Origin of the sequence: Aureimonas sp. D3, assembly GCF_001463805.1 — a bacterium.
GTDB classification, from domain to species: Bacteria; Pseudomonadota; Alphaproteobacteria; order Rhizobiales; family Rhizobiaceae; genus Aureimonas; species Aureimonas ureilytica_A.
The window spans coordinates 1-54,407 of the sequence record NZ_BBWM01000046.1; the positions used below are offsets into that span (position 1 = coordinate 1).

The 54,407-nt window shown below is 66.7% G+C and carries 44 protein-coding genes and 1 pseudogene; 25 read left to right on the forward strand and 20 right to left on the reverse strand.

Features of this window, described 5'->3' with window-relative positions; genetic code table 11:
• The 4 genes from dnaA to AUL36_RS13705 form a co-directional block, all read left to right on the forward strand.
• On the forward strand, window positions 1-1,140 hold a 1,140-nt coding region (gene dnaA / locus AUL36_RS13690; protein ID WP_062221692.1), incomplete at its 5' end, for a chromosomal replication initiator protein DnaA.
• Between the two features lie 261 nt (window positions 1,141-1,401).
• Window positions 1,402-2,520 (forward strand): DNA polymerase III subunit beta, encoded by a 1,119-nt coding sequence (gene dnaN, locus AUL36_RS13695; RefSeq protein ID WP_062221694.1) that lies wholly within the window; start codon window positions 1,402-1,404, stop codon window positions 2,518-2,520.
• 23 nt (window positions 2,521-2,543) lie between these two features.
• Window positions 2,544-3,695, forward strand: a complete 1,152-nt coding sequence (gene recF, locus AUL36_RS13700; protein ID WP_062221696.1) for a DNA replication/repair protein RecF — start codon at window positions 2,544-2,546, stop codon at window positions 3,693-3,695.
• A complete protein-coding gene (locus AUL36_RS13705; protein ID WP_062221699.1) occupies window positions 3,692-4,462 on the forward strand; it encodes a molybdopterin-synthase adenylyltransferase MoeB in 771 nt (256 codons plus the stop codon). The genes recF and AUL36_RS13705 overlap by 4 nt, the downstream gene beginning before the upstream one ends.
• 42 nt (window positions 4,463-4,504) lie before the next feature.
• Here the strand turns inward: AUL36_RS13705 and AUL36_RS13710 are convergent, their stop codons facing one another.
• Window positions 4,505-6,121: a methyl-accepting chemotaxis protein gene (locus AUL36_RS13710; RefSeq protein ID WP_062221701.1), complete on the reverse strand. Its 1,617-nt coding sequence runs from the start codon at window positions 6,119-6,121 to the stop codon at window positions 4,505-4,507.
• Window positions 6,122-6,442: 321 nt separating this feature from the next.
• Between AUL36_RS13710 and AUL36_RS13715 the strand changes: the two genes are divergently transcribed.
• Entirely contained in the window at window positions 6,443-6,916 is a 474-nt protein-coding gene (locus AUL36_RS13715; RefSeq protein WP_244493394.1) for an SH3 domain-containing protein, read from the forward strand.
• Window positions 6,917-7,028: 112 nt separating this feature from the next.
• Here AUL36_RS13715 and irrA read toward each other — a convergent pair whose 3' ends face one another.
• Window positions 7,029-7,505 carry an iron response transcriptional regulator IrrA gene (gene irrA, locus AUL36_RS13720; protein ID WP_082640212.1) on the reverse strand — a complete coding sequence of 159 codons (477 nt, stop codon included), beginning with the start codon at window positions 7,503-7,505 and terminating at the stop codon, window positions 7,029-7,031.
• A 125-nt stretch (window positions 7,506-7,630) separates the two neighbouring features.
• Window positions 7,631-8,089: a hypothetical protein gene (locus tag AUL36_RS13725; protein WP_062221705.1), complete on the reverse strand. Its 459-nt coding sequence runs from the start codon at window positions 8,087-8,089 to the stop codon at window positions 7,631-7,633.
• A 202-nt stretch (window positions 8,090-8,291) separates the two neighbouring features.
• On the opposite strand from AUL36_RS13725, the gene fabA reads away from it, so the two are divergent.
• Genes fabA through fabI form a run of 3 tightly spaced genes read left to right on the forward strand, consistent with a single transcriptional unit; the run spans window position 8,292 to window position 10,956 of the window.
• The gene (gene fabA, locus AUL36_RS13730; protein ID WP_058599931.1) at window positions 8,292-8,825 is read left to right on the forward strand and encodes a 3-hydroxyacyl-[acyl-carrier-protein] dehydratase FabA; all 534 of its coding nucleotides are present in this window, start codon (window positions 8,292-8,294) and stop codon (window positions 8,823-8,825) included.
• A gap of 57 nt (window positions 8,826-8,882) precedes the next feature.
• Window positions 8,883-10,106, forward strand: coding sequence for a beta-ketoacyl-ACP synthase I (gene fabB / locus AUL36_RS13735; protein WP_062221707.1), 1,224 nt, complete (start codon window positions 8,883-8,885; stop codon window positions 10,104-10,106).
• Window positions 10,107-10,119: 13 nt separating this feature from the next.
• Complete coding sequence (gene fabI / locus AUL36_RS13740; RefSeq protein ID WP_062221709.1) at window positions 10,120-10,956, forward strand: enoyl-ACP reductase FabI; 837 nt, start codon at window positions 10,120-10,122, stop codon at window positions 10,954-10,956.
• Between the two features lie 66 nt (window positions 10,957-11,022).
• On the opposite strand, the gene AUL36_RS13745 is transcribed toward fabI, so the two are convergent.
• A complete protein-coding gene (locus AUL36_RS13745) occupies window positions 11,023-11,463 on the reverse strand; it encodes an Lrp/AsnC family transcriptional regulator (protein ID WP_019995972.1) in 441 nt (146 codons plus the stop codon).
• 124 nt (window positions 11,464-11,587) lie between these two features.
• On the opposite strand from AUL36_RS13745, the gene alr reads away from it, so the two are divergent.
• The 12 genes from alr to trxA all read left to right on the forward strand — a co-directional run bounded on the left by alr (window position 11,588) and on the right by trxA (window position 31,829).
• Complete coding sequence (alr, locus tag AUL36_RS13750) at window positions 11,588-12,736, forward strand: alanine racemase (protein WP_062221711.1); 1,149 nt, start codon at window positions 11,588-11,590, stop codon at window positions 12,734-12,736.
• On the forward strand, window positions 12,733-13,989 hold the full coding sequence (locus tag AUL36_RS13755) for a D-amino acid dehydrogenase (protein WP_062221713.1): 1,257 nt from the start codon (window positions 12,733-12,735) through the stop codon (window positions 13,987-13,989). Before alr ends, AUL36_RS13755 begins: the two co-directional genes overlap by 4 nt.
• Window positions 13,990-14,195: 206 nt before the next feature.
• Complete coding sequence (locus tag AUL36_RS13760) at window positions 14,196-16,598, forward strand: diguanylate cyclase domain-containing protein (protein WP_062221715.1); 2,403 nt, start codon at window positions 14,196-14,198, stop codon at window positions 16,596-16,598.
• Window positions 16,599-16,877: 279 nt separating this feature from the next.
• Window positions 16,878-17,279 (forward strand): PTS sugar transporter subunit IIA, encoded by a 402-nt coding sequence (locus AUL36_RS13765; protein ID WP_058599925.1) that lies wholly within the window; start codon window positions 16,878-16,880, stop codon window positions 17,277-17,279.
• A 50-nt stretch (window positions 17,280-17,329) separates the two neighbouring features.
• The gene (locus AUL36_RS13770; protein ID WP_058600072.1) at window positions 17,330-17,635 is read left to right on the forward strand and encodes an HPr family phosphocarrier protein; all 306 of its coding nucleotides are present in this window, start codon (window positions 17,330-17,332) and stop codon (window positions 17,633-17,635) included.
• Between the two features lie 359 nt (window positions 17,636-17,994).
• Window positions 17,995-19,395 carry an adenosylhomocysteinase gene (gene ahcY / locus AUL36_RS13775; protein ID WP_058635998.1) on the forward strand — a complete coding sequence of 467 codons (1,401 nt, stop codon included), beginning with the start codon at window positions 17,995-17,997 and terminating at the stop codon, window positions 19,393-19,395.
• A 206-nt stretch (window positions 19,396-19,601) separates the two neighbouring features.
• Complete coding sequence (locus AUL36_RS13780; protein WP_244493393.1) at window positions 19,602-22,130, forward strand: sensor histidine kinase; 2,529 nt, start codon at window positions 19,602-19,604, stop codon at window positions 22,128-22,130.
• Entirely contained in the window at window positions 22,127-23,665 is a 1,539-nt protein-coding gene (gene tsaE / locus AUL36_RS13785) for a tRNA (adenosine(37)-N6)-threonylcarbamoyltransferase complex ATPase subunit type 1 TsaE (RefSeq protein ID WP_062221716.1), read from the forward strand. The genes AUL36_RS13780 and tsaE overlap by 4 nt, the downstream gene beginning before the upstream one ends.
• On the forward strand, window positions 23,662-24,450 hold the full coding sequence (locus tag AUL36_RS13790; protein WP_062221717.1) for a nucleotidyltransferase family protein: 789 nt from the start codon (window positions 23,662-23,664) through the stop codon (window positions 24,448-24,450). The genes tsaE and AUL36_RS13790 overlap by 4 nt, the downstream gene beginning before the upstream one ends.
• A gap of 182 nt (window positions 24,451-24,632) precedes the next feature.
• Window positions 24,633-27,743: a double-strand break repair protein AddB gene (gene addB / locus AUL36_RS13795; protein WP_062221718.1), complete on the forward strand. Its 3,111-nt coding sequence runs from the start codon at window positions 24,633-24,635 to the stop codon at window positions 27,741-27,743.
• Entirely contained in the window at window positions 27,740-31,390 is a 3,651-nt protein-coding gene (gene addA, locus AUL36_RS13800) for a double-strand break repair helicase AddA (RefSeq protein ID WP_062221719.1), read from the forward strand. Before addB ends, addA begins: the two co-directional genes overlap by 4 nt.
• A 115-nt stretch (window positions 31,391-31,505) precedes the next feature.
• Entirely contained in the window at window positions 31,506-31,829 is a 324-nt protein-coding gene (gene trxA / locus AUL36_RS13805; RefSeq protein ID WP_062221721.1) for a thioredoxin, read from the forward strand.
• 66 nt (window positions 31,830-31,895) lie between these two features.
• Here the strand turns inward: trxA and AUL36_RS13810 are convergent, their stop codons facing one another.
• From AUL36_RS13810 to polA, 14 genes are all read right to left on the reverse strand, one after another.
• Window positions 31,896-33,233, reverse strand: coding sequence for a bifunctional folylpolyglutamate synthase/dihydrofolate synthase (locus AUL36_RS13810; protein WP_062221723.1), 1,338 nt, complete (start codon window positions 33,231-33,233; stop codon window positions 31,896-31,898).
• Between the two features lie 14 nt (window positions 33,234-33,247).
• Entirely contained in the window at window positions 33,248-34,168 is a 921-nt protein-coding gene (gene accD / locus AUL36_RS13815) for an acetyl-CoA carboxylase, carboxyltransferase subunit beta (RefSeq protein ID WP_062221725.1), read from the reverse strand.
• 65 nt (window positions 34,169-34,233) lie between these two features.
• Window positions 34,234-35,061 carry a tryptophan synthase subunit alpha gene (gene trpA, locus AUL36_RS13820; protein WP_058636005.1) on the reverse strand — a complete coding sequence of 276 codons (828 nt, stop codon included), beginning with the start codon at window positions 35,059-35,061 and terminating at the stop codon, window positions 34,234-34,236.
• Window positions 35,062-35,098: 37 nt separating this feature from the next.
• Window positions 35,099-35,419, reverse strand: a complete 321-nt coding sequence (cutA, locus tag AUL36_RS13825; RefSeq protein WP_062221727.1) for a divalent-cation tolerance protein CutA — start codon at window positions 35,417-35,419, stop codon at window positions 35,099-35,101.
• Between the two features lie 9 nt (window positions 35,420-35,428).
• Entirely contained in the window at window positions 35,429-36,652 is a 1,224-nt protein-coding gene (gene trpB, locus AUL36_RS13830; protein ID WP_062221729.1) for a tryptophan synthase subunit beta, read from the reverse strand.
• A complete protein-coding gene (locus AUL36_RS13835; RefSeq protein WP_062221751.1) occupies window positions 36,649-37,344 on the reverse strand; it encodes a phosphoribosylanthranilate isomerase in 696 nt (231 codons plus the stop codon). The genes trpB and AUL36_RS13835 overlap by 4 nt, the downstream gene beginning before the upstream one ends.
• Window positions 37,345-37,470: 126 nt before the next feature.
• Window positions 37,471-38,232 (reverse strand): M48 family metallopeptidase, encoded by a 762-nt coding sequence (locus AUL36_RS13840; RefSeq protein ID WP_062221731.1) that lies wholly within the window; start codon window positions 38,230-38,232, stop codon window positions 37,471-37,473.
• Window positions 38,233-38,394: 162 nt separating this feature from the next.
• Window positions 38,395-38,823, reverse strand: coding sequence for a DUF2852 domain-containing protein (locus tag AUL36_RS13845; RefSeq protein ID WP_058601098.1), 429 nt, complete (start codon window positions 38,821-38,823; stop codon window positions 38,395-38,397).
• 103 nt (window positions 38,824-38,926) lie between these two features.
• On the reverse strand, window positions 38,927-40,426 hold the full coding sequence (locus AUL36_RS13850; RefSeq protein WP_082655847.1) for a polyhydroxyalkanoate depolymerase: 1,500 nt from the start codon (window positions 40,424-40,426) through the stop codon (window positions 38,927-38,929).
• Window positions 40,427-40,557: 131 nt separating this feature from the next.
• A complete protein-coding gene (locus AUL36_RS13855; RefSeq protein WP_062221733.1) occupies window positions 40,558-41,082 on the reverse strand; it encodes a GNAT family N-acetyltransferase in 525 nt (174 codons plus the stop codon).
• Window positions 41,079-41,369, reverse strand: coding sequence for a DUF1330 domain-containing protein (locus AUL36_RS13860; protein WP_058636010.1), 291 nt, complete (start codon window positions 41,367-41,369; stop codon window positions 41,079-41,081). Before AUL36_RS13860 ends, AUL36_RS13855 begins: the two co-directional genes overlap by 4 nt.
• A 108-nt stretch (window positions 41,370-41,477) precedes the next feature.
• Window positions 41,478-42,170, reverse strand: coding sequence for an orotidine-5'-phosphate decarboxylase (gene pyrF, locus AUL36_RS13865; RefSeq protein WP_062221735.1), 693 nt, complete (start codon window positions 42,168-42,170; stop codon window positions 41,478-41,480).
• Window positions 42,171-42,181: 11 nt separating this feature from the next.
• Window positions 42,182-43,405 carry a PAS domain-containing protein gene (locus AUL36_RS13870; RefSeq protein ID WP_062221737.1) on the reverse strand — a complete coding sequence of 408 codons (1,224 nt, stop codon included), beginning with the start codon at window positions 43,403-43,405 and terminating at the stop codon, window positions 42,182-42,184.
• Window positions 43,406-43,591: 186 nt separating this feature from the next.
• A complete protein-coding gene (polA, locus tag AUL36_RS13875) occupies window positions 43,592-46,513 on the reverse strand; it encodes a DNA polymerase I (protein ID WP_062221739.1) in 2,922 nt (973 codons plus the stop codon).
• A gap of 475 nt (window positions 46,514-46,988) precedes the next feature.
• Here polA and AUL36_RS23825 point away from each other — a divergent pair, with 475 nt between their 5' ends.
• The 3 genes and pseudogenes from AUL36_RS23825 to AUL36_RS13885 all read left to right on the forward strand — a co-directional run bounded on the left by AUL36_RS23825 (window position 46,989) and on the right by AUL36_RS13885 (window position 49,020).
• Complete coding sequence (locus AUL36_RS23825) at window positions 46,989-47,162, forward strand: hypothetical protein (protein WP_156418388.1); 174 nt, start codon at window positions 46,989-46,991, stop codon at window positions 47,160-47,162.
• 96 nt (window positions 47,163-47,258) lie between these two features.
• Window positions 47,259-48,653 carry a dipeptidase gene (locus AUL36_RS13880; RefSeq protein ID WP_062221741.1) on the forward strand — a complete coding sequence of 465 codons (1,395 nt, stop codon included), beginning with the start codon at window positions 47,259-47,261 and terminating at the stop codon, window positions 48,651-48,653.
• Window positions 48,654-48,664: 11 nt separating this feature from the next.
• Window positions 48,665-49,020 (forward strand): annotated as a pseudogene (locus AUL36_RS13885) (cupin domain-containing protein).
• A gap of 42 nt (window positions 49,021-49,062) precedes the next feature.
• Here AUL36_RS13885 and AUL36_RS13890 read toward each other — a convergent pair.
• Together AUL36_RS13890 and AUL36_RS13895 are read right to left on the reverse strand one after the other, a co-directional pair.
• Window positions 49,063-49,410 (reverse strand): ArsC family reductase, encoded by a 348-nt coding sequence (locus tag AUL36_RS13890; protein WP_062221743.1) that lies wholly within the window; start codon window positions 49,408-49,410, stop codon window positions 49,063-49,065.
• 60 nt (window positions 49,411-49,470) lie between these two features.
• Window positions 49,471-50,436 carry a Bug family tripartite tricarboxylate transporter substrate binding protein gene (locus AUL36_RS13895; protein ID WP_062221745.1) on the reverse strand — a complete coding sequence of 322 codons (966 nt, stop codon included), beginning with the start codon at window positions 50,434-50,436 and terminating at the stop codon, window positions 49,471-49,473.
• 252 nt (window positions 50,437-50,688) lie between these two features.
• Here AUL36_RS13895 and AUL36_RS13900 point away from each other — a divergent pair, with 252 nt between their 5' ends.
• Window positions 50,689-51,522 (forward strand): MipA/OmpV family protein, encoded by an 834-nt coding sequence (locus AUL36_RS13900; protein WP_058601109.1) that lies wholly within the window; start codon window positions 50,689-50,691, stop codon window positions 51,520-51,522.
• Between the two features lie 299 nt (window positions 51,523-51,821).
• The coding region (locus tag AUL36_RS13905; RefSeq protein WP_062221747.1) for a transglycosylase domain-containing protein at window positions 51,822-54,407 on the forward strand (2,586 nt) is incomplete at its 3' end.

A 54,407-nucleotide genomic window follows, 5' to 3' on the forward strand; every position in this document is an offset into this window, starting at 1 on the left:
GCTCTCACGCCCGCCGCCCAAGCCCTGCCCGCGCCGACGCCCCGCGCGGCGACAGCCGAGCGCGCGGCCGGCGTCGAAACCGTCCGCCCGCAGAGCGATTTCGGCTCGCCGCTCGATCCGCGCTATGTCTTCGAGAGCTTCGTGGAAGGCGCGTCCAACCGCGTGGCGCTCGCCGCCGCGCGTTCGATCGCCGAAAACGGGCCGCAGTCGGTGCGCTTCAACCCGCTCTTCCTCCATGCCTCGGTGGGCTTGGGCAAGACGCACCTCCTCCAAGCCATCGCCAATGCGGCGCTGGAGCGCGAGGATCGCCCGCGCGTCGTCTATCTCACGGCCGAATATTTCATGTGGCGCTTCGCCACCGCGATCCGCGACAACCAGGCGCTCGACTTCAAGGAGAACCTGCGCGGCATCGACATCCTGATCATCGACGACATGCAGTTCCTGCAGGGCAAGTCGATCCAGCAGGAATTCTGCCATCTTCTCAACGCGCTGATCGATTCCGCGCGGCAGGTCATCGTGGCGGCGGACCGGCCGGCCTTCGAGCTGGAATCGCTCGACAGCCGCGTGCGCTCGCGCCTCGCCGGCGGCGTCGCCATCGAGATCGTCTCGCCCGACTTCGACATGCGCAAGGGCATCATCGCCGCGCGCGTCGATGCCATGAAGGCCGCCGATCCGAGCTTTGCGATCAACGAGGGCGTGCTCGACACGATCGCCCGGCGCGTGACCGGCTCGGGCCGCGACCTCGAAGGCGCGTTCAACCAGATCGCCTTCCGCCACTCGGTCGGCCAGCCGCTTTCGAACCAGCATCTCGACGACCTCCTGAACCAGCTGACCCGCGCGGGCGGCGAAAAGCGGGTGCGGATCGAGGACATCCTGAAATTCGTCTCGCGCCATTACAACGTGTCGCGCACGGACATCCTCTCGGCCCGGCGCACGCGCACCATCGTGCGCCCGCGCCAGATCGCCATGTATCTCGCCAAGACCATGACGCCGCGCTCGCTGCCCGAGATCGGCCGTAGATTCGGCGGGCGCGATCATACGACCGTGCTTCACGCGGTGCGCAAGATCGAGGCCGAGCGCGCGAGCGACCAGAAGCTCGCTGAAGAGCTCGACGTCATCCGCCGCATGATCGAGGAATAAGCGCAGGCGAAACGCCCTCGATCGAAGGTCCGGGCATCAGCGCACCGGACCTTCCATTCGGCGGTCTTTCGGCCGCATGGGGGCGGGCCGCCCGCGCAGCACGCTTCGGCGCTTGGCCCTGGCCCGCCCGCTTCCGCGCAAGGCCGGCCCGCAGGCGCTTTTTCTTTTGCGCCCGCCCTTGGTCCTATTCTACAAGGTTCGGACCTTTGCGCGGGTGCCGGTTCTCGGCGCATCCTCAAGTTCCCGAACGGTCTTTTCGCCATGCGTATTCTCATCGAGCGGTCGAACCTCCTCAAGTCGCTGAGCCACGTGCAGCGCGTGGTGGAGCGGCGCAACACGATCCCGATCCTGTCCAACGTCCTCTTGAAGACGGAAGACGCGGGCATGCGACTAAAGGCGACCGATCTCGACATCGAGATCACCGAAACCGTGCCGGCCATGAGCGAGCAGCCGGGCGCGACCACCGTGCCCGCCCATCTCCTCTACGACATCGTGCGCAAGCTGCCCGACGGCTCGGAGGTCATGCTCCAGACCGACGGAAACGGCGGGCAGATGACCGTCACCTCGGGCCGCTCGAACTTCCGCCTTCAGTGCCTGCCGGAAGCAGACTTCCCGGACATCACGGCCGGCACCTTCACCCATGCCTTCAAGCTGAAGACCGGCGATCTCGCGCGCCTCATCGAGCGCACGCAATTCGCGATTTCGACGGAAGAGACGCGCTATTATCTGAACGGCATCTTCTTCCACACATTGGAATCGGGCGGCGCGCTGCAGCTTCGCTCGGTCGCGACGGACGGGCATCGCCTCGCCCGCGCCGAAACCGACGCGCCGGCCGGCTCCGAAGGGATGCCGGGCATTATCGTGCCGCGCAAGGCCGTGTCGGAAATCCAGAAACTGCTCGGCGAAGGCGCCGAGATGGTCGATGTGGAGCTGTCCGACTCCAAGATCCGCTTCACGATCGGCCCGGTCGTCATGACCTCCAAGCTGATCGACGGCACCTTCCCCGACTATCAGCGCGTCATCCCCACCGGCAACGACAAGGCGCTGACGCTGGATCGCCAGAGCTTCGCCCATGCGGTGGACCGCGTCTCGACCATCTCGTCCGAGCGCGGCCGGGCGGTGAAGCTCGCGGTCTCGGCCAGCCAGCTCGTGCTCACCGTCAATTCGCCCGATGCCGGCACGGCGACCGAGGAACTGGCCGTGGGCTATGACTCCGACGAGCTGGAAATCGGCTTCAACGCCAAATATCTCCTCGACATCACCGGGCAGCTGTCGGGCGAGTCGGCCGTGTTCATGATGGCCGATCCCGGCTCGCCGACGCTGATCAAGGACGGGGGCGACGAGCGCACGCTCTATGTTCTGATGCCCATGCGCGTTTGAGGCCGGCGCCCGATCTTCAATCCATGCCATCCGATCCAGCGCCCGGCCCCGATGCGCGCATTCGCGTGGCCGGGCTCGGCCTCGTGGACTTCCGCAACTACCCGACCCTCAGCCTCAATCTGAGTTCGCGCTTTGTCGTGTTCCATGGCGACAACGGCGCGGGGAAGACCAATCTTCTGGAGGCGCTGTCGCTTCTCTCGCCCGGGCGCGGCCTGCGCCGGGCGAGCTATGGCGAGATCGCGCGCGCGCGCGGCTCGGGCGGCTTTTCCGTGCGCGCCCGCCTGCGGGAAGAAGATGGCGATGTCAGGGATCTCCTGACGCTGGTGCGCCCGGACGAGGAGAATGGCGCGAACCGCATCCTGCGCATCGACGGCGCGCAGGCGCGCACGGGCGACGAGCTTCTCGATCATCTGCGCGTGGTCTGGCTGACGCCGGCCATGGACGGACTCTTCACCGGCCCCGCCGCCGAGCGCCGCCGCTTTCTGGACCGCATGGTTCTGACCGTCGATCCTGGCCATGGAAGGCGCGCGCTCGACTACGAGAAGGCCATGCGCGGGCGCAACCGGCTCCTCTCCGAGGACCGGATGGACGATGGCTGGCTCTCAGGCATCGAAGCGCAGATGGCCGAGTTGGGTCTTGCCATCGCGCTCGCCCGCGCCGATCTGGTGGAGCGGTTGCGCAGCTCGATCGAAAGCATCGGCGGCTCGCCCTTTCCGGTTGCCAATCTGCATCTTCAATCCGGCTACGAAGAGCTGGATCTTCAGGGCGCGGCGGTGGACCTCGAAGACCGGATCGGCGCGCGCCTGCGCGCCCGGCGCGGGCTCGACCGCGCGGCCGGGCGCACGCTGGAAGGGCCGCATCGCAGCGATCTAGACGTCATTCACCGCGCCAAATCCATGCCGGCCGCGCTCTCCTCCACGGGCGAGCAGAAGGCCCTTCTCGTCGGTCTGGTGATCGCCCATGCGCGCCTCGTGGAAGCGTCGAGCGGCATGACGCCGCTTCTGCTTCTGGACGAAATCGCCGCCCATCTCGATCCCGGCCGCCGCGCCGCCCTGTTCGACATTCTGGACGATCTGGGCGTTCAGGCCTTCCTGACCGGCACGGACGCGGCCTTGTTCGACGCGTTGGCCGGCCGCGCACAAATGGTCGAAATCCGCAACGGAGCCGCTCTATGACGGATGCCCCTCCCCTTTCGGGCGACGAGTTGCAACGCTACGCCCGCCATCTCGTGCTGGCCGATGTCGGCGGGCCGGGGCAGCAGCGATTGAAGCGCTCGCGGATGCTGATTCTGGGGGCGGGCGGTCTCGGCTCGCCGGTCGCGCTCTATCTGGCGGCGGCGGGCGTCGGCACGCTCGGGATCGTGGACGACGACACCGTGTCCCTTTCCAATCTCCAGCGCCAGATCCTACATGGCACGCCCGATATCGGACGCCCGAAGCTCGACAGCGCGCGGGATGCGCTGGCGCGCCTGAACCCGCATGTCACCGTCGAGCCCCACGCGATCAGGCTGGACGGCGAGAACGGAGCGGCCATCATCGCCGGTTACGACATCGTGATCGACGGCTCGGATAACTTCGCGACGCGCTATGCGCTGGCCGATCTCTGCGAGCAGCTGGAGAAGCCCTTGGTGACGGCGGCCGTGCAGCGCTTTTCCGGCTCGCTGACCGTCCTCGTGCCCTTCCAGCCGAATGGCGAGGGCCGGCGTCATCCGCGCTACCGCGACCTCTTTCCCGAGCCGCCGGCCGCCGGCCTCGTGCCGACCTGCGCGGAGGCCGGCATTCTGGGCGTCGTCACCGGCATTCTCGGCACGCTCGCCGCTTGCGAGGCGATCAAGCTGGCGACCGGCGCGGGCGAGCCGCTGATCGGCCGCCTGCTTCTGGTGGATACGCTGCGGATGCGCTTCGAGGAAATCCGCTACCGTCGCCCGAAAGTGAAGGGCTGAGGGATCGAAGGCTGCGGCATCGATCTTCGACGCGCTTCCGCATCAAGCGCGTCGACGTAGAGCAACAGGCTGATCACCGGCGTCGAAGAACGCATCCTCATCCCGCAAGGAGGGGGCGGCCTGAGGCTGAGCCTTCCCGGATGAAGGCCGCTCGGCCACGGCGGCCGGCGCGTCGTCCTTGGCATGGATCTGGAAATAGCTGGCTCGCTCGTTGAGGCGGGACGCCTCGCTGGCCAGTTGCACGGCCGTCGCGGACAATTCGTTGGACGCCCCGGCGTTCGACTGCGTGACCTGATCGAGCTGCTGGATCGCCTGGTTGATCTGGCTGACGCCGACCGACTGTTCTCGCGCGGCGGCGGAAATCTCCATGACGAGTTCGGCCGTGCGCTCGATGTCGGGCACCATTTCGGCGAGCTTGCGGCCCGCCTCGTCAGACGCACGGCGCGTCGAGTCCGACAGCGTTGCGATCTCGCTCGCCGCGTGCTGCGAACGCTCGGCGAGTTTGCGCACCTCGGAGGCAACCACGGCGAACCCCTTGCCGTGCTGACCGGCGCGTGCCGCCTCGATCGCGGCGTTCAGGGCCAGGAGATCGGTCTGGCGCGCGATGTCCTGCACGATGCGGATATGCTCGTAGATCGTGTGGATCGCCTGAACGGAGCCGATCATCGCCTCACTCGTCTCGCGGGCCGATTGCGAGGCGCGCCGCGCGATCGCCTCGGTCTGCCCGGCGTTCTCGGCGCTTTGGCGCAGATTGGCGGTCATCTCCTCCACCGCCGCCGAGGCCTGTTCGGAGGCGGCGGCCTGTTCCGTCGCGCCCGACGACAATTGCTCGGCCGCGACGGCCGACTGGCTGGAGCCTGCGGCCACCTGATCGGCCGACGCGCGCACTTCGGACAAGATGTCCCGCAGGCGGGCGCGCGTCTCTTCCAACCGGTCGAGCAGCGTGCCGATCTCGTCGCGGCGCCCATGGCGAATGGCCTCGGCGATCTCGCCCCTGCCGAGCCGCTCGGTTTGCGCAACGGCGACGGAAAGCCCCCGGTTGACGAGAAGGCTCAGCCAGACGGCTGCGCCAAGGCCGAGAAGAACGGCAGCGGTGACGATCGCGACGAGAATGTTGCGGGTGGAGTAATAGGCGTTTTCCGAACGCTGGGTTTCCTCGGCCGCGGTCTGCTGTTGCAGTTGCGAAAGCGCGCCGACGCTGTCCAAAATGACCTTCATGGCGGGCACCGCCTCGCGTTCGATGATCCCAAGCGCTTCCGGCGTTCCACGCAGCTTGCGCGCGTGGGTAGTCGCCGCCTCATAGCGCGCGACGGCATCGCGCAGCGTGTCCACCTGATCGACCGCAAGGCGGGTGTGGGAGCGATAGGTGTCGATACCGGCTTTCGCCCTTGCCAGCGCCGCATCGATGGTCCGGTCCATCTCGCTGTGACGGGCCGGGTCGGTGACGAGAAGCGAGCGATTGACGACGCGCCCGGCGTCCAACAGATCGGCGCGGATGTCGGCGAGCCGAAGGCTCTGCGCGAAGGGCCGATCGTGGAAGTTCATGAATCGATCGTTGGACCGGCCGAGGCTGTCGATCCCGATGAAGCCAACCGCCGCCATGGCCACCAAAACAATCGCGAAGCCGCCCGCGAGTTTCTGCCTGATCGTAAACCGCATGACGTGCCCCTTCGAACGTAAGTGAGGCATTACAACCTTTTCGAGTTGAGAATCTCTTGTAGGCTGAGACCCGGCGCGCGGCAGCGTTAGCGGAGTCTTATTCCTGATGCTCAGGTTCACGAAAAGAAGATCAGCTTCGGGAAGGGTTCGTTAACCGCGATGAGCGATGGTGGAGAGGTTCCTGCCGGAGTTCATAAAGCCTTGATGTTCCCCTCCGTTTCGCTCCGTCGCTCGCTTCTGTCCGCCCTCGCCCTTTTGACGCTCGCCTCGCATGTGCAAGCTCAGACGCCCGCCGCCGCCGCGACGCGGCCCGAGTCGGCCATGCCCGCCGCCGCGGAAGAGGGACAGGACCCGGATATGAGCCGGAAGCTGCCCCTGCCCCGTTTCGTGTCGCTGAAGTCGGCCCGCGTGAACCTGCGCGTCGGCCCCGGCAAGGACTACGCGGTGTCCTGGCTTTTCACCAAGCCCGGCCTGCCGGTCGAGATCATCCAGGAATACGATCTCTGGCGGCGTATTCGCGATGCGGACGGGACGGAAGGCTGGGTCTATCACTCGCTTCTGTCGGGCGAGCGCACCGCTTTGGCCGCTCCCTGGCTGAAGAGCAAGAAGGGCGCGCTGGTCACGGTGCACCGCTCGGCCGCCGCCGATTCCTCCGTGGTGGCCGAAATGGAGCCGGGTGTCGTCGCCAAAGTGCGCGAGTGCTCCTTCAGCTGGTGCGAAGTGGAAGCGGGCGGGCGTCGCGGCTTCGTCTCGCAGAACGAAATGTGGGGTGTGTATCCCGACGAGCGGTTCTGAACCGACGGCGGGAATGCCCGAACGGAAAAAGGCCGGCGCCCCATGGGCCCGGCCTTTTTTCATGCGATCCTCGCGAGAACATGAAAAAGGCGGCGGATGCCGCCTTTCAGCATCAGGAAAGGCTGGTCTTCTCGCGCTTGCGGCGCACGCGCACCACCACGTCGATATTGACGATCTCCATGCCCTCGGGCGGCGCGGGAATGTTCTCGACGCTGATCGCACCGTCGGGAATGTCGATCATCGTGTTGTCGGATTCCACGAAGAAGTGGAAATGATCCGACGTGTTCGTGTCGAAATAGGTGCGCTGGCCTTCCGCCGAGAGCGGACGCACAAGGCCGGCATCGGTGAACTGGTGCAGCGTGTTGTAGACGGTGGCGAGCGAGACGGGCTCACCGGCGCGGTGTGCCTCCTCGTGCAACTCTTCGGCCGACAGATGCCGGTCGCCCGCGCCGAAGATCAGATTGCACAGAGCCACGCGCTGGCGCGTCGGCCGCAGGCCGGCGGAGCGCAGACGTTCGAACACACAAAACGACGATGCCCGATGGGCGTCCCGTGATGTGTCCTGCGAGGGCTTGGCCCGATTGTCCATGATGCTTCGCCGTAATGTTGAGTCTTATATTCCGCTTTTACGGCCCCGTGCGCTGCACCGCAAGACCGCGTTCTCGTGACAGCATAATCCCCTCGGCCTAAAAGAACAATTGCGCCTCGCGCGCATCAGCTGCACCGCTCCGCAAGAAGCGCGAGAGCCTTGCCCGAGCCCTTGAGCGGCAGGCGAAAGGACCCCGCCGGGCTGGAAAGTTCCAGTTCCTTGCCCCGCTTCAGCCGATCGAAGAGCGGCTTCATCTCGGCCGCCTTGTCGGAGCGCACGAAGCGCGAGCCCGGCCCGTGCGGCTCGGCCTCGGCCTTGGCGGGCAGCAGGGTCGCCACGCCGTCGACGCTGAAAACCAGCGTCGCCGGGCGGCCTTCCGGGTAGCGCGCGCCGGTGCCCGAGACGATGGTGCGAAGCCGCCCCGGCGCTTCGCATTCGAACTGCACGCCCGCTGGCCGCCCCTTTTGCGTATAGGCGGCGCGCACCGATCCGCCAGCCGTCTCGCCGCGCCATTCCTGCGCGTGCGCAGGGCCTGCCAGTACGAGCATCAGCGCCGCCCCGGCCGCAAACCCCTGATACGCCATCCATCTCCGCCCTCGTTTCGCCCTGTCCGCCGGGCATCTGCCTGCATGACGCGGGGAGATGGGCGCAAGAAAGGCGAGAGGAAAGATTGAAGAAACGTTGAATCCAAGCGAGGGCTGACGCATTTGCCCTTGAACGCACCCGTGCTAAGGGCTTCGCGACGAACGCGGCCTTCGAGAGTGCCGTGAGGAAACGGGCAAGGCAATGACGACAGGCAAGACCCACTTCGACAAGGACGATCTTCTGGCCTGCGGCCGGGGCGAACTGTTCGGTGCGGGCAACGCGCAATTGCCGCTGCCGCCCATGCTCATGTTCGATCGCATCACCGAGGTGACGACGGATGGCGGCGAGTTCGGCAAGGGCTCGATCCGTGCAGAGTTCGACGTCTCGCCCGATCTCTGGTTCTTCGACTGCCACTTCAAGGGCGATCCGGTCATGCCGGGGTGCCTCGGCCTCGACGCGCTCTGGCAGCTCACCGGCTTCTATCTCGGCTGGCTGGGCGAGGAAGGGCGCGGGCGCGCGCTCGGCGTCGGCGAGGTGAAGTTCTCCGGCCAGGTGACGCCCAAGGTCAAGCTCGTGGAATACGGCGTCGAGTTCCGCCGCGTCATGCGCTCCAAGCTCAAGCTCGGCATCGCGGAAGGGTGGATGAAGGCCGATGGCGAGGTCATCTACCGCGCCAGCAACCTGCGCGTCGGCCTGTTCAAGGACGGCGAAGCGGATGCCTCGGTCGGCGGCTGAGCGCAAACACTGACAGATTATAGGCGGTCCCAGCGGACCCCAAGAAGGAGTTAGGCCATGAGGCGGGTCGTCGTGACCGGAATGGGCATCGTGTCCTCGATCGGCAACGATCTCAGCGAGGTCACGGCCTCGCTGCGCGAGGCGAAGTCCGGCATCAGCTTCTCCGAGGATTTCGCCGAGAACGGCTTCAAGTGCCGCGTCTGGGGCAAACCCAATCTCGACGTGACCGACCTCGTGGACCGTCGCGCCATGCGCTTCCTCAGCCAGGGCGGCGCCTGGAACCATGTCGCCATGAAGCAGGCGATCGCCGATTCCGGGCTGGACGAGAAGGACATCTCGAACAACGAACGCACCGGCATCATCATGGGCTCGGGCGGCCCCTCGACGCGCACGCTGATCGAGGCCGCCGACATCACGCGCAAGAACAACAGCCCCAAGCGCATCGGCCCCTTCGCGGTGCCCAAGGCCATGTCGTCCACGGCCTCGGCGACGCTGGCGACCTGGTTCAAGATCCACGGCGTCAACTACTCGATCTCCTCGGCCTGCTCGACCTCGGCCCATTGCATCGGCAATGCGGCGGAGATGATCCAGTGGGGCAAGCAGGACGTGATGTTCGCCGGCGGCCACGAAGACCTCGACTGGACCATGTCGAACCTCTTCGACGCCATGGGCGCCATGTCCTCCAACTTCAACGACCAGCCGGCCTCGGCCTCGCGCGCCTATGACAAGAACCGCGACGGGTTCGTGATCGCGGGCGGCGCGGGCGTCGTGGTTCTGGAAGAATACGAGCGGGCGAAGGCGCGCGGCGCCAAGATCTATGCCGAACTCGTCGGCTACGGCGCGACCTCGGACGGCTACGACATGGTGGCCCCTTCGGGCGAAGGCGCGATCCGCTGCATGCGTCAGGCGCTTGCCACGGTGAACGGCAGGGTCGACTACGTGAACACGCACGGCACCTCGACGCCGGTCGGCGATAGCAAGGAGATCGGCGCGATCCGCGAAGTGTTTGGCGACGCCATCCCGCATATCCAGTCCACGAAGTCGCTCACCGGCCATTCGCTGGGCGCGGCGGGCGTGCAGGAAGCCATCTATTCGCTTCTGATGATGCAGGCGGGTTTCGTGGGCGAAAGCGCCCATATTCAGGAACTAGACCCGGAATTCGAGGGCGTTCCGATCGTGCGCCAGCGCATCGACGATGCCAAGATCGACATCGCCCTGTCCAATTCCTTCGGCTTCGGCGGCACCAATGCCACGCTGGTCTTCCAGCGCGTACCCAACTGAGAAAGCCCTTTCGATGAATGATCTGATGAAGGGCAAACGCGGCCTCGTGATGGGCGTCGCGAACCACAATTCCATTGCCTGGGGCGCGGCGAAAGCCATGGCGGCCCAGGGCGCCGAGATCGCCTTCAGCTATCAGGGCGAAGCCTTCGGCAAGCGCCTGCGCCCGCTGGCGGCCGAAATCGGCTCGACCCTGCTCGTGGATTGCGACGTCGAGGACATCGCCTCGGTGGACGCCCTGTTCGAGACGCTGAAAGCGGAATGGGGCCAGATCGACTTCTTGGTCCACGCGATCGGCTTTTCCGACAAGAACGAACTGAAGGGCCTCTACGCCGACACGACGCGCGAGAACTTCTCGCGCACCATGGTGATCTCCTGCTTCTCCTTCACCGAAGTCGCCAAGCGCGCGGCTGCGATGATGAACGAGGGCGGCTCCATGGTGACGCTGACCTATGGCGGCTCGATGCGCGTCATGCCGAACTACAACGTGATGGGCGTTGCCAAGGCGGCGCTGGAAGCCTCCGTGCGCTATCTCGCGGCCGATTTCGGCCCGCGCGACATCCGCGTCAACGCCGTGTCAGCCGGCCCCTTGCGCACGCTGGCGGGCGCGGGTGTCTCCGACGCGCGCCTGATGCTGAACTACCAGCGCCGCAACGCGCCCATGCGCCGCAACGTGACGCATGAGGAAGTCGGCAACTCGACGCTTTATCTCCTGTCGGACCTGTCCAAGGGCGTGACGGGCGAAATCCACTATGTGGATGCCGGCTACAACATCATGTCCATGCCCGCGCTGGACGAGTTGAAGACGCAGGAAAGCCGCGCCGTCGCGGCCGGCGAGACGTCGGGCGAATAAACCGACCGACATTCGAAGCCTTCAAAAGCCCGTCGCTCCATCCCGAGCGGCGGGCTTTTTTCGTTCTCAAAGCACGCTGCGGATGGCGAAGCTCGAATTGATCCGCTGGACGCCCGGCAGGCGCGACAGCACCTCCTTGTGAATGCGCTCATAGTCGCCCGCTCCGGCGGCTTCGAGGCGCAGGAGATAGTCCTCTTCGCCGGTCATGAGATAGCATTCGCGGATTTCGGGATGTTTCAGAACCTCCGCTTCGAAGCGGCGCAGCACATCCTCGGTCTGCCGCTCCAGGCTGATGCGCACGATCACCACATGGCCCTCCCGACCCTCGGCTCCGGCGACGATGGCGGTGTATCCGCGGATGACGCCGCTTTCCTCCAGAATCTGCACACGGCGCAGGCAGGCCGATGGTGACAAACCGACCTCGCCCGCCAAGGCGACATTCGTCATCCGCCCGTCGCGGCGCAGGGCGCGGATGATCTTGCGGTCGGTGTTGTCGAGGTCCGGCATGAAATGGCGCGGCTTTCGAAGATGATGGCGTCGGAGGGCGATCTTTCGAATTTTGTGCGCGAGATCGGCCGTACATTCAAGAATGATTGCGCCACAATTCGAGGAGTTCCGATTGGAGGCGCGCATGCTCGTGATCTCGTCCGCTTCATCCCCCGCTCTGCCCATTTCAGCGGCAGGCGCTGTCAGCGCCGGTGCCGTTCTGACGATCGATCTGTCGGCCTTGCGCGCGAACTATCGCCGGCTCTGCCGCGAGGCCGGCGGCGCGCGGGTCGCGGGCGTCGTGAAGGCCGACGCCTATGGGCTCGGGGCCGAGCGCGTCGCGCCCGCCCTCTGGAGCGAGGGCTGCCGCAGCTTCTTCGTGGCGCATCTTTCCGAAGCCCTGGCGCTGCGCCCGGCTTTGCCCTCTGAGGCGGAAATCTTCGTTCTGAATGGGCTCGCGCCCGGCGACGAGCGCCGCTGCGCGGAGGCCGGCATCACGCCCGTCATCAATTCGGGCACGCAACTGGTGGCTTGGTCGGCGCTCGCCCAGACGCTTGGTCGCCCGCTTCCCGCCGCTCTACAGGTGGACAGCGGCATGGCCCGGCTCGGCCTTGCGCCCGAAGAGGTCGCGGCGATCGCGGCCGACCCGGCGCATCTTGCCGGGGTCGACGTGACCCTCGTGATGAGCCATCTCGCCTGCGCCGACGAACCGGAGCACCCGGCCAACCGCGCGCAGTTAGAGGCCTTCAAAGCGCTCGCGGCCCGCCTGCCGGAGGCGCGGCGCTCGCTCGCCAATTCCGCCGGCGTGTTTCTCGGCCCGGACTTCCATTTCGACCTCTGCCGCCCCGGCATCGCGCTGTATGGCGGCCAGCCCTTCGAGGGGCCGGAGAACCCGATGCGCGCCGTCGCCCGGCTCGACGCGCGCGTCATCCAGATTCGCGAGGTGCCGGCGGGCGCGGGCGTCGGCTATGGCTGGAGCCTCGTCACCCCCGGCGCGATGCGGCTCGCCACGATCGGCATCGGCTATGCCGATGGCTGGCCGCGATCCTTGAGCAATCGGCTGGGCGCCTATCATGACGGGCAGCCGCTCGGCGCGGCCGGCCGCGTCTCCATGGATTCCGTCATTCTCGATATCGGCTCGGCGGCTCTCAAGCCCGGCGATCTCGTGGAACTGATCGGCCCGCATCAGAGCTTGGGCGAAGTGGCCGCCACGGCCGGCACCATCCCCTATGAAATCCTCACCGCCCTCGGCCAGAGATTCGAGCGGCGCTATGCTGAAGGAGCGCTGGCATGAAGATCGCGGTTCTGGGCGCGGGCGTCATCGGCGTCACGTCGGCGTGGTATCTCGCCAAGGCCGGGCACGAGGTCACCGTCATCGACCGGCAGGCGGGGCCGGCGCTGGAGACGAGCTTCGCCAATGCGGGCGAGGTCTCCTTCGGCTATTGCTCGCCCTGGGCTGCGCCCGGCATTCCGAAAAAGGCGATCAAGTGGCTCATGATGGAGCACGCGCCGCTGATCCTGCGCCCGAAGATGGACGCGGCCATGCTGCGCTGGCTGACGCGGATGCTGCGCAATTGCACGGCCGAGCGCTACGCCATCAACAAGAGCCGGATGCTGCGGCTCGCCGATTACAGCCGCACGAGTCTCGCCGAGCTGCGCCGCGACACCAATATCGAATACGACCAGCGCATGAAGGGCACGCTCCAGCTCTTCCGCACGCGCGAACAGCTCGACGCCTCGCTGAAGGACCAGAAGGCGTTGAGCGAGGACGGCATCGCCTACGAGGTGCTCGACCCCGAAGGCTGCATCCGCATGGAGCCGGCGCTCGCCCATGCGCGCGAGAAGATCGTCGGCGGGCTGCTGACGCCCAATGACGAGACGGGCGACTGTTTCAAGTTCACCAATGGCCTCGCCGAGCGGGCCGAAGCGCGCGGCGTGCGCTTCGCCTATGGGCGCACGATCCAAGGGCTTCGCGTCGAGGGCGGGCGGTGCCTTGGCGTCGAGACGGATCGGGGCTTCGAGGCGGCCGATGCCGTCGTCGTCGCGCTCGGCTCCTACTCGCCGCTTCTGGTGAAACCCTTCGGCATCGATCTGCCCGTTTATCCCGTGAAGGGCTATTCGCTGACCATCCCGATCGTCGACGAGGCCCGCGCGCCCGAATCCACCGTGATGGACGAGAGCTACAAGATCGCCATCACGCGCCTCGGCAACCGCATCCGCGTCGGCGGCATGGCCGAGATTTCCGGCTTCACCAACGATCTGGCCGAAGCGCGCCGGCGCACGCTGGAGCATTCGGTCACCGACCTCTTCCCAGGCGGCGACGTGAAACAGGCGAGCTTCTGGTCGGGCCTGCGGCCGATGACCCCGGACGGAACCCCCGTGATCGGCCCCACCAAGATCGCCGGCCTGTTTCTGAACACCGGCCATGGAACGCTGGGCTGGACCATGTCGTCGGGATCGGGCCGGCTCCTCGCCGATCTCGTCAGCGGCCGAACAGCGGACATCGACGCGCGCGATCTCGCCGTGGCGCGATACGGCAGGGCCTGATGGAGACAGCGCCTCGCCTTGGGGCAGGCGAGCCCCTTCAACATTCGTTAAGCTTGACAATCGTAAGGTTTCACGGCCGAACTAAGCCATTGCGCGGTTCACCCATTCTTCAATCGGGGCGTTGTTAAAGTCGGTGAGGACAGGCCTGTCCGCCGTCTTTAAACCTCGCGACCTCGCCCGGTCGCTTCCTATGGCGACCTCCGCGTATGAGCCTTGCCGCAGCCGCTCCTGCGACCGAAAGCCGTTCCGTTTCGCGCTGGCCGGCGCACCGTCAGCGCGCCTTCGTCTTCTGGGCGGCGCTGGTGGCCTTGCTTCTGTCCTTCTGCACGGTCTCCATCATGACGCTGGTGGAGTTGCGCAACGACACATGGCAGCGCGCCGCCAACAGCGCTCGCAGCCTGGCGTTGGCCCAATCGCTCGAAATTTCACGCCGCTTCCAGATCTATGACAGCGTGCTGCGCTCCATCGCCCAAGTCGCAGGCGACGATGCCTTCACGCAGATCGACTGGATCTCGCAGCAGGCCGTCCTGTTCGATGGGGCGTTGGTGGATTCCGCGCTGGCCGATATCATCGTCGCCGATGCCACTGGCCGGGTCCGCTGGAGCCGACGAGGTGGCGTCGGCGCGGAGACGAACATCTCCGACACACCCTATTTTCAGGCGCAGCGTGCAGCCATCCGCAATGGCCTTCTGATCAGTCGCCCTTTGGTGCTGCATGGCCGTGCGCCGGATATGGTCGTCGCCATCAGCCGCGGCCTGGAAACGCGGGACGGATCCTTCGACGGCTTGGTGACCGCGTTGGTGCGACTGGATCTTTTCGAACACATCATGACCGGAGCCACACTTGGTCCGAACGACGTGGTCAATCTGGTTTCGGAAGATGGGATCTTTCTGGCGCGGTCCCCCTCGCTTCCGGGCATCGTGGGACGAGACGTCTCGTCGGTGCCCGACGCCTCGCTCTTTCTGAGCGCACCGCCGGAGGGCTTCACCTCCCGCTCCCAGTTCGACCATATCCAACGGATCTTCAGCGCGGTCCATCTGCGCGACATGCCGCTGCTGCTCAGCGTCGGGCTGTCGGAAGACGATATCTTCGCCTCCTGGAACCGACGAGCGCAGACGATCGGACTGATTCTCTGCCTTCTCGCCGGTATGACGCTGTTCCTGGCTTTCCAGATTCGGCGCGAGTTTCGCCGACGCATCGAGACGGAAAACACGCTTCGCAGCAGCGAAGAACAATACCGGCTTCTGGCGGACCATTCGACCGACCTCATCATTCGCCTCGATGCGGAAATGAACCGGCGCTACGTGTCTCCGGCGGCCCTGCGCTTTCTCGGATACGAGCCGGACGAGATGCTGGACCAGAACGCGCGAACGCTGATCCATCCCGATGACTGGCCCATCGTGCTGCGCATTGCGGACAACGCGCGTCAGGCGGTGGGTGGAACGGAAGACTGCTATCGCCTTCGCCGCCGAGACGGCAGCTACATCTGGGTGGAAGGCCGCTACAGCTACGTGCCGAGCGACGGTGGGTTCATCGCCGTCTTGCGCGACATCACAAAGCGCCGAATGGTGGAAGCCAAGCTCGCGGCTGCCCATGCCGAGTTGACGGCGCTCGTCAACACAGACCCGCTCACCGGCCTGTCCAATCGTCGCCATTTCGACGAGATGCTTTTGGACCTCGCGGCGAAGGGCGACGGCGCGCCGGTCAGCCTTCTGATGATGGATATCGATCGGTTCAAGCTGTTCAACGACACCTATGGCCACCCCGAAGGGGACCGCTGCCTGCGCGCGGTGGCAGGCGCCATGCGGACTGCGATGGAGAGCGAGAACGCCGTGCCCGCGCGAATCGGCGGTGAGGAAATGGCCCTCATCCTGCCCGGCCGCACGCTGGCGCAAGCTCAGATCGTGGCCGAGCGCATTCGCGCGACGGTCGAGGCGCTCGCCATTCCCCATGCCGGCAACGAGACGAATGGCGCGATAGTGACGCTCAGCATCGGCTGCGCCGAGCGCCCCTGCCAAGCCGACGTGCTGGAACCGCTGATCGGCGAAGCCGATCAAATGCTTTACGAAGCCAAGCGGACGGGCCGCAATCGCGTCGCCAGCCGGTTGATCCTGCGCAAGGCGCAGCCCCTTCCCGCTGCGCCGACCGACCATCCGCGGCGCGAAGCAGTCGAGCGTTTTCGTGTGCTCAAGCTCGCCAATGGGCGTGATGAACTCGACACGCTCGCCAAACATGTGGCCGATCTCCTGAAGATGCCGGTCGGTTTCATCTCGCTCTACGATCGAAACGAAGTCGAACTTGTCGGCCGCCACAACATCACGCTGGCTACCAGCTCCAAGGACGCGTCTTTCTGCCGATATGCGGTTCAAGCCCAGGAGCCGATGGTGGTCGCGGATTTGTCCATCGACCCGCGCTTTGCGCAGAATCCCTTCGTGACCTGCGATCGGGGCGCGCGCTTCTATGCCGCCGCGCCGATGATCGACCCGCGCTCCGGTGAGGCAATCGGGGCCGTCAGCGTCTGTCACCATCAGCCGTACTATCTCTTCGGTGCCGAGGAGCGCGCCATTCTGACCACCTTCGCCCGAATGGCGATGCAGGGAATGGACTGACGTCGTAGCCGCCCCTCCCCAACCGTCTCACGGGAATTTGAATGATTCTCGACGGGACGCGAAAGCGGGCCGAAGAGATTGCCCAATCCCGCCGCATCGGCTGCTCAGAGGTGCGGCAGGCCTCCAAAGCCTGCCTGGGAGGGCCCAGCGAGACCGATGTTCACTTTTTAGCCTTAGAAATCCAACAAGGAAGGCCTCTTGCTGCCTTGCGGGGGATCGGCAGCAGGCGCACAATTGTATGCCCACGAATGTGGCGACGGAGCCCGGAGCGGACAACGGATGATAGGACTTGTGCTGGTGACGCACGGCCAGCTCGCACGCGAATTCAAACTCGCCGTGGAGCATGTGGTGGGTCAGCAGGAGGCGTTCGAGACGATCTGCATCGGACCCGACGATGATATGGAAAAGCGCCGCCTGGACATCGTTCAGGCTGTTCGGGATGCCGATCGCGGCAAGGGCGTGATCATTCTCACCGACATGTTCGGGGGAACGCCGTCCAACCTCGCCATTTCCGTGATGGACGAGGGACAGATCGACGTTCTGGCGGGCGTGAACCTGCCCATGCTGATCAAGCTCGCCAGCGTGCGCGGCGAAAAGCCGATGGACCTGGCGCTGGTCGCGGCGCAGGACGCGGGGCGCAAATATATCGCCGTCGCCAGTCGCATTCTGAGCGGGCAATAGCGGACATGACCTATCGCGATCAGGATTCAGGCGGCGCGGAGACACAAGCCATGGCGAATGCGGCGCGAGCGAACGAGACCTCCGTGACGACAGCCCGAACCCTGACCATCGTCAACCGCAAGGGACTTCATGCCCGCGCCTCCGCCAAGTTCGTGCAACTGGCCGAGAGCTTCGACGCCGAGATCACCATCTCGCGCGACGGCATGTCGGTCGGCGGCCAGTCGATCATGGGGTTGATGATGCTGGCGGCCGGGCAAGGGACGACGATCGACGTGAGCGCCGAAGGGCGCGAGGCGGAAGCGGCCATGCAGGCCATCGCCGATCTCGTCGCCAATCGCTTCGGCGAGGAATGCTGACGGGCCGCTGAAACGGCGGTTACGTCCAGTTTCGTCTCACCCGTCGGATACGGCTCTTAGCAGCCGTTTGCTCCTTAAGCCCCCCTCTCGTACCGGGGGTTCGGACGGTACACGCCCCTCCCTTCGAGTAAGACCGGCCTCTCCCCTCGTCGCGCAATCGTCGCGCGCACTCCGCCCGCAAGCGATGCGCCACCCCTCGCTACGCAGCGCGTCAGGGTTCAGATAATCATATAAGCAATTCGTTATATCCTTTTGTCGCCGAGACTGCTACAGCCATGGCGAGCCGAGGTCGCCCTGCTGCGGCCCGATGTTCCGCGAGCGGGGCGCAACGCCGCCCGCTCCCTGAAGGAGAACGAGGCATGAGCGCAGCCGTTGATTATGTCGTGAAGGACCTTTCGCTGGCCGACTGGGGCCGCAAGGAACTCGACATCGCCGAAACCGAAATGCCCGGCCTGATGAGCTGCCGCGAGGAGTTCGGCACCGACAAGCCGCTCACGGGCGCGCGCATTGCCGGGTCGCTCCACATGACGATCCAGACCGCCGTCCTGATCGAAACGCTGCAGGCGCTGGGCGCGACGGTCCGCTGGGCCTCGTGCAACATCTTCTCGACGCAGGACCACGCCGCCGCCGCGATCGCGGCCGCCGGCACGCCTGTCTTCGCCGTCAAGGGCGAGACGCTGGACGAATATTGGGACTACACCGACCGCCTGTTCCAGTGGCCGGACGGCGAGCCCGCCAACATGATCCTGGACGATGGCGGTGACGCCACGATGTACATTCTGCTCGGCGCGCGCGCCGAAGCGGGCGAGGACGTCCTGTCCAACCCCGGCTCCGAAGAAGAGGAAATCCTCTTCCGCCAGATCCAGAAGCGCCTGTCGCTGTCGCCGGGCTTCTTCAAGCGCCAGCGCGACGCCATCAAGGGCGTGACCGAGGAAACCACCACGGGCGTCAACCGCCTGTACCAGTTGCAGAAGAAGGGCCTCCTCCCCTTCCCCGCGATCAACGTCAATGACAGCGTGACCAAGTCGAAATTCGACAACAAGTACGGCTGCAAGGAATCGCTGGTGGACGGCATCCGCCGCGCCACCGACGTGATGATGGCCGGCAAGGTCGCGGTGGTCTGCGGCTACGGCGATGTGGGCAAGGGCTCGGCCGCCTCGCTGGCGGGTGCCGGCGCGCGCGTCAAGGTGACGGAAGTCGATCCGATCTGCGCGCTTCAGGCGGCGATGGACGGGTTCGAGGTCGTCACGCTGGAGGACGCCGCGCCCACCGCCGACATCGTGATCACCACCACCGGCAACAAGGACGTCGTGACGCTCGACACGATGCGCCTTCTGAAAGACATGGCGATCGTCGGCAATATCGGCCATTTCGACAACGAGATTCAGGTTGCCTCGCTGCGCAACCTGACTTGGACCAACATCAAGCCCCAGGTCGACATGGTCACCTTCCCCGATGGCAAGCGGATGCTGCTTCTGTCGGAAGGCCGCCTTCTGAATCTCGGCAATGCGACGGGCCACCCGTCCTTCGTCATGTCGGCCTCGTTCACGAACCAGACGCTGGCGCAGATCGAGCTCTTCACCAAAAGCGAGAAATACGAGAACAAGGTCTATGTGCTGCCCAAGCACCTGGACGAGAAGGTCGCGCGCCTTCACCTCGGTCGTCTGGGCGTCAAGCTCTCCACCCTGTCGGACGAGCAGGCCGCCTATATCGGCGTGACGCCGCAGGGCCCGTTCAAGCCTGAGCACTACCGGTACTAACGACTCGGGGTCCTCACAAGCAGGGGTCGAATACGTCGGAGGCAACCCCTCCGGCGTATTTTCTTTTTTAACGCCTGTGCCGTTCCTGCGCTTTCTCTGAGGTTATCCACCGTTTAAGTTTTACGAATCGTCGCCCCGTTGGGGAGCGGGGCGTCGGTGACGGGGACAACTGTCTTTTCTCGAAAGGCGGCGGAGAAGGACGGGGGATGACACGACTGAAATCCATGATGAAGGCGGGTTCGGCGACCCGCTTTCTGTCTATGCTCGACACGCGATTCGGCCGGGTGCTGCGCGGCGCGCCCGCGCTGCTTCTGGCGCTCGGCGTCACGAGCGCGCGGGCTGAGGAAGCCTCCGGGGCGATGCGCCCCGAAACGGTGCTCAACCTCGCGCTGATCGGCCTCACCATCGGCGCGGCGATGATCGCCGCCGTCTGGCTGATCCGCCAGCAGGCCGCGACCGCCGAAGAGAACAAGCGCCTGCGCGCCGACCTGTCCGACGCGCTCAACGAGGCGGATCGGCGCGGCACGCTTCTGGCCGATGACAATCAGCGCCTTCTCGTCTTCAGTGGCTCCGGCGCGCCCGATCTCGTGGGCACGCTGCCCAAGCTCTTCGGCGCGCCGCAGGACACGGCCGCCTTTCTCGACTTCGAAGGCTGGATGGCCCCCGAGGAAGCGCGCGAGCTGATCCGCGCCCTGTCGCAACTGCGCAACCGCGCCGAAGCCTTCCGCATGGAAGTGGAGTCGGCCGGCGGCCATGTTCTGGAGATCGCGGGCCGCACGGCCGGCGCGCTGGCCGTGGTGCGCTTCACGCCGCTGTCGGGCCTGCGCGAGGAAATCGCGACGCTGCGCCTCGAACAGAACCGCGCCAATGGCATGATCGAAACCATGCAGGCTCTCTTCGACGCAGCGCCCCTGCCCATGTGGCTGCGCGGCGAGGATGAGCGGCTGGTCTGGGTCAACGACGCCTATGCGCGCGCCGTGGACGCGCCGGGCGTGATTTCCGCTGTGGACGCGCAGACCGAATTCCTGAACGAGCAGGACCGCGCGCAGATCGCCGCCGGCCGCGCGCAGTCGGGCCGTTTCCTGAACCGGCTCAGCGCCGTGGTGGACGCCGACCGACGCAACTTCCTGGTGGTGGACGCGGCCGGCCCCTTCGGCTCGGCGGGCCTTGCCATCGACATTTCCGAGACCGAAAGCGTGCGGCGCGAGCTGCGCGAGACCGTGCGCTCGCATTCAGAAACGCTCGACCATCTGACGACGGCCGTGGCCCGCTTCGACGACAAGACGCAGCTCGCCTATCACAATTCCGCCTTCGCCAAGCTCTTCAATCTCTCGGCGACCTATCTGGACCGCGCGCCCGATCTCGTGTCCATCCTCGACCATCTGCGCTCGGTCGGGGTGTTGCCGGACGACCGGCCGCTGCGCGACGTGAAGGCCGAGATCCAAGCCGCGCACCGCGCCACGCAGCCGACCGACGCGCTCTGGCATCTGACGGACGGGCGCACGCTGCGCGTCTTCACCAGCCCCGAGCCTTCGGGCGGCGCGAGCTGGGTGTTCGAGGACCTGACCGAAAAGCTGCAACTGGAATCGCGCCTCAACACGCTGGTGCGCCTTCAGGGCGAAACGCTCGACTATCTCAGGGAAGGCGTCGCGGTGTTCGGCCAGGATGGCCGCCTGCGCCTGTCCAATCCGATCTTCGCCGAGCTTTGGGGTCTGTCGCAGGAATTTCTGGACGCCAAGCCGCATGTCCGCGCCTTCGCGACCACCGCGACGGTCACGATCCGCCGCCCGGCGGACGGTTCGGAGCCGGAAGCCAGCTGGACCGGCTTCGCCCATGCCGTCACCGCTTTCGACGAAGCCCCGCGCGAGGCGCAATCGGGCGAGTTCGAGCTGTCCGACGGGCGGGTGCAGGCCTATGGCATCGTGCCCCTGCCCAACGGGCAGACCATGCTCACCTTCTCCGACATCACCGATGCACGCCGCGCCGAGCGGATGCTGCGCGAGAAGAACGACGCGTTGGAACATGCCTCGCGCCTCAAGAACGATTTCGTCCAGCACGTGAACTACGAGCTGCGCTCGCCGCTGACCAACATCATCGGCTTTTCCGCGCTCCTGCGCTCGCCCGAGACCGGCCCGCTCAACACGCGTCAGAGCGAATATCTCGACTATATCGGCACCTCGACCACGACACTGCTCACCATCGTCAACGACATTCTGGATCTGGCCACGATCGACGCCGGGATCATGGATCTCGATCTGGGCGACGTGGACATCGCTCATACGGTGGACCACGCGGCCGAGGCCGTGAGCGAGCGGCTGCGCGACAACGACATCCGGCTCGACATCGACATCGCGCAGGCCGGCGCGAGCTTCCGCGCCGATGGGCACCGCGTTACGCAGGTCCTCTTCAACCTTCTGTCCAACGCGGCCAATTTCGCGCCGCAAGGCTCGACCGTGCGCCTCACTGCGCGCCGGCGGGGCGACAATCTCTTCTTCGCCGTCGCCGACGAAGGCCCCGGCATCTCGCCCGCCAATGTCGAGCGCATGTTCGAGCGCTTCGAGACAGATCCGGCCGGTGGCCGGCAGTCGGGCGCGGGGCTCGGCCTTTCCATCGTCAAGAGCTTCGTGGAGCTGCATGGCGGCGACGTGACGATCTCCTCCGGCCCGAAGGGCGGCGCGGTCGTGACCTGCCGCTTCCCGCTGCGCCGGCAGGAGCGGGATCTCGCCGCCGAATGAGCCGGCTGAGTTCCGCTTTCGAACACTCGCTGCCTGACGAGGCGGCCACCGCGCGCCTCGCGGCCGACCTCGCGCTCGTTCTGAAACAAGGCGACGTGGTGGCCCTCTCCGGGGATTTGGGCGCCGGCAAGACGCATTTTGCCCGTGCCGTCATCCGGGCGCTGGCGGGCGACCCCGCGCTGGAGGTGCCCTCGCCGACCTACACGCTGGCGCAGGTCTACGAGACCCGGCCGAAGGTCACGCATTTCGATCTCTATCGCCTCGGCGACGAGAGCGAGCTGGACGAACTCGGCTTCGAAGAGGCCGTGGAAACCGGGCTCGTTCTGGTGGAATGGCCCGAGCGCGCGCCGGACACGCTGGCGAGCGCCAGCCTTCACATCGAACTGACCGACGGCCCGGCGAGCGGGCGGACGGCCCATATCCGCGCGTCGGAAGATGCGGCCAAGCGCATCGCCCGCACGCTGGCGGCGCGGGACTTTCTCGCGCAAGCCGGTTTTGCCGAGGCCGAACGCACGCCGTTTCAGGGGGACGCTTCGGCCCGCCGCTACGAGACGGTGACGGCGGAGGGCGCAGCGCCGATGATCCTCATGGACTCGCCGGCCTTGGTTCTGGGCCCGCCCGTGCGCGATGGCCTGCCCTATGCGCGCATCGCGCACACGGCCGAAACGGTCTTACCTTTCGTCGCCATCGCCCGCGCCTTGAGCGAGGCAGGCCTCGGCGCGCCGGCGATTCTCGACGCCAACCTCGATGCCGGCTTCGTGCTGATGTCCGATCTCGGGCGCGGCATCGTGCTGGATGAAACCAACTGCCCCATCCCGGAGCGCTACGAGGCCACGATGGCCGCGCTGGCGCATTGGCACGCGCACCCGCCGCGCCGCGAGCTGCCGGCGTTGGGCGATGCCGTTCATGTCGTGCCGCCCTTCGATCGAGGCGCGCTGCGCATCGAAGTCAGCCTGCTGCTCGACTGGTACTGGCCGCATCTGCGCGGCCGTCTGCCGGACGAGGCCGAGCGCCAGCGCTTCGAAACTGTCTGGAACGCTCTGTTCGACCGGTTGGAGGATGCCGAGCCCGCCATCGTCCTGCGCGATCTGCAATGGCCGAACCTCGTGTGGCGGCCGGACGAGGCCGGTCTGAAACAGGTCGCGATCCTCGACTTCCAGGACGCGATGATCGGCCCTTCGGCCTATGACGTAGCGTCACTGGCGCAGGACGCGCGGGTCGATATGCCGCTCGAACTGGAACAGCGCCTGCTCGATCACTATATCGGTCTCAGGATAGCCCAGGATGGGATTTTCGATCGCGCGCGTTTCGCGCAAGACTATGCGATCATGAGTGCGCAACGGAGCACGAAGATTCTGGGAATTTTCGTGCGCTTGTTTCGCAGGGACGGCAAGCCGCAATACCTGCGTCACATTCCGCGTATTCAATCCTATCTTCAGCGCAGCCTGATGCATCCGGTTCTCGGCGATCTCGCCGCTCTCTACCGGGACTGGGCTCTTCTCGATGACACAGCCGCCCGAACGCAGGACTTATGACGCTTCAGACCCTCGCCCCGACGCCCCTTCACGCCCGCCCGCCGCGCCGCGCGCCGAAGCCCAGGACGGCGATGATCCTGGCGGCCGGTCTCGGCAAGCGGCTGCGCCCGATCACCTCGATGATCCCCAAGCCTCTGGTCGAGATCAACGGCAAGGCGCTGATCGATTATGGCCTGGACGCGTTGGCGCGCAACGGCGTGGAGCGGGTGGTGGTCAACGTCCACTACATGGCCGACCTTCTGCGGGCGCATCTGCGCAAGCGGCGCGATATGGAAGTGATCATCTCCGACGAGAGCGACAGGCTGCTCGAATCGGGCGGCGGCATCGTGCGCGCCCTGCCGCATCTGGGCTCCGATCCCTTCTATCTCATCAATTCCGATACGTTCTGGATCGACGGCTACCGCGACAATCTCGACCTTCTGGCCGATCTCTGGAACCCGGCGGAAGCCGACATGCTGCTGCTCATCGCCGAGATGCGGCAGGCGACGGGCTATGACGGACGGGGCGACTTCACCATGGACCGCGAAGGCCGGCTGCAGCGCGTCGCCGAGCGGGACATGAGCCCCTTCATCTATGCCGGGGCCGGCATCCTGAAGCCCGATATCTTCAAGGGCCTGCCCGAGGAAAGCTTCTCGCTCAACCGCGTCTTCGACACGGCGATCGAGAACGGGCGCCTGTTCGGCGGGCGGCTGGACGGGCTCTGGCTCACCGTCGGCACGCCGCAGGCGATCCACGACGCGGAAGCCGCCTTCGCCGCCAGCGCCACGCGCGTTCAGAACGCCTGACGCCGGCCCCAGCGGGGCGGCCAGCCAAAGCATGAGAACGCGAAGCCGGCGGCTCGAACCCCGCCGGCTCCACTTGTGGCCGCGCACCGTGGACGCTCCTCAGCGCCCTTGCGATAGGCGGTGGGGGATTGCGGCGTGCCGGAGCTTGGTCTTCACCGGCCATGTCGGCTAGACTTAAGGCCATGCGCCCCAACGTCTTTTCCATTTCGCCCGGTCTGCCCTTCCTGCCGACGCTGGCGGACGGCATCCTGTCCGGCCGCTTTCTGCCCGGCCTGAGCTTCGCCGACGATCCGCTGGCTCTGGCGGAACTGACGATTCTCGTGCCGACGCGCCGCGCGGTGCGCTCGCTCGGCGAGGAATTCGCCAAGCGCCTGGGCGGCGCGGCGGCCATCCTGCCGCGCATTCGCCCCTTGGGCGATGCCGACGACCCGAGCGCCCTGTTCGAGGAAGGACCGGGGGCCGAACTCATCGCGGAGATGAACGCGCTGGAGCGCCGGCTGCTTCTCGGCCGGCTCGTGCGCATCTGGAAGGAAAGCCTCAACCGCGCGTCGCTGCGGCTCTTGGCGGGCGAAGAGCTGATCCTGCCCGCTTCCAGCGCCGACGCGCTCTATCTCGCGCAAGACCTCTGCGCCTTTCTGGACGAAGCCGTGAACGAGGAAGCGGGCCTCGGCCAACTGGCCCAGCTCGCGCCCGACCGGCTGGCCGAATGGTGGCAGCTGACGCTGACCTTTCTCCAGATCCTGACCGAGCAATGGCCGGCGATTCTGGAAGAGCGCGGAATGCAGGACCGCGCCGCCGCGCGCGTGCGCTGGTTCGACGCGGAGGCCGAGCGCCTGCGCCGGGCGCAGCCGAAAGCGCCGATCATCGTCGCGGGCACCACCGCCACCGCCCCCTCCACCGTGCGCTATCTCCAGGCCGTCGCCAATCTGCCGAACGGCGCGCTGATCCTGCCGGGGTTGGATTGCCATCTCGACGAGGAGAGCTTTCAGGCGATCGACGCCAAGCGCTCCATCGCCGCGCCGGGCCACCCGCAGCATGTCATGCGCCGGATTCTCGGTGGGCTCCTGATCGGTCGCGATCTCGTCCACTCCCTCGCCCCGGACGAAGGCGACCCGCTTCTGGCTCGCGAGCGCTTCATGTCCGATGCCCTGCGCCCGGCCGAGACCACCGACCTCTGGGCCGAGCAGGCCAGGAAGCATGGGCGGGAGGCGCTGGATGGGCTGGAACTGATCGAGGCGACCGACGAGCGCGAGGAGGCGCTCGCCATTGCGGTCGCCATTCGCGACGCGCTGTCGGACCCGGAGGCGACCGTCGCGCTGACGACGCCCGACCGCAACTTGGCGCGCCGCGTCGAGGCCGAGTTGGAACGGTTCGGGGTGCAGGCCAATGATTCCGCCGGCCGCCCGCTCTGGGCGACGCCGCCCGGCACGTTCACGCAGCTGGCTCTCGCCGCCGCCCTGGAGCCCGGCGATCCCGTCGCGCTTCTCTCGCTTCTGAAGCACCCGTTCCTGCGCCTCGGCCTGCCGGCCGCCGACGCGCGAGACGCCGCGCGCGTGGTGGAGCTCATCGCCCTGCGCGGCGGCACGGGCACGGCCGATGGCGCGACCTTGGCGAGCCTCTTTCAGCGCCGGCGAGCGGAGGCGGAAGCGCCCGGCTCGCGCGCGCCCCGCCCCGTGCGCCTCCTGTCCGACGAGGATCGCGACAAGGCGGGCAAGCTCTGCGAGGCGCTGGAACAGGCGCTGAAGCCCTTGGCGGGCCTGCGCAACGATGGCGAGGGCGAGATCGCGGATTATGCCGTTGGCCTGACGCGGGTTCTGGAAGCCCTGGGCCGGGACGAAAACGGCAACCCAACCAATCTTTACGCTGAGGAAGCCGGCATCGCGCTGCGCGATTTTCTGCGCTCGCTGGTCTCCGCGCCCGACACCGGCTTTGCCTTCCACCCGGAAGAGTTGCCCGATGTCGTGCGCGCCCTGATGAACGACGTGACCGTGCAGCCGCGCGGCGGCTTGTCGCAGCGGGTCTTCGTCTGGGGCGCTCTGGAAGCACGCCTGCAGAACGTGGACGTGATGATCCTGGGCGGCCTGAACGAGGGCGTCTGGCCCCGCGCGGCGCGCTCCGACGCCTTTCTCTCGCGCGTCATGCGCACCGAAATCGCGCTCGATCCGCCCGAGCGGCGTATCGGCCTGGCCGCGCATGATCTCTGGATGGCGCTCGGCAACCGGCGGGTCATCATGGCGCGCGCCCATCGCTCCGGCGGCTCGCCCGCCATCCGCTCGCGCTGGCTCCAGCGCATCCTGACGCTCGCCGGCAAGACGGGCGAGGCCGAGCTTCTGGAGCGCGGGCGCGTCTATCTCGACCATGCCCGTCAGTTGGACGCAGTAGACCAACAGCCGCCCGCGCGCCGGCCCGAGCCCTGCCCGCCGCTGGAGGTGCGCCCGCGCCGCGCCTCCGTCACCGAGGTCGAGACCTGGGTGCGCGATCCCTATGCGATCTATGCCCGCCGCATTCTCAGGCTCGACCCGCTGCCCGAGATGCTGCGCGCGCCGGGCGCGCCCGAGCGCGGCAATCTCTACCACGCCATTCTGCATCGCTTCGTCGCCGAAGGCGTCGACCCCGCAGCGGAAGACGCCGAGGCGAAGCTTCTCGCCATCGCGCGCGAGGAGTTCGAGCGAGAAAAGCTGCCGGCCGAAATCGAAGCCATCTGGTGGCCGCGCATGGAAACGCTGGCGCGCAACATGATCGAATGGGAGCGCGAACGCGCGCCCGGCATCGCGGAAAGCTTCACCGAAATTCGCGGCGAGGTCGCCTTTCCCGATCTGGATTTCACCCTCACCGGCTATGCCGACCGCATCGACCGCCTGAGCGACGGGCGCATCGAGATCGTGGACTACAAGACCGGCACGCATCCATCGGTCAAACAGGCGCGCACGCTGCTCGCCCCACAACTGCCGCTGGAAGCGGCCATGGCGCGGCTCGGCGGGTTCGAGGCGCTGGGGCCGGTCTCCTCCGTCGCCGATCTTCTCTATGTGCGCCTGCGCGAGCGCGAGTTCTACGACGAGCGCCTCGCCCATGGCGGCGGGCGCACGGGCGAGCCGCAATCGGGCGACGATCTCGCCACCGCCGCGCTCGCCAGCTTCCGCCGGCTCGTCGCGGCCTATCGCGCCGCTGACAAGACCTATCCCTCGCGCACGCGGCCGTTTCTTGCGGGGGACACGTCCGGTCCCTACGACCATCTGGCGCGGGCGCGGGAATGGTCGGTCGCCGGCCCGGCCGAGGAAGGAGAGGCGCTATGAACGTCCTGACGCCCAAGCTCAACGCGGCGGCGGACCCGCAGCGCATCGCCTCCGACCCCGCGCTTTCCGTTTTCGTGGCGGCCAATGCCGGCTCGGGCAAGACGCATGTTCTGACCGAGCGTGTGGTGCGCCTGCTCCTGTCGGGCGCCGAGCCCTCGCGCATCCTGTGCCTGACCTACACCAAGGCCGCCGCCGCCGAGATGCAGACGCGCGTCTTCTCGCGCCTCGCGGCCTGGACCACGATGGAGGAAGCCGCGCTCGGCCGCGCGCTGGAGGCTCTGGAGCAGAAGCGCCCCTCGCGCGAGCGCATCGCGCGGGCACGCCGGCTTTTCGCCTGCGCGCTGGAAACGCCGGGCGGGTTGAAGATCCAGACCATCCACGCCTTCTGCGAGGCGATCCTCCATCAATTCCCGATTGAGGCCAATATTCCCGGCCATTTCGAGGTGATGGACGAGACGGAAAGCGCGCTGCTTCTGGGCGAAGCGCGGCGCATGTTCGTCGCCGGCTCGACCGACGAGCCAGATGATCCCGAGCGCGCCGAGTTGACCCTCGCCTTTGCCGACGCGCTGACGCTGGCGGGCGAATGGGGGCTCGACGCGCTGCTCGGCGAAATCGTTGCCAAGCGTGACCGCATCCGCCGCCATCTCGCCTCCACCGGGGGCGTGGAAGGCGCGGTGCCGCGCCTGCGCGAGGCGCTAGGCTTGAGGGAGGATGACGACGAGGACACGATCCTCGCCGGAGCCATCGACCCGCCGGGCTTCGAGGAGAGCTTTCGCGAAGCGCTGGCGGAAGCCGCCGCCCGCTCGGTCAAGGCGACCGACGCCAAGCTTGTGGACAAGCTCGGCGCTTTCGAAGCGGCCGAGACCCCGGCGCGCCGCTTCGAGGCGCTGCGCGAGATCGTGCAGAAGAAGGATGGCGGACGCTACAAGCCGTCCTCCGTCGCGACCAAGGCCGTGGCCGACGCCTTCCCGGATTTCGCCGACCGGCTGGAGGAAGCCGCCGACTTCATGGACGCCGCCTGCGAGCGGCTGGCGACGCTACGCCTGTTCCGCGCCAGCCGCGCCGCGCTCACCATCGCCGAAAAGCTGGAGGGCGATTATCAGGCGCTCAAGCGCAAGCGCGGGCGGCTCGACTTCGAAGACCTGATCGTGCGCACGGCCGATCTTCTCCTGCGCTCGGAGGCGTCGAGCTGGGTCCATTTCAAGCTGGATCAGGGCATCGACCATGTTCTGGTGGACGAGGCGCAGGACACGAGCCCGCGCCAGTGGGAGGTTGTGCGGCAACTGGTGGAGGAGTTCTTCGCCGGCGGCACGGCCCGCAAGATGCCGCGCACCATCTTCGCCGTGGGCGACGAGAAACAGTCGATCTACTCCTTCCAGGGCGCCTCGCCCGCCATGTTCACCAATGAGCGGCTGAACCTCCAGCGCCTCGCGGAAGCCGCAGGCCTGCCCTTCGAGCGGGTCGAACTACATCGCTCCTTCCGCTCGGTGGCCGATGTTCTCAACGCGGTGGATCAGGTCTTCGCCGAGCCGGAGGACCGGCGCGGCCTCACCTTCGGCGGCGAGCCGCCGGTGCATGTCTCGGCGCGTGGGGCCGAGCCGGGCCTGATCGAGGTCTGGCCGGCGCTCGTCCCTTCAGCCAGGTCTGAATCCGACGACTGGCTCGACCCGATCGACCACGAGCCGGAAGCCTCCCCGGCCAACCGGCTGGCGCGGCGCATTGCTGAGACGATCAAGGGCTGGATCGGCGAGCCGATCAGCGTGAAGGGCGAGCGGCGCGCGCTGGGCGCGGGCGACGTGCTCGTTCTCGTGCGCAAGCGCTCGGGCTTCGTGGGGGCCATGGGCGCGGCGCTGCGTGAAGCCGGCATTCCCGTCGCGGGCGCGGACCGGCTCGTCATCACGCAGCATATCGCCGTGTCCGACCTCATCGCGCTCGGCCGCACCGTGTCCAACGCCGAGGACGAACTCTCGCTCGCCGCCGTGCTCAAGAGCCCGCTTTTCGGCTTTTCCGACGACGACCTGATGGCGCTCGCCCTATCGCGCCGCAACGAGGGCCGGCCCGAGCCGCTCTACCTCGCGCTGCGTCTCTTGACCTTCCGCGACGCGGGCAAGCGCCTGCCCGATTTCGTGAAGGGCCCGGCGCGCGAGGCGCTGCTGGTGAAGGCGAGCGCGGCGTTCAAGCGGCTGGAGGAACTTCGCCGGCGCGCGGGCTTCGAGTCGGTCTTCACCTTCTTTGCCCGCATTTTGGGGCCGGAGGGCGGACGCGCCCAGCTTGTCGCCCGGCTGGGGCGCGACGCGGGCGATGTGGTGGACGCGTTTCTCGATCTGGCGCTCGCCGAGGAATCGGCCGGGCGCGGCGGGCTCGACGCCTTTCTGGCCGACCTCGAAGCCTCGCCGCCCGAGATCAAGCGCGAGATGGAAGGCGGGCGCGGCGAGGTGCGGATCATGACGACCCACGCCTCCAAGGGGCTGGAAGCGCCCGTCGTGTTTCTGGTCGATCCCGGCTCCGCGCCCTTCAGCCACAGCCATGGGGCGAAGCTCCTGGAATGGGGCGATATGCCGGGCCTCGCGCCCGACCAGCCGCCCGGTTTCCTCTGGTGCCCAGAATCGGCCCTGCGCAACGACGTGGTGCGCGCGTTGCAAGAGCGCGAGCGCGCTCTCGCGGAGGACGAATATCGACGGCTTCTTTATGTCGGCATGACACGCGCGGCCGACCGGCTCGTGGTGTGCGGCCTGTCGGGCACGCGCGGGCCGGACGCCGCCTCCTGGCTGCAACGGGTGGAAAGCGCCCTCGCCCCCCATGCGCGCGAGATCAAGGACACGGAGACGGGCGAGCGCCTCGCCTTGCGCTTGGGTGCCGACCCCGCGCGGGACCGGCTGGCCGCGGCCGCTCTTGCCCCTCAGGCCGCTCCCTCGCGCGAGCTGGACCTGTCACCGCTGCCCGAAGAGCCGCCCCCGCCGCGCCCGCTCGCTCCGTCCACGGCCGGCGGCGCGCATCGCATCGAAACGCTGGAGGAGCTCGACATCCAGCCGCGCGAGCCGGACGAGGCGCTGACGCCGGATGCGCTTTCGCCGGTTCTGGGCGGCGGACGGGAGCCGGGCGTCGCCATCCGGCGCGGCACGCTGGTCCACAAGCTCCTGCAAATCCTGCCCGACATCGCGCCGGAGGATCGAGAAGAACGTGCGCGCCTCTTCCTCGACGTCGCCGGTGCGTTCCTGACGGAGGAGGATCGCGAAGCCGTGCTGCAGCGCGCCTGCGGTCTTCTGAAAGATCCGCGATTCTCCCCCTATTTCGCGGAAGGCAGCCGCGCCGAGGTCTCCGTTTCGGGCCGGCTGGAACTCGGTGGCCATTCCTATGTCGTGAACGGTTCGATCGACCGGCTCCGCGTCGAGGGCGGGATCGTGCGCATTCTCGATTACAAGACGAACAGAGTGTTCACCGAAACGCCAGAGGACGTGCCGCCGCCCTATGTCCTGCAGCTCGCGCTCTACCGCGAACTCCTGAAGCCGCTCTATCCCAAGGCCGAGATACGGGCGGCTCTGCTCTATACCGAGGGGCCGGTGCTGGTGGAGATCGGGGCCAAGGCCATGGACCGCGCCATCGCCGCGCGGGCCCGTCAGGCTGCGGGTGCGAAGGGCTCGGCTTGAAGAGGCCCCTCCGGCCATCTACCTATGGACGACAGAACGGGAGCGTCTCACGTGAGTCGCTTCCATTCCCCTTCCCCTCGCCGGGCTTGAGCCCGGCCTTCACCGGAGCCTGACCATGGCCACCAAGAAGACCGACAACAGCAGCTTCCAGTCCGACGTTCTGCAGAACGCCAAGCCCGTCGTGGTGGACTTCTGGGCTGAGTGGTGCGGCCCCTGCAAGATGATCGCCCCGGCGCTCGAGGAAATCTCGGAAGAGATGGGCGCGGTCGACATCGTGAAGGTGAATATCGACGAGAACCCGGACCTCGCCGCGCAGTTCGGCGTGCGCTCGATCCCGACGCTGATGCTGTTCAAGAATGGCGAGCAGGCCTCGGTTCAGGTCGGCGCGGCCCCCAAGTCCAAGCTCGTCGCCTGGATCAATTCCAACGTCGCGGCCTGATTCACTCGGCCCGAAACGTCAAAAGCCCGCGCGGTGCGCGGGCTTTTTTATGAGCGAGCCACACGATCAGCGCGGTGCGAGACCGCTTTCGCGCAGGACATCGCCCGCCAGATAGAGCGAGCCGCAGACGAGAAAGCGCGGCGCGGGGCTCGACTGCCAGCCCGTGGACACCAGTCGGATCGCCTCTTCCACGCTGTCGCAGGGCTCGGCCTCCAGCCCCGCGTCGATCGCGGCATCGGCCAGCTCTTCCGCCGAAAGTCCGCTGTCGGACGAGCGGATCGGCACGGTGAAGACATGGCGCGCCATGCCGGCGAAGGCTTCGAAGAAGCCGACCGGCTCCTTGGTGTTCAGCATTCCCGCGATCAGGAACAGCGGGCGCTGCGTTCGGTCTTCCAGATCGGCCAGAGCTTCTGCCACGACGAGGCCGGCGCCGGGATTGTGCCCGCCATCCAGCCAAAGTTCGGAGCCGGGAACGCAAAGATCGAAGAGCCGGCCCGACGTGATGCGCTGGAGACGCCCCGGCCATTCGACGCGCGTCAGCCCCGCTTCGATCGCGGCCTGCGACGGATCGAAGCCGCCCGCGCGCAGTGCCGCGATGGCGGTCGCCGCATTGCCGAGCTGGTGGCGGCCGGGCAGGCGCGGCATCGGCAGGTCCATCAGCCCGCGTTCGTCCTGATAGACGAGGCGGCCATGCTCCTCGAACGCGATGAAATCCTGCCCGTAAACTCGGACACGCGCGCCGGTCCGCTCCGCCTCGCGGCACAGAACGCTCAGCGCCCCTTCGCTGGTCTGCGGGCCGATGACGACGGGCACGCCGCGCTTGAAGATGCCGGCCTTCTCGCCCGCGATCTTCTCGACCGTATCCCCGAGGAAAGCCTGATGATCCAGCGAGATCGCGGTGACGACACTGACCGCCGCCGTCTCGATCACGTTGGTGGCGTCGAAGCGCCCGCCCAGCCCGACCTCCAGAACGGTTGCATCGGCCGGGTGTTCGGCAAAGAGCACGAAGGCGACCGCCGTCAGAAGCTCGAACACGGTGATGGGCCGGCCCGCGTTGACGCTGGCGACGCGGCGGATCGTCTCCGCCAGTTCCTCGTCCGACACGAGTTCGCCGCGCCCGCTGGAGCGACCCAGCCGGTAGCGCTCGCGCCAATCCACCAGATGCGGCGAGGTGTGGACATGCACCGCACGGCCCGCCGCCTCCAGAATGGCGCGGGAAAAGGCTGAGGTGGAGCCCTTTCCATTGGTGCCCGCGACATGGATCGTCGGCGGCAGGCGAAGCTGCGGAGTGCCGAGATCGGCCAGGAGGCGCAGAATCCGATCGAGCTTCAGGTCGAAGCCCTTGGGATGCAGTTCGAGAAGCTTGCCGATTTCCTGATCGGCAAGGCTTGGAACGGATGTCACGGGCGCTCCGGGTGTCAGGCGGCGTCGGCTTCGGCCGGAACCGAGTCGTCGTTTTCGGGCGGCGGTGGCAAAAGCGCGACCGGCGTCTTGGTCAGAACTTTCAGAAGGCGCGCGATCGTGCCTTTCAGCTCATGGCGATGGACCACCATGTCCACCATGCCATGCTCCATCAGATATTCGGAGCGCTGGAAGCCTTCGGGCAGCTTTTCGCGGATCGTCTGCTCGATGACGCGCGCGCCGGCAAAGCCGATCACCGCGCCGGGCTCGGCGATGTGAACATCGCCCAGCATGGCGTAGGAGGCCGTCACGCCGCCCGTGGTCGGATTGGTGAGAACGACGATATAGGGAAGGCCGGCATCCTTCACCATGTCGACCGCGACCGTCGTGCGCGGCAGCTGCATGAGGGACAGGATGCCTTCCTGCATCCGCGCGCCGCCCGAGCCCGCGAAGAGAACCAGCGGACGCTTGCGATCCACCGCCGTTTCGGCCGCCGTGACGATGGCCTCGCCCGCCGCCATGCCAAGCGAGCCACCCATGAAGGCGAAGTCCTGAACGGCGGCGACGATCGGCAGCGTCTCGATCTCGCCGGCCGCCACCAGCACGGAATCCTCAAGACCCGTCTTGGTCTTGTATTCCTTCAAACGGTCCGTGTAGCGCTTGGAATCGCGGAACTTCAGCGGGTCCAGCGGCACCTTTTCCAGCGCGATCTCCTCGAAGACGCCGCCGTCGAAGAAATGGGTCAGGCGATCGCGCGCCCCGATCTTCATATGAACGTCGGACGATGGGATGACGAACTGGTTGGCTTCCAGATCCTTGTGAAAGACCATCTCGCCCGTTTCCGGGCACTTGATCCACAGGTTCTCCGGCAGTTCGCGCGAGGGCTGGCCGAGAAGGCTGGTCAGCTTGGGGCGAACGTAATTGGTGATCCAGTTCATCGGGGCGATCCCTCGGAAATGCGTGTCGCCCGCAGCGGGCGCGAAAGGGTGAGATGGCGTGCCGCTCAGGCCGCCGCAAGCTTCAGATCGGCAAGGCCGCCGGCCAGCTCGCGCACGAGCCCGCAGACCGCATCGACCACGGCCTGCGTGCCGCCCTCGGCCGCGCCTTCCATGGCCGCGACGAGCGCCGAGCCGACGACGACGCCGTCCGCATGGCGGCCGATGGCGCGGGCCTGCTCGGCCGTGCGCACGCCGAAGCCGACGCAGACGGGCAGCGAGGTCTGGCCCTTGATGCGCTGAACGGCGGCCGACACGGCCGACGCGTCGGGCGCGGCGGAGCCGGTGATGCCGTTGATCGACACGTAGTAGACGAAGCCCGACGTGTTCTTGAGAACCGCCGGCAGGCGCTTCTCGTCGGTCGTGGGCGTCGCGAGACGCACGAAGTTCAGCCCGCCCTCCACGGCCGGCAGGCACAGCTCGTCGTCCATCTCGGGCGGCAGATCGACCACGATCAGCCCATCGACGCCCGCCGCCTTGGCATCGGCCACGAAGCGATCGACGCCGTATATATAGACCGGGTTAAAATAGCCCATGAGAATGATGGGCGTGCGATCGTCGATCTCCCGGAAGCTTCGCACCGTCTCCAGCGTGCGGCCCAGCGTCTCGCCGGCGTTCAGCGCGCGCAGGCCGGCGCGCTGGATCGCCGGGCCATCCGCCATCGGGTCGGAAAAGGGCATGCCGAGTTCGATCAGATCGGCACCCGCGCCCGGCAGGCCCTTGAGCACTTCGAGCGTCGTCGCCCCGTCCGGGTCGCCCGCCATGATGAAGGTCACAAGCGCGGGCCGCCCTTCGGCCTTGAGATCGGCAAAGCGCGTTTCGATGCGTGTCGTCATGGGAAAGCCTCGCGCCCGGTTCGTCATCCAGAGTTCGTCAAGAGGATGCGATACAGGCGTCCGCGATCCATCTCAAGGTGGCCTCGTCCGCCAGCATAGGCGTTCCCAGGATCGCAGGCGTCTCATAGGGGTGCAGATCGCGGATCGCGGCGGCCACGCTCTCGAAAAGATCGGCCCGCGTTTTCAGGACAAGCGGCACTTCGGCCGCCCGCTCGATCGTCCCGTTCCACCAGTAGCGGCTTTCGATCGGCGCGCCGATCTGGCAGCAGGCCACCAGATGCCGGCCTAGGAGTGCATCGGCGATCTCGCGCGCCGTCGCCTCGTCCGGGCAGGTCACGTCGATCGAGATCGCATGCATGGCTTGTCCTTAGATCTCCAGCCCCATGGACTTGGCGATCGTGTGGACATCCTTGTCGCCGCGCCCGGAGAGGCAAAGGACGATGGACTGGTCCGGGCGCATGGTGGGCGCGATCTTGGCGACATGGGCGAGGCCATGAGCCGATTCCAGCGCCGGGATGATGCCTTCCATGCGGGTGCAGAGATGGAAGGCGTCCACCGCTTCCGTGTCCGTCACCGGCACATAGGAGACGCGGCCGGTGTCGCGCAGCCAAGCGTGCTCGGGACCGACGCCGGGATAATCGAGGCCGGCGGAGATGGAATGGCCTTCCAGAATCTGACCGCTTTCGTCCTGAAGGAGATAGGTGCGGTTGCCGTGGAGCACGCCGGGCCGGCCGCCGCTCATGGAGGCGGCATGGCCGTTTGGCACGTCGATCCCATGACCGCCCGCTTCCGCGCCGTAGATCGCGACGGAAGGATCGTCCAGGAAGGCGCGGAACATGCCGATGGCGTTGGACCCGCCGCCGACGCAGGCGACCACGGCGTCCGGTAGCGCGCCGGTCTCATCCAGCATCTGCTGGCGCGTTTCGTCGCCGATGATCTGCTGGAAGTCGCGCACCATGGCGGGATAGGGATGCGGGCCGGCGGCGGTGCCGATCAGGTAATAGGTGTCCTCGACATTGGTCACCCAGTCGCGCAGCGCCTCGTTCATGGCGTCCTTCAGCGTGCCCGCGCCCGCCGTCACCGCGCGCACCTCGGCGCCGAGCAGCTTCATGCGGAAGACATTGGGCTTCTGGCGCTCGACATCCGTCGCGCCCATGAAGACGACGCACGGCATGCCGAAGCGCGCGCAGACGGTGGCGGTGGCAACACCATGCTGGCCGGCGCCGGTTTCGGCGATGATGCGCGTCTTGCCCATGCGGCGGGCGAGCAGGATCTGGCCGAGGCAGTTGTTGATCTTGTGCGAGCCGGTGTGGTTCAGCTCCTCGCGCTTGAAGTAGACGCGCGCGCCGCCGAAATGCTCCGTCAGCCGCTCGGCGAAATAGAGCGGGCTCGGGCGGCCGGTATAATGGGTTTGGAGATCGGCGAGTTGCGAGAGAAAGCTCTCGTCGGTCTTGGCCGCCTTGTAGGCCGCCTCCAGGTCCAGAATGATGGGCATCAGCGTTTCGGCAACGAAACGACCGCCGAACAGGCCGAAACGGCCATCATCGTCCGGGCCGAGCTTGAAGGAATTGGGGGTCGGGATCTCGGTCATGCGAAGCGTCGCTCAAGGCTGGAGGAAGCATCAGACGCGCCAGCCAGCGCAGCGGCGTCGAGCGCGTCGAAGAAACGGTGGATCAGGCCGGCATCCTTGCGACCCGGGGCGGATTCCAGGCCCGAGGAGGCGTCGAGCCCCTGCGGGCGAACGCGGCGCACGGCCTCGGCCACGTTGGACGGGTTGATGCCGCCCGACAGAAGGAACTGACGGTCCTCGCCGAGCGCGTCGAGCAGGCTCCAGTCGAAGGACACGCCGTTGCCGCCCGGCAAGACCGAGCCCTTGGGGCGCTTGGCATCCAGCAGGATGCGGTCGGCGACGGGACGAAACCGGGCGACGGCCTCCAGATCCTGCGGCACCGAAACGGAAATCGCCTTCATCACCGGCAGGCCGGTCAGCGCCGCGATCTCGGCGACGCGCGCGGGAGACTCGGAGCCGTGAAGCTGCAACGTGTCGGGCCGGATGCGCTCGGCGATGCGGGCCAGCGTCTCGTTGTCCGCATCGACGGTGACGACGGTCACGGCCGCGCGGCCCAGTGCATGGGCGCGCAGTCGGACCATCGCGTCCATCTCCAGATGGCGCGGGCTCGGGGCGAAGTGAATAAAGCCGATTTCCTTGCCGCCGCGCTCCAGCACGGTGTCGATATCGGCTTCGGTCTTCAGTCCGCAGATCTTGATATGCGGTCGTGTCACGCGTTCATCCCGGTTCGGCCGATCGAAGCGGCCCGTGAGGCTCAAGCTCGTGTAAAGACAGTCTTATCGCCTCGGAATACGGCGAGTGTAAAGCGCGGCGCCGGTTTGCCAATGCATTTGCGACGATCAGCCCGCCGAAAAACGAACCGCATGGAGGCCGGAGCCCTCCGTGCGCAGCCAGGCCCGCCCCGCATCCATGCCCGGGCAAAGCTCGCGGCAGAGCGACCAGAAGCCGGGGCCATGATTCATCTCCCGGAGATGCGCCATTTCATGGGCGACGAGATAGTCCAGCACGAAGGGCGGGGCCATAACGATGCGCCAGGAAAAGGACAGGCGCTGGTCGGCCGTGCAGGAACCCCAACGGCTCGTCGTGTCTTTCAGCGAAATGGAGCGCGGGCGAAGGCCGAGTTGCGCGCTATGGCGCTCCACCGCCGCCTCCAGATCGCGCCGGGCTTCGCGCTTCAGGGCGTCGGCGACGCGCCGCGCCGTATGGGCCGGCTCGCCGCCGACATGAAGACGCCAGTCGCCGCCCTCGCGCGGCGGCGGATCGAGCCGCGTCAGCCGCCGTGCGGGATCGTGCACCACCAGAAGCGCCCCGCCCCGGAAGGGCAGGCGCGCGCCATCGCAGACCAGTTGGGGTGCGGGGCCGAGCCGCTCTTCCACCCAGCCGCGATGGCGTTCCAGAAAGTCGAGAACGGTGGCGCGCGCCGTGCGGCGCGGGACGGTGAGCCGGACCCCGCCCCCGCCCGGCGTCATGCGCATGGTGATGCGACGCGCGGTCGGATGCTCGCGCACCTCCAGGGGAACGCGCCGCTCGGCCACGAGCAATTCCTCCGGCAAGGCGGGTTTCCGGGCCTTCGGGAGAATGGATTTCAGAAAACGCGACATCCCGTCTCTTCGGCCGCAAGGCTCCGTTCCGACACAAGAAACGATACGCCAATCCGGCGCATTCGGACCTTCTTCTAGCGCCTTGCGACACAGGCTGGAAGGCATACGAAAAAGCCGCCGGACGAACCGGCGGCTTTCGATGTCTGCGACGAGCCAGGCAGATCAGTTGCGAACGATATCGGCATCCACCGCGCCGGCACGGCGGCCGCGCTGGCTCATGAAGCGATCGAACTCCTCTCGGTCCTTGGCGCGGCGCAGTTCGCGCGCATAGGACTCGAACTCGGCGCTGGCATTGTCGAGCCGGCGGCGCTCTTCGTCGAGGCGCTTCAGCTCGGTGTCGCGCCATTCGTCGAAAGCGAGATTGCCGGTCGCGCCGGCCTGGAACGGCATCCGGGCGCCCGAACGGCGAAACCCGTCCACGACCTTATCGGTCGCGCGGTTCACGTCGAAGCGGAAGGCCTCCAGCCGGTCGCCCCACAGGATATAGGCGAGAACGGCAAGGCCGAGCGGCCAATAGGCCATGAAGCCCAGAACCATCAGCGCGATCGTGGCAGGGGTCCAGGCGGGGCGGATCAAGGCGTGAGATTTCATGTCGTGGTGTCCATCAACCGAAAGCCCATGGGTAGCGGGCAGCGATCCCATAGATCGAGATGGTGGCGAAGCGGGGGCGATTCAACGCCGCCCCCGTTTTCCCTCACGACTTCCGCTTGACCTTGCGTAGTGCCTTCATCAGGCCCGACGCGCCCTTGGCGGGGCTCGCCGCCTCGTCCACCCCGTGAGGCAAGTCGAGTTCGGCGGCGCGATGCTCGGCCTCCATGGCCGCTTCCTCGATCGGATCGGCCGGAGGGGCGAGCGTCAGTTCGGCCATGGGCGCGGGCGCCGCGCCCGCAGGGTCGGGCACCTCGTCTTTCGAGCCGCTGGCGTCCGTGGATGCGGGGGAAGGCTGGGCGGCGCGGCGCTCACGCGCCTGGAGCCCGTGCGTCAGAGCGAAGTCGATGATGCGCGGGGCGATCTCGGCGCGGAAGCGCGAGCCGTTGAAGACGCCGTAATGGCCGACCTTGGGCTGGAGATAATGGACGCGCATGTCGTCTGGGATGGAGGAGCAGAGGGTCTGCGCCGCGCGGGTCTGGCCGACGCCGGAAATATCGTCGTTCTCGCCCTCGACCGTCAGAAGGGCGGTGTGGCGGATCTTGCTCATGTCGAGCCGAAGGCCCCGATGGGTGATCTCGCCGCGCGGCAGCGAATGGTTGATGAAGACCTCTTCCACCGTCTGGAGATAGAACTCGGCGGTCAGGTCCATCACGGCATTGTATTCGTCGTAGAAGATACGATGCTTCTCGGCGGAATCGCCGTCGTTCTTCACCAGATGCCAGAAGAAGTCCTTATGGGCGATCAGGTGCCGGTCGAGATTCATCGACATGAAGCCGGTGAGTTGCAGAAAACCGGGATAGACATCGCGCATGAAGCCGGGATGGGGAAAAGGCACCTTCATCACGGCATTGTCGCGGAACCAGTCGATGCCCTTGGATTCGGCCAGACGGTTCACCCCGGTCGGGTTGACGCGGGTGTCGATCGGCCCGCCCATCAGGGTCATCGAGGCGGGGGCGGCGGGGTCCTCGTCATGCGCCATGCGCGCGGCGGCCATCATGACGGGCACGGCCGGCTGGCAGACGCCGATCACATGCGTGTCCGGCCCGAGGAAATGCAGCATCTCGATGATGTAATCGACGTAATCGTCGAGGTCGAACCGGCCCTCCGTCAGCGGCACGAGGCGCGCGTCGATCCAGTCCGTGATGTAGACTTCGGCATAGGGCAGGAGCGCCTCCACCGTGCCGCGCAGAAGCGTGGCATAATGGCCCGACATGGGTGCGACGATCAGGAAGCGCGGATTCGCCGGGCGCTCCTTGGGCAGGGCGCGCTCGAAATGCACCAGTCGCGCGAAGGGCTTGGTCATCACCGTGCGGTCCACCACCGGCACCCGGAGCCCGCCCACCAGCGTGTCGTGGATCTGCCATTCCGGCTTGCTGTAAACGCGGGTGGTGCGCTCGAACAGCTCCGCCATGGCGGCGACCGTGCGCCCCATTTCCGTCCCGGCCAGCGGGTTCATGGGGTTCTGGTAGAAGGTGCGGGTCGCGTCCGCCATCGCTCGAAAGGGAGCGAGAACGGCATGGTTCCATTCATAGAGCTCGTACAAGCGTCTCACTCCTTGTCCGGGCCGGGTCGATCCCCGGTCTCGGCACCACTATAGCAGTCAAATGCAATCTTTTCCTTGCGCCCTCGTTCCCGGCCCTTTCATGGCGAGCGCAACTCCGGCGCTGAAATGGATCAAAGCCAGCGGATCAGAAGGCGTCGCTCCCCTAAGGAAGCATCGTCCGGGCATTGCGCGCTGATTTGCTTGCGCAGGGCTGGCGTCCAGTTTTCGGGATCGACCGCCAGAAAGCGATGGCGCTCGGCAAAGCGGATCGCATTGGCCTCCCGCGCGTCGGAGAGGCCAAGCGCGCGGCAGAAGAACCAGTTCGCCCGCGCGGTGACCGCGCCGAGCAGCGCCGTGCCGAGCCCATGGCGACGATGAGCGGGATCGACCGCGAGCGCGCCGATCCAGAAACAGCCTTCCGACCCGTCTCCGTCATCCTCTCCAGCCAGCAGAGAGAGGGGCGCGGCGGTGGCAAAACCCGCGATCGGGCCATGGTCCAACGCCGCGACGAAAACCTCGTAGCGCGGCAGACGCGCCTCAAAGGAAGCGTCGGAGCCAAGGCCCACATCGCTTACCGCTGCGATGGCGCAAACGGCCGGAAGATCGCCCGGCTCCATCCCGCGAATGCGATGGGACGCCGGGCCGAACCTCGTCAATCGACGCCTTCCACGATCAGGATATCGGCCGTGGACACGGCCTCGCGAATCCCCTTGCCGGTCTGATATTCGGCCGAGCGGTAGCAGGCGAGCGCGTCCTCCATGGAGGCGAACTCGATCACCACGTTGCGCGCGCGGGTGTTGCCCTCCAGCGGCTCGAACGGCCCGCCCCGCGCCAGGAACTTCGCGCCGTGGCGCTGGAGCGCGGGCGCGGCCGCCGCGATATAATCCTGATAGCGCTCGGGGTCGCTCACATCGACATGGGCGATCCAATAGGCCTTGGGCATGGGTCTCTCCTCCCCGTTCGAAAGCAGTTCGCGCCATGATGGCCCGCCCCTCCTGCCGGGCGCAAGGCGGCAAGCCGCCCGCCCGGCAGGGGCGCACGATCCGGCCCGTCAGACGCCCGCCATTTCCGACAGGATGGCTTGCGCGGCAGCGCGCGGGTCGGGCGCGGCGATGATCGGGCGGGCGACGACGAGATGCGAGGCCCCCGCGCGCAAGGCATCGGCCGGCGTCACGACGCGCTTCTGGTCGCCCGCATCCGCGCCGGCCGGGCGGATGCCGGGCGTGACCACGGCCATATCGGTGCCGATCAGTTTGCGCAGCGCGGCCGCTTCGGCGGCCGAGGCGACGATGCCGCCGAGCCCGGCGTCGCGCGCTTGGGTCCCACGGCGCATCACCAGATCTTCCACGCTCATCTCGATACCGGCCTCGCGCAGATCGTCCTGCCCCAGCGATGTCATCACCGTGACGCCGAGGACGCAGAGCGGACTGCCGGAAGCGCCTGCCGCTGCGGCGCGCATCACCTGCGGATAGGCATGGACGGTCGTCATCGTCACGCCCATGGCGGCGATGTTGGCGACACCCTTTTCCACCGTATTGGCGATGTCGTGGAGCTTGAGGTCCAGAAAGACCTTCTTGCCCATGCGCACCAACTCGGCGGCGAGCGGCAGGCCGCCGGAATAGCCGAGCTGATAGCCGATCTTGTAGAAGGAAACCGTATCGCCCAGCGCATCCACGAGGGCTTCGGCCTCGGCGCGTCCGGTGATGTCGAGACCGACGATCAGGCGATCGTCGGCGGGAAGGATGGCGTCATGGCTCAGGATGGGGACTCCCGTGGAATATCGACGGTGACGGTGGTGCCGCTCGTGTGGGAACTGACATCGATTCGGGCGTCGAGCCCGCGCACCAGCGATACCACGATTCGCCCGCCGAGACCGCCGCGCGGTCCGCCGTTTTCCTTCTGCCCTTCACCGTCGCTGGCTTTCGGTCGAACGCTACCGCCCGTCGCCTCGGCCAGACTCGTGGCGACCTCGCGCGCCATGTCTCCGTCGACGGACAGCGCCACAGCCTCGTCCACCCGCTGGCTGGTGCGCGCCTTGTCGGCCTCGCCATAGGGCCAGCGCGCCTCGCGCGGCAGGCCGATGCCGTCGTCGGTCACGGTGAGGCGAATGACGCCAGAGGAGAGCATCTTCAGCCGCGCCTCCACCAGCCCCTCGTCCCGCCCCTTGAAGGCGTGTTTCAAGGCGTTGGTCAGAAGCTCGGAGAAGAGCAGGCCAACTCGGGCCGCACGCTCCACGCTAATGTCGATCGCATCGCAATCGACATTGACGCGCACCGAGCGCCGCCCGTCGAGATAGCCGATCGTGGACGCGATGCGGCTGATATAGGCGCCAAGCGGAATGCGCTGCGAGCGCGTCGAGCCGACGCCCGACTCCGTCATCTCCTGATACAGAAGCTGGAGGCTCTCGATGCGCCTCGCCAGCGTGTCGAAGGCCTCGGTGCTCGTATGGGCGCGCGACTGCATCCGGATCATGCCGATGATCATCGCCAGATGGTTCTTGACCCGGTGCTGGATCTCGCCGAGCGCGGCATCGCCCTTCACGAGGCCGGTTTCGACATGGACGTCCTCCTGCGCGTTCGCGCCACCAGACAGGTCGCGCTGCACACCGAGGAAGCATTGAAGCTGGCCGCCCGCATCGTAGAGCGGCGTGATCATCAGCCGGTTCAGGAAGGTCGTGCCATCGGCCCGGTAGTTTAGAATGTCGATCGTGATGTCGCGCTCTTCGCGCAAAGCCGCGCCGATCAGCCCGGCGGCGTTGGGGTCGGTGTCCGGCCCTTGCAAAAAGCGGCAATTGCGCCCGACCACGGCCTCCACCGTATAGCGAGAGATGCGCGCGAAGGCTTGGTTGGCATAGACGATCGGGTTGTCGGGCAGATGCGGATTGGTGAGAACAAGCGCCAGCGGAAGCTTCGCCAGAGCGGCCGTCGTCATCCCGTCGGGCATGCCGGCGGTACTGGTCTCGGTTTCTGGTCGATCCATGCCGTGTCCTTGAGCGCCGCGAAAGGGCAGCGCGTTGAAAGGGAATATCGCGCCCTCTAACGAGTTCAAGCCCGGCTTGGTTCTCCCTTTGTGCCCACCAAAACCCATCCCGTTCAAATGATTGGGCTTTTCAGAATCTTGTGATGATATGTCGCGGACGATGGAAACGAAGCTTTGACCAGTTCGTCAGTGCGCCTCGTCCCAATTGGCCGCCGCCCGGGCCTCGACCACGAGGGGCACGGCAAGATCGACGACCGGCTCGGCCGCCTTTTCCATGACATGGCGAACGACCGGGATCGTCGCCTCCACCTCCTCGTCCGGCACTTCGAAGACGAGTTCGTCATGCACTTGCAGGAGCATGCGGGCCGACAGGCGCTCGGCCTTCAAGGCGTCTTCCATGCGCACCATGGCGCGGCGGATGATGTCGGCGGCCGAACCCTGGATCGGCGCGTTGATGGCGGCGCGCTCGACGGCCGCGCGCACCTGCGGGTTGGAGGAGCGGATGTCGGGATAATGCGCGCGCCGGCCGAACAGCGTCTCGACATAACCGGCCTCCTTCGCGAAGGCCTTCACGCGGTCCATATAGTCCCGGATGCCGGGGAAGCGCTCGAAATAGCGCTTGATATAGGAGGCCGCCTCGCCCTGCGGGATCGAAAGCTGGGCCGCGAGGCCGAAGGCCGAGATGCCGTAGACGATGCCGAAATTGATGGCCTTGGCCCGCCGGCGCACCTCGGAGGGCATGCCCTCGACCGGCACGCCGAACATCTCGGACGCCGTGGTCGCGTGAATGTCCTGTCCCTGCCGGAAGGCCTCCGTCAGCTGCGGAATGTCGGCCATATGGGCCAGCAGGCGAAGCTCGATCTGTGAGTAGTCGGCCGAGAGTAGCTTGTGGCCATCGGGCGCGACGAAGGCGGTGCGGATTTCGCGCCCTTCCTGCGTGCGCACCGGAATGTTCTGAAGGTTCGGCTCCGACGAGGACAGACGCCCCGTCGTGGTCGAGGCCATGGAATAGGACGTGTGGATGCGGTCCGCCTCGTCCATGTAGGTCGGCAGCGCGTCCGTATAGGTGCCCTTCAGCTTGGTGATCTGGCGCCAGTCCACGATGCGACGGGGCAGTTCGTGCCCTTGGGCAGCGAGGTCTTCCAGAAGGCGCGCGTCGGTCGCCCACTGGCCGGTCTTGGTTTTCTTGCCGCCGGGCAGGCCGAGCTTACCGAAGAGAACCTCGCCCAGTTGCTTGGGGCTGCCGACATTGAAGGGCTCGCCGGCCAGAATGTGAATGTCGGCCTCCAGCCCCGCCGCCTTCTGCGCGAAGCGGCCCGACAGGCGCGACAGGATCTGCCGGTCGGCGCGAATGCCGCGCTCTTCCATGCGCGCCAGCACCGGCACCAGCGGGCGCTCCAGCCGCTCGTAGACCGCACTCATGCCTTCGGCCACGAGGCGCGGCTTGAGCACGCGCCACAGGCGCAGCGTCACGTCGGCGTCCTCGGCGGCGTATTCCGTCACCTTGTCGATCGGGCAGGCGGCGATCGGTTTCGCGCCCTTTCCGGTGCCGCAGAGATCCTTGTAGGAGATCGGCTTGTGCCCGAGGAAGCGCTCGGACAATTCGTCCATGCCGTGCCCTTCGAGCGAGGACGAGGCGTCGAGCACGTAGGAAATCAGCATCGTATCGTCCATCGGGGCGATGTCGATGCCATGGCGCAGCATGACGAGGTAATCGTATTTGGTGTTCTGGCCGATCTTCAGGATCGACGGGTCGGTGAGAACCGGCTTCAGGAGATCGAGCACGCGCCCGAGCGGCAGCTGCACGCCGACGCTATCCGCCGCCTCGCCGCCCGACAGGAGATCGCCGCTGCCCTCCCCGATATGGCCGATCGGCACATAGGCCGCCTCACCCGGCGCGACGGCAAAGGACAGACCCACGAGGTCCGCCCGCATGGCGTCGAGCGAGGTGGTTTCGGTGTCGAAGGCCAGAAGCCCCGTGTCATAGGCTCTGACGATCCAGGCTTCGAGGCGAGCCTCGTCGCGGATCGTCTCGTAGCGCGAACGATCGACCGGCGTGGACGCGGCCTCCGACAGGCGCTCGGCGGCGAGCCCGGCCGGGGTCAGCGGCATCGCTCCCCCCTCGCCCGTCGGCGCAGCTTCGGTGCCGGCGTCGAGATCGGGGCCGCGCGGCGCGTCGGAAATCGTCACCGGGGCGGGTGCGACCTCGCTGGCATCGGTGCCGAGCTTGGCCGCCACGCGCCGCGTCAGCGTAGTGAACTCCATCGCCTTCAGGTAGGCGACCAGCTTTTCGCCGTCCGGCTCGTGGATGAAGAGATCGTCCAGCGAGGTGTCGAGCGGCGTGTTCTGGTCGAGCGTCACGAGCTGCTTCGACAGGCGCGCCTGATCGGCATGGGCGAGAATGTTCTCGCGGCGCTTGGCCTGCTTGATTTCACCCGCGCGCTCCAGCAGCGCTTCCAGCGTACCGAAGGTTTCCAGAAGCTCGGCGGCGGTCTTGGGGCCGATGCCGGGCACGCCGGGCACATTGTCCGATGTGTCGCCGACCAGCGCCTGAAGGTCGATCATCTTCTCGGGATAGACGCCGAACTTTTCGCGCACGTCCTCGGGGCCGAGGCGCTTGTCCTTCATCTGGTCGTAGAGGATGACGCTCGGGCCCACGAGTTGCATCAGATCCTTGTCGGAGGAGACGATCGTGACGTCCCCGCCCGCCTCGACGGCAAGGCGCGTATAGGTCGCGATCAGATCGTCCGCCTCGAAGCCTTCCTTTTCGATGCAGGGCAGGTCGAAGGCGCGCACGGCCTCGCGAATCAGCGAGAATTGCGGGCGGAGGTCCTCGGGCGGCGGCGGCCGATGCGCCTTGTAGCCATCGTAGAGGGCGTTGCGGAATGTGGTCGAGGAATGGTCGAAGATCACGGCGAAATGGGTCGGGCAGACGCCGACCGAGGTGTCGCGCGATTCCTCCACCAGCTTCCATAGCATGTTGCAGAAGCCGGACACGGCACCGACGGGCAGCCCATCGGACTTGCGCGTCAGCGGCGGCAGCGCATGATAGGCTCGGAAGATGTAAGCCGAACCATCGACGAGGAAGAGGTGATCGCCCTTTTGCATGGGTCAGGTGGTATCGCGCGCCGCGCGGCCTGTCCATCGCGCCACTTTGCTGTCCGCCGTCACCGGGTCGGCAATCCCTCCAAACCCACATGCTTCGGGCTTGCGGCCAGGGATCATCGCCGAAGCTCCCTAGGAGAAAGCAAGGTCGGCTTCGGGTCCAACAGGAATTACAAATGTTTAATTGCAAGATCACGCTTTCGTGATCATACGGCCTTGAACAGAAACGGCCTAAGGCGCATTTTATCACCAACGGCGCACGACAGCGCCGCTTTCGGCCCCAAAGCTCGTCCCCCGCTTTTGTGCCGAACTCAGAGCGGAATGTCCCCATCCCCCCTCTCGGGACTCCGCTCTATCAGAAGGAGCCGTCGCGACACCCCCCCTCCAGTCCGCGACGGCTCTTCTTCTGTTTGACACCTTCCTAAATTATGATCGCACCTCGATCCGGCCACGATGGCTGGCAGCTTGGGCTGGGCTCATGACGAAGAAGAAGCAGTTGACGGCTCTCTACTGGATGGGGTTCGCTTTTCTGATCGTGCTTGCTGGTGTGCTCTGGGATGGGCTGCATGGCGATTGGAACTGGCATAGCGGGCTCACCCTCGCGATCATCCTTGTGAATGCCGAGATTCTCCGCCGCAGGCCGACGCAGTAGTCTTTGCCGCCTTTCCCTTTGCGGCTCGCGCCCCGAGGCGCTATGCCCGTTCGATCCCGGCGGCGCGACGCGCCGTCACGATCAGCGGAGGGCCTCATGGCCGGTCTCGACAGCGTTCTCTCCTGTCTCGATCTCAATCTCGACCGCTCGGTGGATCGCCTGTTCGATCTCCTGCGCATCCCCTCGATCTCCACCGACCCGGCCTATGCGAGCGACTGCCGGCGCGCGGCGGATTGGCTCCAGAAGGATCTGGCCGCGATCGGCTTCGACGCCTCCGTGCGCGAGACACCGGGGCATCCGATGGTGGTCGCCCATCGCAAGGGGCCGGAGGGTGCGCCCCATGTTCTCTTCTACGGCCATTACGACGTGCAGCCCGTCGATCCATTGCCGCTCTGGGACAATGATCCGTTCGACCCCCGGCGCGTCACCATGCCGGATGGCACCGAGCGCCTGACCGGGCGCGGCACGGCGGACGACAAGGGCCAGTTGATGACCTTCGTGGAGGCCTGCCGCGCCTTCATCGCCGAAACGGGCTCGCTGCCGGTCACGGTCACCATCTTCCTCGAGGGCGAGGAAGAATCCGGCTCGCCTTCGCTCCTGCCCTTCCTCGACGCCAACCGCGAGGAACTCTCGGCCGACGTCGCGCTGATCTGCGACACCAATATGTGGGACCGCGAAACGCCCGCGATCTCGACCGGCCTGCGCGGTCTCGTCGGCGAGCAGCTGACGATCCGCGCCGCCTCCATGGACCTGCATTCGGGCTATTTCGGCGGGGCGGCGGCCAATCCGATCCACGTGCTCGCCAAAATCCTGGCCGATCTTCACGACGCGGACGGGCGTGTGACGCTGCCGGGCTTCTATGACGGCGTACCGGAACTGCCCGAGGAGGTCCGCGCCTCCTGGGCGACGCTCCCCTTCTCCGAAAAGGAGTTCCTCGGCTCGGTCGGCCTGTCGGTGCCCTCGGGTGAAAAGGGTCGCTCGGTTCTGGAGCAGACGTGGTCGCGCCCCACGGCGGAGGTCAACGGCATCGAGGGCGGCTATACCGGCAAGGGCTTCAAGACCGTGATCGCGGCCGAGGCCCATGCCAAGGTCTCGTTCCGCCTCGTCTTCGATCAGGATCCGGCCAAGATCAGAGAGAGCTTCCGCGCCTTCGTGCAGGAGCGCCTGCCGGCGGACTGCACGGCCGAGTTCCACGAGCATGGCGGCTCGCCAGCCATTCAGCTGCCCTTCGATTCGCCGGTTCTGCGCACGGCGCGCGAGGCGCTCTCGGCCGAATGGCCCAAGCCTGCCGTGATGATCGGCATGGGCGGCTCGATCCCTGTGGTCGGCGAGTTCAAGCGGCGCCTCGGCATGCCCTCGCTTCTCATCGGCTTCGGCCTTGGCGACGACCGCATCCATTCGCCCAACGAGAAATACGAGATGAGTTCCTTCGCCAAGGGCCAGCGCTCTTGGGCGCGCGTCTTGGCGGCGCTCGGCGAAAAGGGCGCGTAAACCCCGAGCCCGTGAAACGGGAATTCGTCGATCTCGCCAGCAAGCTCGCCAGTTTCGGCGAGCATGGGTCGCCGCGTGTCGTGGCCGGCTTCAACGGCCATGACGTTATGGTGGTGAAGGTGCAGGGCGAATTCGTCTGGCATTCGCATCCCAGACGGACGATTTCTTCTTCGTCCTCAAGGGGCGGCTGACCATCCGAATGCGCGAAGGCGACGTGACGCTCCTGCCGGGCCAGCTTTTCGTGGTGCCCCAGGGCGTCAAGCATTGCCCCGTGGCGGAGGAGGAAACCCATCTCCTTCTGATCGAGCCCGCCGGCACGCCCAACACGGGCGATCCCGCAACGGCCGCGACCAAACACGCGATCTGACAGCGAGCGGGCGTGCGGCCAACACCGCTCGCCCGTCTCGTCTCAGCCGAAGAGCTGAGCGTAGTCTTCGGGCTTGAAACCGACGGTGATCGTGTCGCCCCGCTGCAGAACCGGGCGTTTGATCATGGAAGGCTGGGCCTTCATCAGCACGATGGCCTTCTCGCGCGACAGGTCCGCCCGCTCGGCTTCGGGCAGCTTGCGGAAGGTCGTGCCGGCGCGGTTGAGGACATTCTCCCAGCCCACCTGATCGCACCAGTCTTCAAGCTGAGCTTCCGTCACGCCATCCGTCTTGAAGTCGTGAAAGGCGTACTCGACGCCCTTGGCCTCCAGCCAGAGGCGCGCCTTCTTCACCGTGTCGCAGTTGCGGATGCCGTGGAGCGTGACCGTCATGAGCGTTCCCTTAAAATGGCAGGCGGCCCAAATCGCCGCCCGCCTTTTCGGGAACGGGTCTTACTCGATCCGCGCGCCCGATGCCTCGATCACCGGCTTCCAGCGGGCGATTTCGGTCTTGACGTGTTCGGCAAGCTTTTCGGGCGAACCGCCGACTTCGGTCGCGCCGACCTCCGCCAAACGCTTGGCCACCGCCTCATCCTTCAAGGCCGCGTTGGCGGCTTCGTTGAGCTTGGCGACGACGTTTGGAGGCGTACCGGCTGGCGCGAAGAGCGCGTTCCAGGTGTTGGTCTCGTAGCCGGGAACGCCGGCCTCCTCCATCGTGGGAATATCGGGGAAGTTCGGCGCGCGGGTCTTGGTGGTGATGGCGAGCGCGCGCAGCGTGCCGGCGCGGATATGCTCGGTGGACGAGGGCAGATTGTCGAAATTGATCGGTACCGCGCCCGAGATCGCGTCCACCAGCGCCGGGCCGGAGCCCTGATAGGGCACATGCACCATGTCCACGCCCGCCATGGATTTGAACAGTTCGCCCGAGAGATGCAGCGGCGTGCCGTTGCCGGACGAGGAGTAAAGCTCTTCGCCGGGCTTTTCCTTCAGCCGCGCGATCAGCTCCTTCACGTCCTTGGCCGGATAGTCCTTATTGACGGTCAGGACGTTCGGCACCGTGACGAGCCAGGCGACGGGCGTGAAATCCTTCACCGGGTCGAAGGGCGGCTTGGCGTAGAGCGAGGCCGACAGCGCGTGGGTCGCGATCGTGCCCATCAGGATCGTGTAGCCGTCCGGCGCGGCCTTGGCGACGAAGCTCGCGCCCAGATTGCCGCCGGCGCCGCCCTTGTTATCCACAAGGACCTGCTGTCTGAGATGCGTGCTCATGGCCTGCGCCACCGTGCGCGCCACGAGATCGGTCGAGCCGCCCGCCGCAAAGGGCACGACCAGCGTCACCGGCTTGGACGGAAAATCCTGTGCCCAGACGGGCGCGGCGGTAAAGGTCGCGACAAGGGCCGCGACGACGAAGCTGGCTTTCATGATTCCTCCCAGAACCCTGAGCCTCCCGGCAGGGGCGCTCCAGCGAAGAGGATCAACAGGGCCATAGGCGCGCAAGTACCGGGACGGAACCACACGCAAACGTGAGCGAGGCGCAATTGTGTCTTCGAGGTAACGACCGCACCACCGAATGCACCGTACGCGATCCATTCGCTTGAAAGACGGGTTAGCCAGGCAAGAATTGGGCTAATGATAGCGACAAAGCGGATCCGTCCGCACCCGGAGAAGTCTTTCGTGTCTCAGCGTCTTGCCTCGACCCTACTTGCCGTTACGCTCGGCCTGCTCGCCTCGGCCGCCTCCGCGGCCGACTACGGCACCCCCGATACGAGCGCCGTCGCCGTCGCCAACAATTCGGACCTGATCATCGAGCTGGGCGCGGGCGTGTCCACGCAGCCCGCCTATGAAGGTGCCAAGGACTACATCGTTTCGGGCTTCCCGATCGTCTCGCTGCAGTATCTGAACCTGCCGGGCTTGTTCGAGATCGGCTCGCGCGAGGAGACGAACGGCGGCTTCAAGCTGGCCCCCTCGTTCCGCTTCATCGACAAGCGCAACGCGGCCGACTATCCCGAGTTGCGCGGCACGCGCGCGCTGGACGAGACCTATCAGGTCGGTCTGCGCGCCGGCTATGAATTCCCGATCTACGAGACGTTCAACGCCGAAATCTACGGCGAAGCGCGCTATGCCTTCGGCGAGGCGGACGGGTTCGTCGGCAATGCCGGCGTCGATTTCATCTCGCGCCCGACCAAGGCGTGGGAGCTGAAGCTCGGCCCCACCACGAGCTTTGCCGACAGCAACTACATGAGCACCTATTTCTCGGTCACGCCGATCGAGAGCCTCGCCTCCTTCGGCCGCCTGTCGGCCTATGAGGCCGATGGCGGCTTCAAGACGGTCGGCGTGCGCGGCTCGGCCCGCTATGAGTTCCGCCCCAACTGGTTCATCAACGCCAATGCCGCCTATGAGCGCATGGTGGGCGACGCCAAGGATTCGCCGATCGTGAAGGTCGGCTCGGAAGACCAGTTCTTCGCCGGCATCGGCCTGTCGCACCGCTTCTCGCTCGACCTGTTCTGAGCGACGCCTTCCGAACATGACAAGCAGGCCCGGCCGGAGCGATCCAGCCGGGCCTCTTGCGTTTGGGGCTGCGCGCCGTTCACACCCTGGCAGCTTTCCTTAAGACCCCGTTAAATCGCCGCATTTAGGCTGGACATGCGGTGGCCTTGCCATGCGCGCCTTCGACCCCGCGCCATGGTTCCAAAGGGTTCAGACGGGGTTCAGACGCCTCATGCCATTGCAAGGTCGGCGGACCTCGCGCATGGACAGGCCATGCCGTGCGCTGCACGCGCTGCGAGATCGAAACAAAAGGGGTGCGGATGGCCTGGCGCAAGAACGAGCGGATCGAGCCGACCTTCGGCGGCGACGTCGAACCGGACGAAAGCGAAATTCGCGTCTCCGCCGACGACCGCGCCGTGGTGGCTTCGAACGAGCGTCGCGCAGGCGGCGGGCGACGCGCTGCCCGCGACATCGACGGGCGCGCCACGCGCCGCGACACCAACTCGCGTGATCTCGGCAGCGGCGGGCGCGGCGGCGGTGGCTCCGGGCGCGGCGGCAAGGGTGGCGGCACCGGCGACGGCGGCGGCATGGGTGGCTTTTTCGGTCGCCGTCCGCGCAAGCGGCGCTCGCTGATCGGCCACACGATCCGGCTTTGCTTTCTTCTGGCCTTCTGGGGCGGGCTCGCGGGCCTGGCCGTGATCGGCTATTTCGCCATCAAGCTGCCGCAGGAAGCCTGGGCCATTCCCGCCCGGCCGCCCAACGTCAAGATCGTCTCGGTTTCGGGCGAGCTTCTGGCCGACCGGGGCACCACGGGCGGCGAAGCGGTCGCGCTCGACCGGATCAGCCCCTATGTGCCGCAAGCCGTCATGGCGATCGAGGACCGGCGCTTTTATTCGCATTACGGCGTCGACCCGATCGGTATTCTGCGGGCCTTTTCGCAGAACATGGCGGCGGGCGACACCGTGCAGGGCGGCTCGACGCTGACCCAGCAGCTGGCCAAGAACATCTTCCTGACGCCCGACCAGACGCTCCAGCGCAAGGTGCAGGAAGCCATTCTGGCGCTCTGGCTGGAGCACAAGTTCACCAAGGATCAGATCCTGGAAATGTACCTGAACCGGGTCTATTTCGGCTCGGGCGCGACGGGCATCCAGGCGGCGGCGCGGCGCTACTATGACAAGAACGCCGACGAACTGACCCTGATCGAGTCGGCCACCATCGCCGGCCTTCTGAAGGCGCCCTCGCGCCTGTCGCCGGCGCGCGATCCGCAGGCGGCGCGCGCGCGCGCCGAGGTCGTGCTTCAGGCCATGGTGGACGAGGGCATGATCACCAAGGCCGAGGCGGACGCCGCCAAGGCCGCCAAGCCCACCAAGCCCAAGAGCTTCTGGACCGGCGCGCAGCACTACGCCGCCGACATGGTGATGCGCGATCTCCCGCTCTTGGTCGGCGGCGAGATCAAGGAAGATGTCGTGGTGCAGACCACGATCGACCTCAATCTGGAGAAGAAGGCCGAGCAGGCCATCGCCAAGACGATCGACCGCGCCAACCAGAACGTGTCGCAGGGCGCGCTCGTCTCGGTGGACGGCACGGGCGCGATCCGCGCCATCGTCGGCGGGCGCGACTATGCGACCTCGCAGTTCAACCGCGCGGTGGACGCCAAGCGCCAGCCGGGCTCGTCCTTCAAGCCCTTCGTCTACGAGACGGCGCTGGAGCACGGCTACCGGCCGGAGACCATCGTCAATGACGGGCCTGTGCGCATCGGCAACTGGACGCCCTCCAACTACGACAACAAGTTTCGCGGCGAGGTCAGCATGGCCGATGCCGTCGCCAAATCGCTGAACACGGTCGCCGCCAAGCTGACGGCGGATCTCGGGCCGCAGACGGTGATCGCCACCGCCAAGCGCATGGGCATCCAGTCGCCGCTGGTGGACAATGCCACGCTCGGCCTCGGCACGTCGGAAGTCTCGCTTCTGGAGCTGACGGGGGCTTACGCGCCCTTCGCCAATGGCGGCTATCTGGCAACGCCTCATCTCGTGAACCGCGTCACCACGTCGTCCGGCAAGGTGCTCTACGAGCGTGACGACGCGGTGCCGCCCGTGATCGTCGGGCAAGACGTGGTGGGCATGATGAACGCCATGCTGACGCGCGTCGTCACCTCGGGCACCGGCCGTCGCGCGTCCTTCCCCGGCTGGCAGATCGCCGGCAAGAGCGGCACGACGCAGGATTTCAAGGACGCCTGGTTCATCGGCTACACGTCGAATCTGACCACCGGCGTCTGGCTCGGCAACGACAATGGCAAGCCGATGCGCCAGGTGACGGGCGGCTCGCTGCCGGCCGACGCCTGGAAGGATTATATGGTGGCCGCGCATGAGGGCCTGCCCGCCGTGCCGCTGCCCGGCCATTACCGGATCGGCGACCCCGCGAATATTCCGGTGGCGAGCGCGCAGCCGAACGGCGCGATCATCGGCTATGACGCGGGCGGCAACCCGGTCTACGAGAACACCGAACTGCCGGCCGGCGGCACCGATCCTTACGGCCAGACCGTGCCGGGCGAGCCCACCGCCATCGCGCCGCCCGCCGAGGACCCGGCGCAGGCGCCCTCCCCCGAGGGCACCTACCAGGACGCGCCCGTGGCGGCGCGCGAGCCGACGCCGGCCGTGCGCGACATGCCGCGTTACCGCGAAACTCCGAACTATCGTGAAACGCCGAACTATCGCGAAACGCCCCGTCAGCAGCCGCGCCACGATCAGGGCCAGGGTCTCGGCGGCGAGGACCGGGGCTATGCCAGCCGGCCGGAACAGGACCTGCCGACCCGCGACGCCTACGGCGCTCGGCCCGCTGGCCGCGATCCCTATGGCGACCCGTATGCCGATCCCTATGGCGACGACCAGTATGGCGGGCCGCCACCC

Excerpts from the sequence above, each read along its gene's own strand:
- dnaN (WP_062221694.1), top strand. The coding sequence starts at position 1,402 with ATGCGTATTCTCATCGAGCGGTCGAACCTCCTCAAGTCGCTGAGCCAC.
- recF (WP_062221696.1), top strand. The coding sequence starts at position 2,544 with ATGCCATCCGATCCAGCGCCCGGCCCCGATGCGCGCATTCGCGTGGCC.
- AUL36_RS13705 (WP_062221699.1), top strand. The coding sequence starts at position 3,692 with ATGACGGATGCCCCTCCCCTTTCGGGCGACGAGTTGCAACGCTACGCC.
- AUL36_RS13710 (WP_062221701.1), bottom strand. The coding sequence starts at position 6,121 with ATGCGGTTTACGATCAGGCAGAAACTCGCGGGCGGCTTCGCGATTGTT.
- AUL36_RS13715 (WP_244493394.1), top strand. The coding sequence starts at position 6,443 with ATGCCCGCCGCCGCGGAAGAGGGACAGGACCCGGATATGAGCCGGAAG.
- irrA (WP_082640212.1), bottom strand. The coding sequence starts at position 7,505 with ATGGACAATCGGGCCAAGCCCTCGCAGGACACATCACGGGACGCCCAT.
- AUL36_RS13725 (WP_062221705.1), bottom strand. The coding sequence starts at position 8,089 with ATGGCGTATCAGGGGTTTGCGGCCGGGGCGGCGCTGATGCTCGTACTG.
- fabA (WP_058599931.1), top strand. The coding sequence starts at position 8,292 with ATGACGACAGGCAAGACCCACTTCGACAAGGACGATCTTCTGGCCTGC.
- fabB (WP_062221707.1), top strand. The coding sequence starts at position 8,883 with ATGAGGCGGGTCGTCGTGACCGGAATGGGCATCGTGTCCTCGATCGGC.
- fabI (WP_062221709.1), top strand. The coding sequence starts at position 10,120 with ATGAATGATCTGATGAAGGGCAAACGCGGCCTCGTGATGGGCGTCGCG.
- AUL36_RS13745 (WP_019995972.1), bottom strand. The coding sequence starts at position 11,463 with ATGCCGGACCTCGACAACACCGACCGCAAGATCATCCGCGCCCTGCGC.
- alr (WP_062221711.1), top strand. The coding sequence starts at position 11,588 with ATGCTCGTGATCTCGTCCGCTTCATCCCCCGCTCTGCCCATTTCAGCG.
- AUL36_RS13755 (WP_062221713.1), top strand. The coding sequence starts at position 12,733 with ATGAAGATCGCGGTTCTGGGCGCGGGCGTCATCGGCGTCACGTCGGCG.
- AUL36_RS13760 (WP_062221715.1), top strand. The coding sequence starts at position 14,196 with ATGAGCCTTGCCGCAGCCGCTCCTGCGACCGAAAGCCGTTCCGTTTCG.
- AUL36_RS13765 (WP_058599925.1), top strand. The coding sequence starts at position 16,878 with ATGATAGGACTTGTGCTGGTGACGCACGGCCAGCTCGCACGCGAATTC.
- AUL36_RS13770 (WP_058600072.1), top strand. The coding sequence starts at position 17,330 with ATGGCGAATGCGGCGCGAGCGAACGAGACCTCCGTGACGACAGCCCGA.
- ahcY (WP_058635998.1), top strand. The coding sequence starts at position 17,995 with ATGAGCGCAGCCGTTGATTATGTCGTGAAGGACCTTTCGCTGGCCGAC.
- AUL36_RS13780 (WP_244493393.1), top strand. The coding sequence starts at position 19,602 with ATGACACGACTGAAATCCATGATGAAGGCGGGTTCGGCGACCCGCTTT.
- tsaE (WP_062221716.1), top strand. The coding sequence starts at position 22,127 with ATGAGCCGGCTGAGTTCCGCTTTCGAACACTCGCTGCCTGACGAGGCG.
- AUL36_RS13790 (WP_062221717.1), top strand. The coding sequence starts at position 23,662 with ATGACGCTTCAGACCCTCGCCCCGACGCCCCTTCACGCCCGCCCGCCG.
- addB (WP_062221718.1), top strand. The coding sequence starts at position 24,633 with ATGCGCCCCAACGTCTTTTCCATTTCGCCCGGTCTGCCCTTCCTGCCG.
- addA (WP_062221719.1), top strand. The coding sequence starts at position 27,740 with ATGAACGTCCTGACGCCCAAGCTCAACGCGGCGGCGGACCCGCAGCGC.
- trxA (WP_062221721.1), top strand. The coding sequence starts at position 31,506 with ATGGCCACCAAGAAGACCGACAACAGCAGCTTCCAGTCCGACGTTCTG.
- accD (WP_062221725.1), bottom strand. The coding sequence starts at position 34,168 with ATGAACTGGATCACCAATTACGTTCGCCCCAAGCTGACCAGCCTTCTC.
- trpA (WP_058636005.1), bottom strand. The coding sequence starts at position 35,061 with ATGACGACACGCATCGAAACGCGCTTTGCCGATCTCAAGGCCGAAGGG.
- cutA (WP_062221727.1), bottom strand. The coding sequence starts at position 35,419 with ATGCATGCGATCTCGATCGACGTGACCTGCCCGGACGAGGCGACGGCG.
- trpB (WP_062221729.1), bottom strand. The coding sequence starts at position 36,652 with ATGACCGAGATCCCGACCCCCAATTCCTTCAAGCTCGGCCCGGACGAT.
- AUL36_RS13840 (WP_062221731.1), bottom strand. The coding sequence starts at position 38,232 with ATGTCGCGTTTTCTGAAATCCATTCTCCCGAAGGCCCGGAAACCCGCC.
- AUL36_RS13845 (WP_058601098.1), bottom strand. The coding sequence starts at position 38,823 with ATGAAATCTCACGCCTTGATCCGCCCCGCCTGGACCCCTGCCACGATC.
- AUL36_RS13860 (WP_058636010.1), bottom strand. The coding sequence starts at position 41,369 with ATGCCCAAGGCCTATTGGATCGCCCATGTCGATGTGAGCGACCCCGAG.
- AUL36_RS13870 (WP_062221737.1), bottom strand. The coding sequence starts at position 43,405 with ATGGATCGACCAGAAACCGAGACCAGTACCGCCGGCATGCCCGACGGG.
- polA (WP_062221739.1), bottom strand. The coding sequence starts at position 46,513 with ATGCAAAAGGGCGATCACCTCTTCCTCGTCGATGGTTCGGCTTACATC.
- AUL36_RS23825 (WP_156418388.1), top strand. The coding sequence starts at position 46,989 with ATGACGAAGAAGAAGCAGTTGACGGCTCTCTACTGGATGGGGTTCGCT.
- AUL36_RS13880 (WP_062221741.1), top strand. The coding sequence starts at position 47,259 with ATGGCCGGTCTCGACAGCGTTCTCTCCTGTCTCGATCTCAATCTCGAC.
- AUL36_RS13890 (WP_062221743.1), bottom strand. The coding sequence starts at position 49,410 with ATGACGGTCACGCTCCACGGCATCCGCAACTGCGACACGGTGAAGAAG.
- AUL36_RS13895 (WP_062221745.1), bottom strand. The coding sequence starts at position 50,436 with ATGAAAGCCAGCTTCGTCGTCGCGGCCCTTGTCGCGACCTTTACCGCC.